Source organism: Nocardia neocaledoniensis, assembly GCF_029868625.1.
In the GTDB taxonomy this organism is placed as follows: Bacteria; Actinomycetota; Actinomycetes; order Mycobacteriales; family Mycobacteriaceae; genus Nocardia; species Nocardia neocaledoniensis_A.
This window is the reverse complement of record NZ_JARWOJ010000136.1, coordinates 56330-97735: the sequence shown is the minus strand read 5'-3', so window position 1 is coordinate 97735 and position 41406 is coordinate 56330. Positions and strand designations below refer to the sequence as shown.

The window sequence follows — 41406 nt, the reverse complement described above, 5'->3', positions numbered from 1 at the left end:
CTTTGGTAAAAAGAGACAGCCTTGCGGGCGCCGCGCGCCGGCGCTATGTCGTGGGGCTGCGCGCGCCCTGGTGGGCCGCGGCCGCCGCGCGTTGGGCGCCCGCGGGGGCGGGGTCGTCGAGGACCTCCGCGATCCCGAGGTGGGCCATCGCCTCCTCGAAGCGGTAGCCGAGTCGCGGTGCCAGCTCGAGGGTTTCGCGATAGAGACGCACCGATTCGTCGGGAAGCCCGGCGAGACGGCAGGTTTCGGCGTAGCCGTTGAGGAAGTGGATCTTCCAGTGCTCCTCGAACAATTCGTCGAGCAGGGCGAACGCTTCCCGGTGGCTGGCCAGCGCCTCGTCGTAGCGGCCCATCTGACGCAGCGCGACGCCCCGGCAGTTCAGGCACCAGGCCTCGTTGTGCTTGTGGCCGTCCGCGCGGGCCAGGGTCAGCGCCTCGGCCAGATGTTCCAGTGCCGCTTCGGGTTCGTCGGCGGCGATGGACACACCAAGCGTGATCCGGGCGGGCAACGACGGCGGCCACGCCGGGTCGGCATGCGGAATGTCGAGGGCCTGCCTGGCCAGCCGGGCGGCCTGCTCGCGCTGACCGAGTTGCAGCATCGCCCACGCCTCGCTCGCGATCGCGTGCGCGGCGCCCATCGGGCAACCGGCGGCGGTGTAGAGCTCGCTCGCGCGGCGGAACAGGGTCAGCGGTTGCTCGACATGCCCCTCGTCCCAGTGGAGTTGGGCGCGGCGCATCGTCAGCTCGGCTTCGGTGAGGGTGTCGCCCGCCGCGCTCACCAGTGGTTCGGCGGCGGCGTAGGCCTCGGCCGCCTCGGCCATGCGGCCCGCGTTGTAGCGGGCGAAACCGAGATCGCTGTGCGCCTCGGCCAGCTGTAGCGGATCACCGAGATGCTGTGCGGCGGAGAGGGATTGCTCGAACAGCGCGTTGAGATGGGTGGTGCCGCAGCGGCGCGCGAAGTAGGCGCGCATGAAGCGCGGCAGTTCGCAGACGTGCACGTCGGCCTGGGCCGCGACCGCCGCGTAGAACGCCGACATCAAGTTCGTGTACTCGGAGACGAACCACAGGAACGCGGTGTTCTTGTCGGCGAAGCGGGGTAGTTCGGCCGGTGGCGATCCGGCCGAGACGGGGCGGCCGGGTGACAGGAACGGCATGGCGGCGTCGGCGGCGGCCGCGGTGTGCACGTAGTAGTCGAGCACGCGCAGCAGCGCCCTGTCCCGCTCGGCCTGCGAGTCCTGGTCGAGGGTGGCGCGGCGGGCGTGCTGGTGCACCAGGTCGTGCAGGCGGTAGCGATCTTCGGCGGGCTGCTGGACGAGGTGCGCGTCGAGCAGTTCCTCGAGCATCACCCGCGCGGTGCGCAGCGGGATGTCGGCCAGCGCGGCCGCCACGTAGTCGGTGAACGACGAACCGGGCAGCAGACCTAGCAACCGGAACAGCCGCCGCTGGTCACGATCGAGCTGACGCACCGACATGCCGAAGGCGGTGTCGAATTCGCTGGGCCCCTCCGCCATGCGCTCCACCAGGATGCCCACCGACCAGCCGGGCCGATGCCGCAGCCGGGCGGCGGCCAGGCGCAGCGCCAGTGGCAGGTGCCCGCACAGCCGCAGCACCTCGGCGGCGGCATCGGGGTCCTTGGCCAGCCGCCCGTCGGGTCCGTCGCCGCTCGCGCGGGCCAGCAGTTCGGCGCTTTCCGTGGCGGAGAGCACGTCGAGGGTCACCGGGGGCACCTCGTCGAGCCCGAGCAGCCTATTGCGGCTGGTGATCAGCGCGACCGAGGCGCCCGCGCCGGGCAACAGGAGCCGCACCTGGTCGGCGTCGACGACATTGTCCAGCACCACAACGGCTTTGAGCTGAGCCAGCTCCGAGCGCCAGCACGCGGCCCGCTGTTCCACGTCCTCGCCCTGCGGGATCTTCTCCGAGGGCACCTGCAACGCGGCCAGCAGCGAGCGCAGCGCGGCATCGGGGTCGAGCGGCTGACGACCGTCGGTGAAGCCGTGCAGGTCGAGGTAGAGCTGGGCATCGGGATAGTCGGCGGCCAGCCGGTGCGCGGCATGCACGGCCAGCGAGGTCTTGCCGACCCCGGCCATCCCGTCGATAGCGACCACGCGGTCGGTGCGCACGGCCGCGAGCACCGCGTCGAGAGCCTCGACCCGACCGGTGAAGTCCGGGATGTCGCGGGGCAGATCGTTGCGCGGGGGTCGCGGCGCGTCGGCGGGCGGGCTGGGCGGCTGCACCTGGCGGCTCGCCTTCGGCGGCGCGGGCAGCGGGTTGGTGGCCCGCTCCCACAGCGGGCGCAGCGGCCGCGGATCGCGTTTGACCAGGCGGCACAGCTCCAGCACCGCCGGCCACGGCGGCACGGTCTGACCACTGAGATACCGCGACAGCGACGACGAGCTGAGCCCGGTGTCGCGGGCGAGCGCGCGCACGCCCCGACCGGACAGCTCCTGGATCATGCGCAGGCGCTCCGCGAGTTCGTCCTGCGGATACGCCCGCTGTTGCACAACCACCGTTCCCACTCCATCGTCCCGGCCCGGTACGACTGATTTCCCACCGACAAGCGGGAGGTCAGGGCCATTTTTCAGTGTCCCACAGTGTCCCACGGGCATCGTGTTTCCGCCTCGCTCGGGCTGTTATCGAGACACACCGCGAACAGCGGAGACGACACGACGAAGGAGAACATCATGCAGTCCCGGATGCAGAACCCCGCCATGGTCCTCACCGACGCCATGGGCCCGATCCAGCAGGTCCTGAAGGCGGTGCAGACCGGCGGCGTCGACGGCGAGATCCTCGAGCTGGTGCACCTGCGGGTCAGCCAGATCAACGGCTGCAGCGCCTGCGTGGACGGCGGCACCAAGACCGCCCGCAAGGCGGGCGTGTCCGAGGAGCGACTGGCGACCGTCGTCGCCTGGCGGGAGACGCCGTACTTCACCGACGAGGAGCGCGCCGCGCTGGAACTGGCCGAGGCGGCCACCCGCATGGCCGACCGTCCCAACGCGGTCACCGACGAGATCTGGGACGCGGCCGCCAGCTACTTCGACGAGCGTCAACTCGCCTCCATCGTGTTGATGATCGGCGTCACCAACATGTTCAACCGCCTCAACGCCACCACCCGCCAGATCGCCGGAGCCTGGGGCTGAGCCCCACCCGCCACACTCGAAAGGACAGTCCGATGGCCGAGAACTCGCACGGGGGTTTCTCCCGATGGATGCAGCACCGGATGAACGCCAGGATGAATCGCAAGATCCGCAACGGCAAGGGCACCTTCATGGGGATGAACGTGCTGATCCTCAATACCGTCGGGCGCCGCAGCGGCGCACCGCGCCAGACCCCGATCTCCTGGTTCCCCGGCGGCGAGGACACCTGGCTGCTGGTTGCCTCCGGCGGCAAGAACGGCGACCCGGATTGGCAGCGCAATCTGCTGGCGCACCCCGACCAGGCCAGCATCGAACTGCCCGGCGAGTCGCCGCGGCGAGTCGTGCCCCAGGTGCTCACCGGCGCGGAACGGGCGAAGGCCTGGGACGCGATCACCGCCGAGCAGCCGCGGTACGGCAAGTACCAGGCCAAGAGCGAGCACGAGTACGCGGTCGTGCGGCTGTCGTCACGATGACCACCGCGACGGTGAGCTGTCCGGGCCGGGCAGCTCACCGCACCGCCGCAGTCGGCTCAGGCGGGCAGCAGCCTGCCGATCACCTCGGCCAGCTGGCGGACATTGCGGCACTCGTGCATCGTGACGACCTCGGTGTAGGCCTCCGCCGCGGAGTCGCCGGTGTTCCACGACCGCGACGGCTCCGGATTGAGCCAGTACACCGCCTTCGCGTGTTCGGAGATCGCTTCCAGCGCGGCGAGATTGGGGTCGGTGCGATTCGTGCGGGCATCGCCGAGGATCAGCACGCAGGTGCGTGGGCCGACCGCGTCGAGATACCGGTCGACGAAACCCTGGAACGCCTCGCCGTAATTGCTGGAGCCGAACCGGGTGACGCCCGCCTCGCGCACGATGTCCTGCGCGAAACCGGGCGCCGGCGGCTCGCCCGGCGTGAAGTAGCCGGTGATCTCGGCGCAGGTGTCGACGAAACCGAAGCTGCGGACCCGGCTGAACTGATCCTGTAGTGCCTGCACCAGCTGCAGGGTGAATTCGGCGAAACCACTGACCGAGCCCGAGACATCCGCCAGTACGACGAGATCGGGACGGCCGTGGCGGCGCGCGCGCAACACCGGATCGATCGGCACGCCACCGGTGCCCATCGAGCGGCGCAACGTCCGGCGCAGATCGATCTGACCGCGAACCGCCTTCTTGCGCCGCACCGCCAGCCGGGTCGCGAGCTTTCGAGCGAGCGGATGCACCAGGCGGCGCATCTCCGCCAGATCCTGCGAGCGGGCGCCGAGGAAATCGACGCTGTCGCCCGCGCTTTCGATACCGCGCCGCGCGATGTTCTCGACACCGCGCAGCTCGGCCGACCGCAGTCTGGCCTCGGCCTGCACGGCGGCACGGAACCGGTCGACGCGTCGACGCGCTTCGATCGTGTGTACCGCGGCGTCGAATTGCCCCGCCCCGCCGAGTGTTTGCGCGACCTCGTCGGAGATCTCGTCAGGGCGCAGGGATTTCATCGTCAGGTACGACGACCAGCCCGCGCCGGACGCCCCGCTCACCCGGCCCGCGGTCTCCCCCGCGCCGCCGTAGGCGCCGAAGGTGTCGAGCGCTTCCCTGGCCAGCTCGGCGTCGTCCTCGCCCGCCACCAGCGCGGCGGTCACCCGCTCGCGCAACGAATCGGGAGCGGCGCCCGGGCGCGGCGCCGGCCTGCCACCGCCGCCGAAGAACAGGTCGAAGAGCTGGTCGAAGACCGAGCGCTGGCCGTTGCGGCGCAGCAGGCAGGCCGCCAGGCCGGAGCGCAGGACGGCGAGGTCGGCCGTGCCGAGAGCCACGATCGCGGCGGCCGCGTCCACGGTTTCGCTGGGGCCCGCGTGGATGCCGTGTTCGCGGAGCAGGCCGACGAAGTCGACCAGCCGGTCCGCAGTGGGCCGTGTCATCTGCTCGGCCGCGGTCGTCATGACATCACCGGGCCCAGACCTCGCCTACGCCCGGCCGGCGCTCGGACGCGCCGCGGAACTCAACGCGGATCATCGGGACCGTCCAGTGCGAGACGCTCGACGGCGAGCCGATGGTCGGACTGGTACTTCAGCAGCACACCCAGCGTCGAACGCACCACGCCCGCCGACAGCGACCGCGTGCCCAGCGCCACCAGTGTCCTGGCCCAGTCCACGGTTTCGGCGATCGACGGCGCCTTGCGCAACGACAGCTGCCGCAGCGCGCTCACCGTCGTCACCACCGGTTCGGCCAGCGCGGCATCCAGCTCGGGTACCTTCAGCCGGACGATCGCCTTCTCCAGTTCGGCCGTCGGATAGTCGATGTGCAGATACAGACAGCGCCGCTTGAGCGCCTCGGACAGCTCCCGGTGCGCGTTGGAGGTGAGCAGCACGAACGGCTTGCGCACCGCGGCGACGGTGCCGAGCTCCGGAATACTCACCTGGTAGTCGCTGAGCACCTCGAGCAGCAGGCCCTCGATCTCCACGTCGGCCTTGTCGAGTTCGTCGATCAGCAGCACCGTCGGCTCGGGGTTGCGGATCGCCGCCAGCAACGGCCGGGCCAGCAGGAACTCCTCGGTGAAGACGTGCTCGCGGGTGTCCTCCCAGCCCTCGCCCGAGGTGGCAGTGATGCGCAGCAGCTGCTTGGCGTGGTTCCACTCGTAGAGCGCCCGCGCCTCGTCGATGCCCTCGTAGCACTGCAGGCGGATCAGCTCGGCCGAGACCGCGGCCGCGACGGCCTTGGCGAGCTCGGTCTTGCCGACACCGGCCGGGCCCTCGATCAGCAGCGGCTTACCGAGCCGGTCGGCCAGGAAGACCGCGGTCGCGATATCGAGGGACGGCAGGTAGCCGGCCGAGGTCAGCCGGTCGGTCACCTGGTCCACCGAGGAAAAGAACTTACTCATCGGTAACCAGTGTAGGTGGGGCCCGCCGACGACAGCGCGCGACGTCGGCCACAGCTCAGTAGGCGTGCGGTGCCGCCGTGACCCGGCCGGAGTCGATCGCCGCCAGCAGCGAGAGCCGGTCGGTGACGGTCTGGTCCGCGTAGGCCAGGCCGAATTCGCCCAACGCGCGGTCGAATCCGTCGCTCTTGCCGAGGTAGGCGGCGATGGCGACGCGGTCACCGGAACGGGCGTGGGCCCGGGCCAGGACCGAACCACACAGCGCGGCGTAGCGGGCGAGTTCGCCGTGGGCCAGGTTCGCGATGTCGGCCGAACCCTTCATATCGCGCAACTGGCGCCAGTAGAAGAACCGCCCGGCCGGACCGGTCGCCCAGCCGAGGAAGACATCGCTGGCCGACTGCATCAGCCGCTGCCCGACCACCACCCGGTGCCCCTGATGGTGATATTTGCTGGGCTTCAGATGCGTCGCGAGTACCGACGCCTCGGCCTCCTTCACCTGCAGGAACAGCGGGCTGCCCGATTCCTTGTCCATGAGCAGGACGATGAAGCACCTGGTGCCGACACTGCCGACGCCGACCACCTTCATCGCCTGATCGACGATCCGGTACCGATCGATCAGTGTGCGCCGCTCGTCGGGCAGACTGCGGCGATAATCGGCGAAGACGTCGTCGATCTCCTTCTCGTCGGCGAGCTCGATCGGGACGAGCAGCGGCGGCTGGTTCTTGATCCGCGGTACCCCGTTCGCGTCCGGTTCGGTGAGTTTGCCAAGTGCCTGCAGGCTGGTCTTGCTCCGCGCCGTGGTGACGGCCCTGTCGAACTTCTTGCGCACCTTGGGTTTCTGGATGAGATCGGCCACCTGGTCGACATCGACGAGCTCGTACCAGACGGTCAGGCTGTCGGTCCCGGCGAGCTGATGCATCGTCTCGCGGTAGCCGCGCGCGGCCGCCTCGACGGCCGAGGCGGCGCGCTCGTCGTCGCAACCGTTGTCGCGGGCGGCCACGGCCACACTGGCGGCGAGGCGTTTGACGTCCCATTCGAACGGACCGGGCAAGGTCTCGTCGAAATCGTTGACGTCGAAGACGAGTTGGCGTTCCGGCGAGGCGTACAGGCCGAAATTGGACAGGTGGGCGTCGCCGCACAGCTGGACGGTCAGACCCGTGTTCGGGCCCTGCGCGAGATCGGCGGCCATGACCGCGGGCGCGCCGCGCAGAAAGGTGAACGGCGACTGGATCATGCGCGCGTACCGGATCGGCACCAGCTCGGGCAGCCGCGTCGCGGCCTGCCGCTCCAGAATCGCGACCGGATCCTCCCGATCCGGTCCCGCTCCCCACTCGCCCAGGCGCGATCGCGAGATCCGCTTGCGCGCCGCCCTCCCCTGCTCGGCCGCCGCGCCCGCGAAGTCCTCCACCGTCTCGTTCGTCATCGAGCAAGTCTCGCGCTACCGGCACCCGACAGCAAGGATCCGCGCCGGACCCGCGGCCGGCGATCGACCGGCGAACGGCCGCGGGGGGCGCCGCGCCCCGGCCCCCCGGCGGGGGCCCCCGCCCCCCCCCGCCCCCCCGCCCCCGCCCACGACTGCGAGAAACTTACGCGGTCTCGGTGATCGGGCGGTCGACCCAGCTCATCAGGCCGCGCAGCTTGGCGCCGGTGACCTCGATCGGGTGCTCGGCGTTCTGCTTGCGCAGACCCTCGAGCTCCTTGTTGCCGCCCTCGACGTTGGCGACGAGGCGCTTGACGAAGGTGCCGTCCTGGATGTCCTTGAGGATCGCCTTCATGCGCTCCTTGGTGTCGGCGTCGATGACGCGCGGACCGGACAGGTAGCCACCGAACTCCGCGGTGTCGGACACCGAGTAGTTCATGCGCGCGATGCCGCCCTCGTACATCAGGTCGACGATCAGCTTGAGCTCGTGCAGGACCTCGAAGTAGGCCATCTCGGGGGCGTAGCCCGCCTCGACCATGACCTCGAAACCGGTCTTGACCAGTTCCTCGGTGCCACCGCAGAGCACGGCCTGCTCACCGAAGAGGTCGGTCTCGGTCTCTTCCTTGAAGGTGGTCTTGATGACGCCGGCGCGGGTGCCGCCGATGCCCTTGGCGTAGGACAGCGCGAGCGCCTGGCCCTCGCCGGTCGGGTCCTGGTCGACGGCGATCAGGGCCGGAACGCCCTTGCCGTCGGCGAACTGACGACGCACCAGGTGGCCGGGGCCCTTCGGGGCGACCATCGCGACGGTCACGTTGGCCGGAGCCTTGATCAGACCGAAGTGGATGTTGAGGCCGTGGCCGAAGAACAGCGCGTCGCCGTCCTTCAGGTTCGGCTCGATGTCGTTGGTGAAGATCGACGCCTGCGCGGTGTCGGGCGCCAGCACCATGATCACGTCGGCCCAGGCCGAGACCTCGGCGGGGGTGCCGACGGTCAGACCGGCCTCTTCGGCCTTCGGGCGAGACTTCGAACCCTCGGCCAGGCCGACGCGGACGTCGACGCCGGAGTCGCGCAGGCTCAGCGAGTGCGCGTGGCCCTGGCTGCCGTAGCCGATCACGGCGACCTTCTTGCCCTGGATGATCGACAGGTCAGCGTCGTCGTCGTAGAACATCTCGACTGCCACTTGGTTGGTCCCTTCTGAATGAATGCGGTTGGGAAAAGTTATCGCGGAGGTTGCTGCGGCCGGTTCAGCGGGTCGCGGTGATGGACTTCGGTCCGCGGCCGACGGCCACGACACCGGACTGCACGATCTCGCGGATGCCGTACGGCTCGACCATGCGCAGCAGGGCATCCAGCTTGGAGCGGGTGCCGGTCGCCTCGATGGTCAGCGCGTCGGGCGAGACGTCGATCACCTTGGCGCGGAACAACTGCACGGCCTCGATCACCTGCGTGCGCACCGAGGCGTCGGCGCGCACCTTCACCAGGATCAGCTCGCGGGCCACCGAGGCGTCGGCGTCCTGCTCCACGATCTTGATGACGTTGATCAGCTTGTTGAGCTGCTTGGTGACCTGCTCGAGCGGCAGATCGTCGACGGTGACGACGATGGTCATGCGCGAGATCTCGGGGATCTCGGTGCCGCCGACGGCCAGCGACTCGATGTTGAAGCCACGGCGCGAGAACAGGCTCGCGACGCGCGCCAGCACGCCCGGCTTGTCCTCGACGAGGACGCTCAGGGTGTGGGTGGTGCTCATGCTTCGCTGCCCTTCTCGAATGCCGCCTGCTCGCGCTCCATCGCCTCGTGGATGACGGCCGGTTCGGCGACCGCCTCGTCCTCGTCGAAGAGCGGGCGGATGCCGCGAGCGAACATGATCTCGTCGTTGCTGGTGCCCGCGGCGACCATCGGCCACACCTGGGCGTCCTTGCCGACGATGAAGTCGATCACGACCGGGCGGTCGTTGATCGCCTGCGCCTGCCGGATCGCGGGCTCGACGTCCTCTTCCTTCTCCACGCGGATGCCGACGCAACCCAGTGCCTCGGCCAGCTTGACGAAGTCGGGGATGCGCAGGGTGTGCGTGCCCAGGTCGGTGTTGGAGTAGCGCTCCTCGTAGAACAGGGTCTGCCACTGGCGGACCATGCCGAGGTTGCCGTTGTTGATCAGCGCGACCTTGATCGGCACGCCCTCGACGGCGCAGGTGGCCAGCTCCTGGTTGGTCATCTGGAAGCAGCCGTCACCGTCGACCGCCCAGACCTCCTTCTCCGGCGCGCCCATCTTGGCGCCCATGGCGGCCGGGACGGCGTAGCCCATGGTGCCGAGGCCACCGGAGTTGAGCCAGGTGCGCGGGTTCTCGTACTTGATGAACTGCGCGGCCCACATCTGGTGCTGGCCGACACCGGCGCAGTACACCGCCTCGGGACCGGCCAGGCGGCCCAGCGCGTCGATGACGAACTCCGGCGACAGCGAACCGTCGGTCGGGGTCTTCCAGCCCAGCGGGTAGTTGTCGCGGATGTCACTGAGGTAGGCCCACCACTCGGTGAGCTTCAGCAGCGGCGCGTCGCCGGACTGCGGATCGGCCTTGAGGGTCTCGATCAGCTCGACGATCACCTCACGCGCGTCGCCCACGATCGGGACGTCGGCGTGGCGGTTCTTGCCGATCTCGGCCGGGTCGATGTCGGCGTGGATGACCCGCGCGTCGGGCGCGAAGGAGTCCAGCTGACCGGTGACGCGGTCGTCGAAGCGGGCACCGAGGGTGATCAGCAGGTCCGACTTCTGCAGGGCCGCGACGGCGCCGACGGTGCCGTGCATGCCGGGCATGCCCATGTTCAGCGTGTGGCTGTCGGGGAACGCGCCACGGGCCATCAGGGTGGTGACGACCGGGATACCGGTCAGCTCGGCGAGCTCGAGCAGCTCGGCCGAGGCGTCGGACTTGATGACGCCGCCACCGACGTAGAGCACCGGCGCCTTGGACTCCAGGATCATCCTGGCGGCCTCGCGCACCTGCTTGCCGTGCGGCTTGGTCACCGGGCGGTAGCCGGGCAGGCGCATCTCCGGCGGCCACGAGAAGGTGGTCTGGGCCTGCAGCGCGTCCTTGGTGATGTCGACCAGGATCGCGCCGGGGCGACCCGAGGCGGCGAGATAGAACGCCTCCGCCAGGATGCGCGGGATGTCGATCGGGTCCTTGACCAGGAAGTTGTGCTTGGTGATCGGCATGGTGATGCCGGAGATGTCGGCTTCCTGGAACGCGTCGGTGCCGACCAGGCTGGAGGCCACCTGACCGGTGATCGCCACGATCGGGACCGAGTCCATCTGCGCGTCGGCCAGCGGGGTCACCAGGTTGGTGGCGCCGGGGCCGGAGGTGGCCATGCACACACCGACCTTGCCCGAGGCCTGCGCGTAGCCGGTCGCCGCGTGACCGGCGCCCTGCTCGTGGCGCACCAGCACGTGGCGGACCTTCTCGGAGTCGAACAGCGGGTCGTAGACGGGAAGGACCGCACCGCCGGGAATGCCGAATACGGTGTCGACGTCGAGCTCTTCGAGGGACCGGACCACCGACTGCGCACCGGTGACGCGCTCGGGCGCGACCTGGCGGCGGGTGGGGTTGGTCGCCGGGCTACCAGCGGAAGGCTGGCTAGCCGAAGGCGCTGACCTGCGGGCCGATGGCCCGGGTCGTGCGGTTGGTGCACTCACCGTCTTCGTTCCTAACTTTGTCGTTCTGACCCCGGACAACACTGGTGTGCCTGAACACGCGGTGCCTTGACATAAAAAATCCCCCGACCAGCACAGGGCTGTTCGAGGGTGGCGCGTCGCAACGCGAGCTGACGTATTCGACTCAGATAGTCAGGCTCAACGCTGGACGCGCCGGCCGATTACGAGCAACTCGTTTCTGATCACGCACACGACGTTATGCGCGCGTGAACCGAAGAGTCAAACAGACTACTCTCTGCATCCCATTATGTGGGACGCGAGTGGTTGCGTGGGTCCGTGTACCAGGATGCGAGGATAGGAGGGTGTCATCACCGCATCAGTCCGTGCCACCGGCTAAATCGTCCCACACCACCGACGCGGGAACCGATACGGGTCGCCCCACGCGGCCCGGCGGTCTGCGCGGCGCCGGACCGGGGCGGCTCGCCGCCATCGGCGCGGTGGTGCTCGCGTACCTGATCTTCGTCGTCGTCGGCACCGTCCAGGGGTGGTCGCTCGGGCTGCGGATCGGGCTGATCGTGCCCGCCGCGGTGATCGTCTGGCTGCTGGTGCCGCGCAAGGCGAGCACGCCGACGCCGGGCGTACACGTGATCGGCGTGCCCCGGCTGGCCTACATCGGCGTGCTGGTGCTGGCGTTCTGCGTGTTCTTCCCGTTCGTCGGCTGGCCGGTCGGGCTGTGGTGGCTGCTGCTGTTCCCGGTGATCGCCATCTTCTGGGTCGCCAGGACGCACACCACGATCTCCGACGCCGGGCTCGACCTGAGTTCGATGGTCGGCACGAAGCACCTGGACTGGGCTCAGGTCAAGGGCATCAGCATTCCGAAGCGCGGGTACGTGCGCGCCCGCCTGTCCGACGACTCCGAGGTGAAGCTGCCCGCCGTCGGCTACGACCGGCTGCGTGAGCTCATCGACGCCTCGGGCGGCCGTCTGCCCGACGTGTTCGCCGCCGCCGAGCGGGCCGAGGCCGAGCGCGTCGAAGCCGAGCGCGCCGAGGCCGAGGCGAAGGCCGAGGACGAGCAGGACTGAGCGTCGGCTCGGTCACTGTGGGAATCGGCGCCGTGCCGCGCGTGGTTCAACCGGTAAGCTGACGGCACCCGGGCACCCCGCGCCGACGGCACCACCGCGGCGACACCCTCCGGAGCGACACTCCCGCCTCGAGCCCGGTTTCCCTTGCCCTGCACGCCCCACCGGCGCGACGCGACCACCGCCCGCCGGAGTAACGTGCAAGGCTGCCGGACGCATCGCGCACTCGCACTGTGCGGCGCAGGTCAGCCCCCTGCGCGCACGCTTGGACGCACCCAGCGACACTACGAGGACTCCCCCATGCCACCGCTTCGCTCACGCACCACCACCATCGGCCGCAATGCCGCGGGCGCCCGTTCCCTCTGGCGCGCCACCGGAATGACCGACTCCGATTTCGGTAAGCCGATCGTCGCGATCGCGAACTCCTACACCCAGTTCGTGCCGGGCCACGTGCACCTCAAGAACATGGGCGACATCGTCGCCGAGGCCGTGCGCGCCGCGGGCGGCGTCCCGCGCGAGTTCCACACCATCGCCGTCGACGACGGTATCGCCATGGGTCACGGCGGCATGCTGTACTCGCTGCCCTCGCGCGAGATCATCGCCGACTCGGTCGAGTACATGGCCAACGCGCACACCGCCGACGCGCTGGTCTGCATCTCCAACTGCGACAAGATCACTCCCGGCATGCTGAACGCCGCCATGCGGCTCAACATCCCGGCCGTGTTCGTCTCCGGCGGCCCGATGGAAGCGGGCAAGGCCGTGGTCGTCGACGGCGTCGCGCACGCGCCGCTCGACCTGGTCAGCGCGATCTCGGCGAGCGCGAACCAGGCCGTGTCCGAGGAGGGTCTCGACGAGGTCGAGCGCTCGGCGTGCCCGACCTGTGGTTCGTGTTCGGGCATGTTCACCGCCAACTCGATGAACTGCCTGACCGAGGCGCTCGGTCTCGCCCTGCCCGGCAACGGTTCCACCCTGGCCACGCACGCGGCGCGGCGCGCGCTGTTCGAGCGGGCGGGCACCGTCATCGTCGACATCGCCACCCGCTGGTACCGCGACGACGACGCCTCGGTGCTGCCCCGCAATGTCGCCAACGCCAAGGCCTTCCGCAACGCGATGGCCCTCGACGTCGCCATGGGCGGTTCCACCAACACCGTGCTGCACACCCTCGCCGCCGCGCAGGAGGGCGAGATCGACTTCGATCTGGCCACCATCGACGAGATCAGCCGCCGGGTGCCGTGCCTGTCGAAGGTGTCGCCCAACTCGGACTACCACATGGAAGACGTGCACCGCGCCGGTGGCATCCCCGCCATCCTCGGTGAGCTGCGCCGCGCCGGTCTGCTCGAGATGGACGTGACCACCGTCCACACCGCCGACTACGCGGAATTCCTCGACACCTGGGACATCCGCTCGGGCAAGGCTTCCGACGAGGCGATCGAGCTGTTCCACGCCGCGCCGGGTGGCGTGCGCACCGTCGAGCCGTTCTCCACCAGCAACCGCTGGTCCTCGCTGGACACCGACGCCGCGGGTGGCTGCATCCGCGACCTCGAACACGCCTACACCGTCGAGGGCGGGCTGTGCGTGCTGCGCGGCAACATCGCGCCCGACGGCGCGATCCTCAAGACCGCGGGCATCGACGAGGACCTGTTCACCTTCGAGGGCCCGGCCGTGGTGGTCGAGTCGCAGGAGGAGGCGGTGTCGATGATCCTGGGCAAGAAGATCAAGGCCGGTGACGTGATCGTCGTCCGCTACGAGGGCCCCTCGGGCGGTCCCGGCATGCAGGAGATGCTGCACCCCACCGCGTTCCTCAAGGGCGCCGGGCTGGGCAAGGTGTGCGCGCTGATCACCGACGGCCGCTTCTCCGGCGGCACCTCGGGCCTCTCGATCGGGCACATCTCCCCCGAGGCCGCCCAGGGTGGCGTGATCGGGCTGATCGAGAACGGCGACCGCATCCGCGTCGACGTGCACACCCGCGCGCTCGAGGTGCTGGTGTCCGACGAGGTGCTCGCCGAGCGCCGCGCGAAGATGGAGGCCTCCGAGCGTCCGTGGCAGCCACTGAACCGCGACCGCCCGGTGACCACCGCGCTGCGCGCCTACGCCGCGCTCGCCACGTCGGCCGACAAGGGCGCGGTCCGCCAGGTGCCGTAACCCGTCGACCGAACAGCGCGAACGGCGTCCCTCGACTGCGCGGGACGCCGTTCGTCTGGGTGGATCAGAAGGGGCCGATGCCCGTCAACGGGTTGCCGCCGTGGAGGAACCAGTAGGCGGCGATCGCCGCGGCGACGGCCAGCAGGATCACGGTGAAGGAACCGTAGGCAGGGCGGGTCGCCCAGCCGCGGCCTCGGTCGAAGGACCAGCGGCCCGGACCGGTGAGGATGATCGTCGCCGCCGCGCCGACCAGGATGGTGTCGATCTCGACGCCGGTGGGAGTGGCGGCGTTGTACTGGAAGCCGGGGACCATGCCCTGCTTCCACATCCACGCGGTGAGAATCGTCGCCAGCACCGCGCCCGCGGCGAGCGGGGTGGCCAGGCCGAGGACCAGCAGGATGCCGCCGCCAAGTTCGCCCGCGATGACCAGTGCCGCCGACAGCGTCGGGTAATCCCAGCCGCCGCTTTCCATCATCGTCTTGGTGCCGTCGAGGCCGGGGCCGTGGAACCAGCCGGTCAGCTTCTGCAGGCCGTGGTAGATGAAGGTGTAGCCGACGACCAGGCGCAGCACGAACAGACCGAGGTCGAGGGTGCCGCGGCGGGCTTCGCGATTGCGGCGCTGCAGTCGCACCGAGCCCGCCGAGGCGGCGGCCGCGGGCGGGATCGACGCGTAGCCGTAGCCGCCGTCGTCGTCCGCGTCACCCGCGAGGGGTACCTCGTCGCCGGGGTCGAGGCCGAGGTCCTCGTCGGTGCGTGGAATGTCCTTGTGCAGGTCCGGTTTCGGCATCTGCGTGGTCGGCGAGTCGTACGGGCTGGTCACCGGCTGGCCCGCCGACGACGCGGCGGGTCCGGGCTGCGACGACCCGTCGGCGTCGGGTGTGTCATTCGGCTTCACGCTCACCGACTCACCATAGGACGTGCCGCCGCCCAGTGCTGCTCTTCCCCGGATCAGGCGTGTCCGGCCCGCTGGACTGCCGGTAACGTCTGTGCCATGAGTTCGGTTTTCGCGGGACGCGTGGTAGTCGGATTGACGCTGGGCGCTGTACTGGTCGCCGGGTGCGCCCGGTTCGACGAGTCGGCGTCGAGTCCGTTCACCACCGAACCGTCGCTGGGTGGGTCCGACGCCCAGCCGAAGAAGCCGGAGGACTCACCCTCGCAGGTGCCGCGCCCGACCGGGCCGTGCATCGACCCCGATCCGAATGTGATCGCCACCTGTCTGGATTCCGGCGGCGGGCTGATCCCGCTCGGCGACGGCGCGCTCGTCGCCGAGCGCAGGACGGGGCGCATCCTACAGGTCACCCCGGTCGACGCGAGCACGCCGCAGCCGGAGCCGGTGGAGGTCGCCAGCGTGGCGGTCGACGCGTCCGGCGACGGCGGCATCTCCGACATCGCGCTCTCGCCCACCTTCGGCGAGGACGGGCTGATGTACGCCTACATCACCACCGGCAGCGACAACCGGGTCGTCCGGCTGTCGAAGAACGGCGGCGCGCCCAAGGAGATCCTCACCGGAATTCCCAAGGGCGCCACCGGCAATCGCGGCGCCATCGAGTGGGCGACCCCGACCCAGCTGATGGTGCTCACCGGCGATGCCGGAAACCCCGGCGCCGCAGCCGATCCCGGCTCGCTCGGCGGCAAACTGCTTCGGCTGGAGTCGCCTTCGTCGGGCACCAACACCCCGCAGGTGGTGGCCTCCGGCATCGGCACGGCGGGCGACATCTGCCGCGACGGCAAGAACGGCATGTGGGTCACCGACCGCACCGCCGCCGAGGACCGGCTCCAGCATCTGGGCACCGACGGCGCGCTGACCGTCGCCTGGACCTGGCCCGATCGGCCCGGTGTCGGCGGCTGCACGGCCACCGGCGACGGCGTCGCGGTCGCCCTGAGCGAGGGCAAGGCCCTGGCCGCGGTCGGCGCCGATGCCAACACCTTCGCCGTGACGACCGCGCCCACCCTGATCGCCCAGGACAAGTACGGCAAGCTGCTCGGCGCCACGGCGGGCGCCGACGGCAGCGTCTGGGTGACCACGATCAACAAGACCGACGGCGAGCCCGGCGAATTCGACGACCGCGTCGTGCGCATTCCGCCCCCGCAGGGCGGGGCGGGCGGCCCGGACTAGAAACGATCGCCCCCACCGGAAACCCGGTGGGGGCGATTCTCTGCACACCTACGCGCAAGCGGCGAGGACCAGTTCGCGAACCTTGGCGGCATCGGCCTGGCCGCGGGTGGCCTTCATGACGTCGCCGACGATCTTGCCCGCCGCCTGGACCTTGCCGGAACGGATCTTCTCGGCGATGTCGGGGTTGGCGGCCAGCGCCTTGTCGACCTCGGCCTGCAGGGCCGAGTCGTCGCTGACCATGCCGAGGCCCTTGGCCTCGACGATGGCGGCAGGCTCGCCCTCGCCCGCGAGGACGAAGTCGACGACCTGCTTGGCGACCTTGTTGTTGACCGTCTTCGCCTCGACCAGCCCGATCACCGCGGCCACCTGGGCCGGCGTGATCGGCAGGTCGGCGAGGGCGACTTCGCGCTCCTTGGCCTTCTCGGTCAGGTAGGCGACCCACCAGGAGCGGGCCTCGTTGGCCGGGGCGCCCGCCTCGACGGTGGCGATGATCAGGTCGAGCGCGCCCGCGTTGACCAGGTCGCGCATCACCTCGTCGGACAGTCCCCACTCGGCCTGGATGCGCGCGCGGACCAGCCACGGGTACTCGGGGATGGTGGCGCGCAGCTCGTCGACCCAGTCGGCGGCCGGGGCGACGGGCTCGAGGTCCGGCTCGGGGAAGTAGCGGTAGTCCTCGGCGGTCTCCTTGCGGCGGCCCGCGGAGGTGGACCCGTCGGCCTCGTTGAAGTGGCGGGTCTCCTGCACGATCTCGCCGCCCGCGGTGAGCACGGCCGCCTGCCTGCGCATCTCGTAGCGCACGGCCACCTCGACGCTCTTGAGCGAGTTCACGTTCTTGGTCTCGGTGCGGGTGCCGAACTCCTCGGCGCCCACCGGCATCAGCGACACATTGGCGTCACAGCGCAGCGAGCCCTGCTCCATCTTCACATCGGAGACGTTCAGCGAACGCAGCACCTCGCGCAGCGCGGTGACATAGGCGCGGGCCACCTCGGGCGCGCGCTCACCGGCGCCGGTGATCGGCTTGGTGACGATCTCGATCAGCGGCACCCCGGCGCGGTTGAAGTCGAGCAGCGAGTGGCTGGCGCCGTGGATGCGTCCGGTCGCGCCGCCCACGTGCAGCGACTTGCCGGTGTCCTCCTCCATGTGCGCGCGCTCGATCTCCACCCGGAAGGTGGACCCGTCGTCGAGCACGACGTCGAGGTAGCCCTCGGTCGCGATGGGCTCGTCGTACTGGCTGATCTGGTAGTTCTTCGGCTGATCGGGGTAGAAGTAGTTCTTGCGCGCGAAGCGCCCCCACGGGGTGATGGAACAGTTCAGCGCGAGGCCGATCCGGATGGCCGACTCCACGGCCTTCTCGTTGACGACCGGCAGCGAGCCGGGCAGGCCGAGGCACACCGGGCACACCTGGGTATTGGGTTCGGCGCCGAATTCGGTGGGGCAACCGCAGAACATCTTGGTCGCCGTGGACAACTCGACGTGGACCTCCATGCCGAGCACCGGCTCGTACCGGGAGATGACATCGGCGTAATCCATCAACTCGACCGTGGGTGCACTCATGGTTGTCAGTCTATGTAAGCCCTACCGGACCGGGATGTGCTGGGTGAGCCAGTCGGTGACGTAGGTGAGCACGGCCGGGTCGATGGTGGTCTCGATGGTGGCGTATTCGCTGGGCTTGCCGGTCCGGGTGGGCTGCATCAGGTGGTTGACATCGGGGAAGGTGTGCACGGTCGGGTCGGGGGCGCCCGCCAGATTCGCGCGCATCGGTCCCTCGTTCTGGGACGCGGGGACCTGCAGGTCCTTGTCGCCGAAGAAGGCGAGCACCGGGATCCGCAATGCCGCCAGCGCCGGTTTCGGGTCGTAGGTGACGAACGAGGTCATGTACGGGGTGCTGAAGGAGTCGATGGCTTCCTGCGGTGCGCGCTTGTCCTCGGGCTGGGACTGGTTGTGCTGCTCGGCGTAGGCCTTCGCGCCCGCGGTGTCACCGGCGCGCAGCAGGCCGGTCCAGCGGGTGAGGTAGTCGATCTGCGCGTCGATGTCGGGCTGGGGCGCGCCCTCGGCGGCCATGATGATCTTGTTCTGCTCGATCAGCACGTCACCGCCCACGACGGACGGCCCGGCCATCAGCACGGTGAAGGCCACCCCGCTGTCCGGGCGCGCGGCAACCAGCGGCGCGAGGTACCCGCCCTCGCTGTGCCCGAACAGGCCCACCTTCGCCGGGTCGATCTCGGGCCTGGCGCGCAGGAAGGCCACCCCGGCGGCGGCATCGTCGGCGAGGTCGTCGTAGGTGGACTGGTCGAGGTTTCCGGTGCTCCCGCCGACTCCCCGGTCGTCGACGCGCAACACCGCGTAGCCGGCCCGGGTGAACGTGTCGGCCAGCAGCAGGAACGGGCGGTGACCCATCAGGTCCTCGTCGCGGTTCTGCGGGCCGCTGCCGGTGATCAGCAGCATCGCCGGAAACGGGCCGGCCCCTTCGGGTTCGGTGAGGGTGCCCGCCAGGGTGACATCACCGCTGGGGTAGGTGACGTCCTCGCTGCGATACGGGTACGGCGGCGCCGGATCCTGCGGCCTGCTCGTTCCGGCGACCGGGCCGCGGGTGAACACCAGCGGCGCGCTCTGGCCGGACTGCACCCACTCGCCGGTGAGCTGCTCGCCCTCGAGCTTGCCGTGGAACTTCGGATCGCCCGGCACGTCGGGCATGGTGAACTCGACGCGATCCGGCTCGGTGCGTACGTCTTTCAACGGCGCGGCCCGGACACCCTGGACCGGGATGTCGATGGTGGCCGAACCGTCCGCGGCGAAACTCACCCCGATCGAGACGGCCTGCCCGCCCGCGGCGAGGTCACCGTGCCACGGCCCGAGGACCGACGGACCGGACGGCTCGTCCGAGGACTCCGAGCAGCCCGCCACCAACGCGGCGACAACGAACAGAACCGTGACGATCACTCGACCGGGGCGCATACCGCCACGGTACCGACGCGCACCGACATCTCAGCCGAAGAAGGCCTGCGCCTCGCTGAGTCGTTCGGCGGGCACCCGCTTGAGCTGCTTGGTGGCCTCCGAGAGCGGCACCAGGCCGATGGCCGTGCCGTGCAGGGCGACCATCTGCCCGAAGTGTCCCGCGTGCACGGCTTCCGCCGCGTGCACGCCGAACCGGGTGGCCAGGATGCGGTCGTAGGGTGTCGGGCTGCCACCGCGCTGCACGTGGCCGAGCACCGTGGTGCGGACCTCCTTGCCGATGCGGCGTTCGATCTCGGACCCGAGCTGCTGGGCGACGCCGGTGAAGCGTTCGTGCCCGAACTCGTCGATACCGCCCTCACGCAGCGCGAACCCGGAATCGGGTGCGGGATGGGCGCCTTCGGCGACCACGCAGATGAAGTGCTTGTCCCCGCGCTGGAAACGGCTCTTGATCATGGCGCACACCTGGGCGACGTCGAAGGGTTCCTCGGGCACCAGGGTCAGGTGGGCGCCCGCGGCGATGCCGGAGTTCAGCGCGATCCAGCCGGCGTGGCGGCCCATCACCTCGACGAGCATCACGCGCTGATGCGATTCGGCGGTGGTGTGCAGGCGGTCGATGGCCTCGGTGGCGATCGAGAGGGCGGTGTCGTGGCCGAAGGTGACGTCGGTGCAGTCGATGTCGTTGTCGATGGTCTTGGGCACGCCGACCACCGGAACGCCCTCGTCGGAAAGCCAGCTCGCCGCCGTCAGCGTGCCCTCGCCGCCGATCGGGATGAGCGCGTCGATGCCGTTGTCGTCGAGCGTCTGCTGGATGCGGCCGAGCCCGGCGCGCAGGACATCGGGATTGGTGCGCGCGGTGCCGAGCATGGTGCCGCCCTTGGCCAGCAGCCGGTCGGTGCGGTCGTCGTTGTGGATGCGGATCTTGCGATCCTCGAGTAGGCCGCGCCAGCCGTCCTCGAAGCCGACGATCGCGTCGCCGTAGCGGCCGTTCGCGGTCCGGACCACCGCCCGGATCACCGCGTTCAGCCCTGGACAGTCTCCGCCTCCGGTCAAGACTCCGATGCGCATGGCGTTCATCTTGCCGCACCGGCGGCCGTCAGGCGCAGTGACCTCCGGCCAGTTCGTCCAGGTGGCCCGAGACCAGGGTCGCCATCTTGTCGAGCATGGTCATGCCGTCGTTGAACGAGCCCGAATCCGGTTGCGCGGCGAAGGCGATCGCGATCCGGCCCGAGGGCGAGTCGATGAGCCCGAACTGGCGGACCAGGTACTTGCCCGAGGGGTCCGGGCCCCAGCCGCCCTTGAATTCGGCGCTGGTGAAGGCCCCGAGTCCCCACCGGTGGCTCGGCACGATCTGCTGCATCAGCCCGACCACGCGCTGGCTCTGCGGCAGGCAGGGCAGCCGCGAGGCGAAGCGAACCTGGTCGGCCAGCGTCCACTCGGCCTGTCCGTAGATCGAGGCGTCAGCGCGGGTGCGCTGGGTGGGCACGGTGGTCTTCGTGTCGCCGCCCTCGCGCAGCACACCCTGCACGGCCGCGGCCGCGTCGGCGCCGGAACCCAACGATTGCCACAGCGTGTCGGCGGCGCCGTTGTCGGAGGCGGTGATGGCCGAGCTCGCGGTCGCGTTGTAGGCCGCGTTGTTGCGCAGCGCGGCGATGGCCAGCGGGACCTTGATCGTCGACCAGGCGGGTCCGGAGGTCCAGCTTCCGAAGGTGACCATCTTCTCGCCCCCGACCGGCATGATCGCCAGGCCGACGCTGCCGCGGAAACCCTGCTGCAGGGTGGCGAAATCGGCGGCCAGGCTGCCGGGCAGTGCGATCGAGAAGCTTCCGGCGCCCCCGCCCGGATCGACCGCGGCGCTCGTCCTGGTGGGCTGGGTCGGCGCGGGCTTCGGATCGTCGCCACAGCTCGCGGTGAGCAGGGCGACCGTCCCCAGCAGCGCGGCGAGCGCGGTCCGGACCGGACGCCGATCTTTCGTCATCATGTGAAGCATCTTCGTTTCTAGACTCCCCCGGGCTTCGGCGCCGGGTTGGCGATCCCGACACCGTACTGGGCAGTATTGCCGATCGCCCACCGCGAGTACGAAACGCTCAGGTCAGGCGGTGTTCACCCGAGTAGATGTTCATCGATTCGCCGCGCAGGAACCCCACCAGGGTGAGCCCGGACTCGGCCGCCAGGTCGACCGCGAGCGAACTCGGCGCCGAGACCGCCGCCAGAATCGGGATGCCGGCCATGACGGCCTTCTGCGCTAACTCGAAGGAGGCCCGGCTGCTCACCACGAGCATGAGCTCGGCGGCGGGAATCCGGCCCTCGCGGACCGCCCAGCCGATCACCTTGTCGACCGCGTTGTGCCTGCCGATGTCCTCGCGCAGGGCGAGCAGGGCGCCGTCGGTGGTGAACAGGCCCGCCGCGTGCAGGCCGCCGGTGGCCTCGAACAGCTTCTGGCCCGCGCGCAGCTTCCCCGGCAACTCGGCCAGGGTGTCGATCGCGACCGTGCCGGAGTCGGGCCGGATCGGGTAGCGGGTGCGCGTGCGCACCTCGTCGAGCGCGGTCTTGCCGCAGAGTCCGCAGGCGCCGGTGGTGAGGAAGTTGCGGGTGTGCAGCGGCACCGGCGCGCGCAGGCGCACGTCGAGCACGTTGTAGGTGTTGCGGCCGTTCTCGTCGGTCCCGGCGCAGTAGCGGGCGGTGACGAGGTCCTCGGCCGAACCGATGATGTTCTCGCCGAACAGGAATCCGTGCACCAGATCGATGTCGTCGCCCGGGGTGCGCATGGTGACGGTGAGCGACCGCCCGTCCACGCGGATCTCCAGCGGTTCCTCCACGGCGAGGGTGTCGGGTCGCTGGATGCGGCCGGTCGGCGACAGCCGGGTGGTCTTGCGCCGTGCGGTGACTCTGCTCATCTTGGCTGCCGATCGGTTCGGTGGCGGTCTCGCCTCAGCCGGTCGCGAAACCGGCGACGAGATTGATCGTCGTCGCGAGGATGACCGTGCCGAAAGCGTACGACAGCAGGCAGTGCCGCAAGGCGACGGCCCGAATCGTCTCGTCGGTGACGTTGGTGTCGGAGACCACGAAAGCGGTGGCGGACAGGACGATTCCGGCGAGCACGCCCAGCGGGGGCTCGGTCCAGATCCCGATGATCAGACCGGCCGACAGGCCGATGAGCACCGCCACGATCAGGCGGGTGAGAGCGGATTGCGGCAATCGAGCGCTCATGTCCGAGGACCCTACCGAAGGATTGCCGGGTCATAGCTGAATTCGATCGTCGCGGGTGAAGTCGGTTTCGCGGGCGGTGTCGGCCAGGGCGGTGGTGAGCACCGACGCGGGCTCTATGGCCGTCGTGACCAGCGCGATCCGCGCGGTGACGGCGGGGTCGGCGAGCTCGAAAACCCGCACCCGCGCGGTGGGCCCGAGGGTCGAGACCCAGGGTTGCGGGACGATGCAGGCCCAGCGGCCGGTGCGCGCGTGCTCGAGCAGGGTGGCCACCGAGTCGCTCTCCAGCTGCGGCGATGCGACGAGTCCGCGACCGGCCAGCGCGCTGTCGATGAGCTGACGACCACGCATTCCCTTGGGCAGCAGGCACATCCGCAGTTGCAATGCCTCGGTCCAGGTGATCGTGTCGGCGCGGCCGGTGAGCAGCTCGGCGCCGGCGACGAGGACGTGGCGTTCCTCGTAGAGCGGGATGCCGGTGAGGCCATCGGTGTCGACGCCGTCGGCATAGATGATGCCCGCGTCGAGTTCGAATCCGCGGATGCGTTCGACGATGTCGCGCGAGCGCAGGCTCGTCTCGACGCGCACCCGCACCAGCGGATGCGCGGCGCAGAACGGGTCGGTCAGCTGGGTGACGGTGCCCGACGCGGCCGGGATCACCCCGAGGCGCAGCTCGCCGGTGAGGCCGGTGCGCAGCGCGGTGACCTCGTGTTCGAGCGCGTCCCGGTCGGCGAGGATCCGCCTGGCCCACAGGACGAGGCGTTCGCCCTCCGGCGTGAGCCCTTCGAAGGTTCGCCCGCGCCGCACCAGCGGCACGCCGAGCTCGCGTTCGAGCTTGCGGATCGCCTCCGACAGCGCGGGCTGGGAGACGTAGCAGGCCGCGGCCGCGCGCGCGAAATGGCGCTCCCTGGCGAGGGCGACGAAGTACTCGAGTTGCCGGAACATGCGCCCCCGGGGTCAGTCGTCCTCGTCGTCGGCGGCCTTGTTGCGCGCCTTGGCGATCTCGAGTGCCCGCTCGGCCGTCGCCTGATCGGGGTAGGGGCCCATCCGGTCGCCGTACCAGCAGGTTTTGCCCTGCTCGGCGGTGCGGTGCTTGAGGCAGTAGTACCACTGGTTGTCGTCAGCCATGACGCCAGTATGCATCGGTTCGCATACCCGCGGCGGGAACCCGGGGGCGGGTTCGCGGAGCAGGAGCGCGACAGCGATTCCCACCGCGACGCCGATCACCGTGTCGACGGCGCGCTCGGTGAGCATGGTGCGCGGATCGGTCGGCGCGGCGAGTTCGGTCATCGACATGATCAGCGGCGTGAAGAATCCGAGCGCGAGCGCGTAGTGGCGGGCCATGAACAGCTCGGTCGGGTACAGCAGCGCGATGATCACCAGCGCGAGCACTGTCGGATTCGGGCCCGGCAGCAGCAGCGGGGCCGTGACCGCGAGGCCGAGGAAGGTGCCGAGCACCCGGTGCAGGCCGCGCGAGATCCGGTCGCGCGAGGTCGCGGCGGCCAGCGGGACGGCGGCCCCGGCCATCGCCCAGTTGGCATGGCCGACGCCGAGCAGCAGCCCGATCCCGCCGGAGATCGAGATCGCCAGCGCGTAGCGACCGGACTGGACCAGCGAGACCCGGCCGGTGCGGTGCGGCGCGATGCTCACCGGCAGCACGCAGGCGCCGGCGCGGCGCGCTCGGTGCGCGGAGTCCAGGTACCCGACCGCCACACACAGCGCCGCCGTGATCGCGCAGATCATCAGCGCCGCAAGCGGATCGGGCTGGTTGTCGGCCACCATCGCGATCGCCCCGAAGGCGAAGATGCCGAAGAAGGGTCCTTCGGGACGCAGGCCGAGCCGGTCGGTGACCGGTGAGGCGACCGCCGCGGACACCGCCACCGCCGCGACCAGGACGACCGGCGGCGCGTGCCAGCGCGCGAGCGCGATGCCCGCGCCCACCGCCCCGACCAGCATGACCGCGGCCTCACTCTGGTGGATCAGGCGCTGCCGCTGCGCCTCGGCGAAGCCGTACATGCCTGTGAAGGAGCCGAACACCGCGTAGATGAGCAGGTCGGTGCGGCCCGCCGCGGTGAGCAGCAGGCCGGGGATCGCCAGGCCGACGAAGACCCGGGCGGCGGGCAGGTGGTCGATGTCGATGCCGGTCCGCCGAATCAGCGGGCGCGCCCGGGTCCGGGTGGTGGGCAAGGGGTCCTCCGGCATCGGTTCAGGGGGTCTGGAATCGCATCGTCGCCGAGGGACCACACCGCCGTCAAACCGCTTCTCCGCAGGTCAGAAACTATTTTCGGGGCTGTACCTGCGTTGATAACCCGAGCCTGTCGAGTGTTCGGAAGTCGGTCTTGGACGTGCCGGACCGCGCGGGCCGAGAATCGAACCGCGACACGCGCGACGGCGGTGGGTCGAGTCCGGACCTACGCCGTCCCGTGACCTCGGGCGGCGAGAATCCCAGACGGGACACCGACAGGCTTCGAAGAATCTCGACCCACAGCACCGCTGAATCGTCGAAGGGAAGATGTCATGGCTGACGGTCCGCACACCCCGTATGACCCCGACAGCGGGCCGAGCGGCGACGCCGATCGCGCCGCCGTGCCGAAATTCAAGCCTTACCATCATCCGGCGGCCGGGTGGGGCGCCGCGCTCTCGGTCGGCAAGTTCATGGTGCTCGACGAGCACGAGCCCCTGCTCGGCACCAAGGCCGTCCTGAAGATGAATCACCCCCAACATGGCTTCGACTGCCCCGGCTGCGCGTGGCCGGACGCCACCGACGGCCTGACGCTCGACGTGTGCGAGAACGGCATCAAGCACGTGACCTGGGAGATGACGCACAAGCGCTGCACCCCCGAGTTCTTCGCCGCGCACACCGTCAGCGAGCTGGCCACCTGGAGCGACCACGACCTGGAGGACCAGGGCAGGCTCACCCACCCGATGGTCTACGACGCCGCGACCGATCACTACGTGCCGATCAGCTGGCCCGACGCGTTCGAGATGGCGGGCAAGGCGTTGCGCGAACTTCCCGATCCGAATCTGGCGTCCTTCTACACCTCCGGCCGGTTGGGCAACGAGGCCACCTTCCTCTACCAGCTGATGGTGCGCGAATTCGGCACCAACAACCTGCCCGACTGCTCCAACATGTGTCACGAGGCGAGCGGGCGCGCGCTGCAGGCCGCACTCGGCACGGGCAAAGGCACCTGCGACATCGACGACTGGGACAAGGCCGACGCGCTGTTCGTGATGGGCATCAACGCGGCCTCCAACGCACCGCGCATGCTGACCGCGCTGGCCGAGGCACACAAGCGCGGCGCGCAGATCGTGCACGTCAACCCGCTGATCGAGGCGGGCGCCCGCAACACGATCATCCCGCACGACTTCGCCGCGATGGCCACCTTCCGCGCCACCGACACCAGCACCATGACCCTCCAGGTCCGCATCGGCGGAGACTTCGCGCTGCTGCGCGGCATCGCCAAACACGTCCTGGAGGAGGCGAAGACGGACCCCAAGGCGCTCGATCGCGAGTTCATCGAGCGCTACACCGTCGGCTTCGACGCCTACGTGCGCGAGGTCGAGGCCACGACCTGGGCCGAGATCCAGCGCCAGTCCGGACTGAGCGAGCAGCAGATCCGCAAGGCCGCCGGGATCTACTGCGACGCCGACCGCACGGTGATGAGCTGGTGCCTGGGAATCACCCAGCACGAACACGGCGTCGACACGATCCGCGAGATCGTCAACGTGCTGCTCCTGCGCGGCAATCTGGGCCGCGAGGGCGCCGGGCCGTCGCCGGTGCGCGGGCACAGCAACGTGCAGGGCAACCGCACGTGCGGCATCGACAACAACCCCACCACCGAGTTCCTCGACCGGCTCGCGCAGGTGTGCGGGATCGACCCGCCGCGGGAGAACGGCTACGACACGGTCGCCACGATTCGGGCGATGCAGGCGGGCAAGCTCGAGTTCTTCCTCAGCATGGGCGGTAACTTCGTGGCCGCTGCCCCGGATGCCGCCTACACCTTCGAGGCTTTCCAGAAGTGCGGGTTCACGGTCAATGTGAGCACCAAGCTCAATCGCAGTCACGTCATCCACGGCAGGCGCGCGCTGATCCTGCCGTGTATCGGCCGCACCGAACGAGACATCCAGCGCGGCGGGCCGCAGATCACCTCGATGGAGAACGGGATGGCCGTGGTGCACATGTCGCGCGGCATGAAGAAGCCGGCGTCACCGCATCTGCTGTCGGAACCGGCGATCCTGGCCGGCATCGCGAAAGCCGCGCTGCCCGAGACGAAGACGCCGTGGGAGTACTACATCGAGGACTACGACCGCATCCGCGACACCATGTCGAAGGTGCTGCCCGGTTTCGAGGACTACAACCGCCGGGTCCGGCTGCCGCTGGGTTTCCGGATCCGCCAGCCCGCCCGCGAGCTGATCTTCCTCACGCCCTCGGGCAAGGCCGAGTTCTCGACGGCGACCCTGCCCGACGTCACCAACCCGCCCGGCGTGCTGACCCTGGCGACCCAGCGCTCCCACGACCAGTGGAACACCAGCATCTACTCCGACAACGACCGCTACCGCGGGGTGAAGAACCTGCGCACGCTGATCTTCATGAACACCGAGGACATGCGGGAACGCGGACTGCGCGAGTTCGACGAGGTCGACATCACCAGCACCGCCCGCGACGGGTCCACGCGATCCCTGTTCCGCTACAAGGTGATCCCCTACGACATTCCCCCGGGCTGCGCCGCCGGGTACATGCCGGAGATGAACGCGCTGTGCGCCATCGGCGACTACAGCACCGAGAGCGACCAGCCTTTGATGAAGAGCGTGAAAGTCACTGTGACACGGTCCAGCTGAACGGATCGGCCGCGACTCCCGTCGGAGCCGCGGCCGATGCGCGTCAGTAGACGTAGACGACCGCGTTCTCGCCGCCCGTGCAGGTGACGAGCTTGCCCTCGGGGGTGCAGTTCATCGTGTAGGTGCGGCCCGTCACGGGACTGGTGGCGACGACCGACCGTGGCCCGGCCGCAGTGCCGCCACTGGCGTACGCCGCGCGGACGGCTTCGGCGAAACCGCAGCTGGTGACCGTGCTGCCGATCGCCGCCTTGCCGAAAGCGCCACCGGCGGCGCCGGATTCGCACGGCTGCGCACCGGCGGGCAGGGTGACCGGGCCTGCCGAGGTCGTCGGGGCCGCCGTGGTGGCGCGCGGGGCCGTGGTGGCCGCGCCCCCGCCGCCGATCGGCGCCGCCGAGCTGGGCGCGGCGGCGGTGTCGGTGGCCGAGTCGCCGCCCGACATCAGCCGCCAGCCGATCGCTGCGCCGATGACCAGCACCGCGACGGTGAGCACACCGACCAGGATGGGCAACAGGGCCCTGTTACGGCCCGAATCCCGCTGCTGCCAGGCGGGTTCCGCGTAACCGGGGTCCGGACCGTACGGGTCGGCACCGTAGGCGGGGTCGCGGTAGGCGTGATCACCGTAGGCATTGTTCTCGTCGTACTGCGCGTAGGCCTCGTGCCCGCCGTACGGTTCGTCCGGCGGGGCCTGGTGCGCGGGGAACGGCGCCGCGCCACCGCGATACTGCTGAGTGGCCTGCGCGCGTTGCGGATCCGGCGCGCCGAAGGGTTCACCGCTGGGCGAGGTGCCCTGGTAGTGCTGCGTCGGCGCCGACCGTTGCGCGTCGAAACCGGCCGGGTCGTACTGCTCGGTCGCCGGACCGTCCACCCCGCTGTACTGCCGGGTCGCGGCCGCCCGGCGCGGGTCCTCCTCCGGCCCCGGCACGCCACGGTATTGCTCGGTCGGTGCGCCGAAACGGTCGGCCGCGCCGGACTGGGGCTCGCCGAAACGGTCCGGGTCACCGAATCCACCGGCCGGTGCGCCGAAGCGGGCGTCCAGGCCGGGCCTGTCGTGCTCGTCATCGAACCGGTCCGGTCCGGGAGCGAACCGCGCGGGCTGTGCGGTGCGGTCGTCATCGAAATCGTCTGCCGCGGAACCGAAGCGATCGTGTTCGCCGCCGAACTGCGCTGTCGGGCCGAAGCGGTGCGGCGAATTCTCGCCGTCGGCGAACATCCCCGCGGGTGCCGCGAAGCGGGCATCGGAGCTGGAGTCGGGTGCGCGGAAGCGTGCGTCCGGGGCTCCCCCCTCGCCGAACGGCGGCTCCTCGTCGCCGAAGCGGTTGTCCGGGACCGGGTTCGACGCGCTGGGATCCGAGCCGAAGGGGGCCTCGGGGCTGCCGCCGAATGCGGCCGGGCCAGGTGGACCGCCCTGGTAGCGCTGGGTAGGCGCGGATCGTTGCGGGATGGGGCCGGAGGCTCCGTCGAGTGGGGGACGCACAGGATCGGGCCCGGCGCCGAAGGGGCTACCGACACCCGGTCCGCCCGCCGCTCTCCCATCCAGTGGTGGGCGCGCCGCGTCGGCGGTGGGGCCGAATCGCGGGTTGGGGTTGGAGCGGCCCGTGTCGACGTATTCCGGCGGGGGGCCCGCGTAGCGCTGGGTGGGGGCCGCGCGCTGGGGAACCGGGCCCGAAGGGGTCGCGTCGGCGAAGCCGGTCGGGGCCGGGTACGGCGTGTGCGGCACCGGGGCCGAGGTTTCGCCGGGCCCGGCGCCCTCGTAGAGGTGGGCGTCGGGGAACGGGCGCATCTTGGGCAGGCCCTGGTCCGGGGTGTAGGCGGGCGGAGGCTCGGGGGCGACCGGGGCGTCGGCGGGCGGGAGCGGCGTGAAGTATGTGTCGTCGGGGCGGATCTCGGCGGGGCCCGTCGGCTGGATCACCGCGGGGATCGACACCTCACCGGTGCCCTCGGCCGGGACACGCTGGAATCCGGCGGTTTCCGGGCCCGCGTTGGCGGGCGGCCGGATGATCAGCGTGGGCTGCGCGCCGGTCGCCTGGGTCTGGCTACGCGAGGTCTCGATGCCACCGGTCGCGGTCACCGCGCCGACGACGCGGAACTCACCGGTCGGCGTGGGCCCGGCCGCGGCACCGTCGTCATCGGCGGGCCCGCGCCCCTCGCCGGGCGCATTCCGCCCACTGGACGCGTTGCGACCATCGGCATCAGCGCCACCAGGCTTCCGACCACCCGGCACCTCGTGACCGCCGCTGACCCCACCAGCGGGCACGGCCTGTCCCCCGGCACCACCAGGCACCGGATGACCACCGGTCGCACGACCACCCGGCACGCCACGACCAGCGCCGGCACCCCCTGGAATCGGATGTCCACCGGTCCCACCCTGGCCTCCACGACCGTCGCCGGGCACCGGATGACCACCAGTCGCACCGGCACCGGGCACCGGATGACCGCCGGTTCCCACGCCAACGGGCAGATTCCAGCCTTCGGGCGCCTTGCCGGGCACCGGATTCCGCGCACCCGCGCCGGCCGCGCCGAAGGCCGCCGCCCCCGCCGCGGCGCCGGTGCCCGGGCTGGGGACACCCATCGCCCCGGCGCCCTGCGGACCACCCACCGGCAGACTGTCCTGGATCGCGGCGACCAGCGCTTCCCTGGCCGCGACCGCGAGCTCGCCCGCGCTGGCGTAGCGATCGGCGGGGTCCTTGGCCATGCCGATCGCGATCACGTCGTCGAGCGTCGACGGCAACCCGGGCAGCAGGGTGCTCGGCCGGGGCGGGGCTTCGGAGAGATGGGCGCGGATGAGCACGCTCATGCTGGCGGCGGGGAACGGCGCGGCGCCGGTGAGGCATTCGTGCAGCACACAGGCCAGCGAGTAGACATCGGCGCGGCCCGAGATGGGGCCGACGTCGAAACGTTCCGGCGCCATGTAGATGTAGGAGCCCATGGCCATCCCGGCCTGGGTCACCGCGCTGTCGCCCTCGGTGTGGGCGATGCCGAAGTCGGCGAGGTAGGCGAAATCGGCGGGCGTCACCAGGATGTTGGCCGGTTTGACGTCGCGGTGCACCAGCCCGCCCGCGTGCGCCGCGTCGAGCGCGGCGGCGATCTGCTCGACCACCGCGACCGCCCGATCGGGGCTGAGCGGCCCACCGGCGCGCAGGACGGTCCGCAGATCGGTGCCCGGCACCAGGCGCATGTCGATGAACAGCACCCCGTCGATCACGCCCCAGTCGTGAATCGGGATGACGTGCGGTTCGGCCAGTTTCGCCGCCGCCTGGGACTCGCGCCGGAACCGGACCTGATAGGCGGGGTCCTGGGCGAGCTCGGGCGCCAGCAACTTCAGGGCGACCACCCGGTCCTTGCCGGTGTCATAGGCCTCGTAGACCTCGCCCATCCCGCCTTTGCCCAGCATCGACCGCAACTCGTACGGGCCGAATCTGCTCCCCGTCCGTGACCCAGGTGCCTGCACCAGCGTCCGCCTCCCACTTCTGGCAGGCCCGAAGACCTGCTCGTCAGAAGGAGGATTCTCCCGGTGTCACCACGCCGTGGTCAAACGCGAACACGATCGCGGCGGCGCGGTCACGCAGGTCCAGCTTGCCGAAAATGTGTCCTACGTGGCTTTTCACGGTCACTTCGGAGATGCCGAGTTCGGCGGCGATCTCGCTGTTGACCCGGCCGCGGCCGATCAGTTCGAGCACTTCGTACTCGCGCGCGGTGAGGTCGCCGAGCCGGTGATCGCCGCGCGTACCGGTCGGTCGCACCGTGCGGTAGGCGGTGAGCACCCGGCCGGTCACCGACGGGTCGAGCCAGGCGCCGCCCGCGGCGACGGTGCGCACCGCGCGGATGAGGTCCTCGGCGGGTGAGTCCTTGAGCAGGAAGCCGGCCGCGCCCGCGCGCAGCGCCCCCGACAGGAGCTGATCATCGTCGAAGGTGGTGAGTACGAGCACCGGCGGCGCGTCCGGACGCGCGCGCAGCAACCGCGTCGCATCGATGCCGCCGACCCGTTTCATCCGCAGATCCATCAGCACCACGTCGGGCCGTTCGGCCGCGACCGCGGCCACCACCTCGTCACCGTCGGCGCATTCGGTGACGGTGAAGCCGTCGCGGCGGCGCAGGATGCGGCGCAGGCCGCCGCGGACGAGTTCCTGATCGTCGACGACGAGCACCGTCACCGGGTTGTCGATCGGCGCGGCGGCCGTCACGTGTCCTCCTGGGGCTTGGTCTTGAGCAGGCCGGGCAGTAGCGCGGTGATGGTCGTGCACGCCGTGGTTTTGAGGGGGAAGCTCGCGCGCACCGTCCACCCGTCGTCGGCGACACCCGCGGTAATGCGGCCGCCGAGCAGGTCGGTGCGCTTGCGCATGCCGCGCAAACCCATGCCGCCGTCGCGCCGAGGCGGCGGACCGCAGGGCATCGGGTTCGTCACCACCAGCGTCGCCAGCTCCGGGGCGACGTCGAGCCGAACGGTCGCCGGCGCGCCGGGCGCGTGCTTGGCCACATTCGCCAGCGATTCCTGCCCGATCCGGTACAGGGCGTGCCCGACGGTGCCCTCGACGACGGCCAGGTCACCGGTGCGGGTGTATTCGACGTCGAGTCCGGCCCGCCGGAAGTCGCCGACGAGTTCGTCGATGTCGGCGGCGCTCGGCTCGGGGGCCAGCGTCGAGGGACTGGTGTCGAGCATGCCGACGGTGCGGCGGATGTCGGCCATCGCCTGCCTGCCGAGGCGTTCGGCGTCGACGAGCGCGTCCACCGCTTCGGTCACGTCGTCGTCGGTCTGCAGCGCGCGCCGGGCCGCGGTCAGATGCAGCAGGGTGATGGACAGCGAATGCGCGATGACGTCGTGCACCTCGCGGGCGATCCGGCGCCGTTCCTCATCGGCGGCCCGCACGGCGCGGATCGACTGGTTCTCGCGCTCCTGATAGAGGAACCGGCGCTGATACTGCAGCAGCACCCCGACGAAGACACCGAGCACGATGCCGAGTACATACATCGGCAGCCCCTGCAACCGCTGTCCCGCATCGCCCCACCGGACGTGGCCGGCGAGGTCGAAGGCGACCAGCTCGAGGATCGCGAGCACCGTGAACCCGACGGTGATCCCGCGGGACGCGACCGCGGCCACCTCCCCGGCGACGATCACCAGCACGAACGGCGCGAAATCGGCGCTGACCGGCTGCAACAGGAACAGCCCGCACGAGAGCAGCGCCGACCCCTTCAGCAGGGCCGGATGCGGCTTCACCCCGAAGATCGCGAACAGCGGGATCGGCAGGAAGGCGGTGGCCATCGCCACCAGGGGCAGCGGGCTCGGGAAGTAGGAGTGCCGCTGGATCACGGCCGCGCCGGTGATCACCAGCAGGGCCAGATCGGCCCCGATGATCACGGCGGGCGGATAGTCGTAGGGCAGGGACTCGATGCGTTCCCGCACGATGTCGAGCAGCCGCCGCACCCCGTGTCGCGGCCGGTCCGCGAGCCGCCGCCAGCGGCCGGGCCGGCCCGCGGTACCCGCGGGAAGGGCGTGACTCACCTCCATGGGGTAAGGCTAGCCGCCGGGCCCGGCACCCGTCATCGTCCCGCGAACGGGCCCGCGCTCCTACCGGGGTAGGAGGACAAGTCGGGTCCCGGGCACGACGATTCCGGGCCCGCGCGACCGTAGCGTGAGTGACACCGCTCACGGAAGGTGAAGCCCATGACCTGGACCGATCAGCACCGCCGCACCGAGATCGTGCACACCGTGCTCACCAGGGCGTCGATCGACCCGCGCGACCCCCAGCTGTTCGACGGCCTGGCCGGACTGGACGAGCTCTTCGGCGGGACCGAGGGACTCCTGCGAGCCCTGGCCTACCGATGGAACAATCATTTGCGCGCCAAACTCGAACAGGCCGAGATAGAAGGACATTCGGCGGTGGAGGCCTATCTGGAACTGGCCGCCGAACAGCCGGCGCTGCGCGCGATCCTCGACGCGCACGCCGCGACCGGGCAAACTACCCGTACCCGCGCCCTCGCGCGCTGACGATTTCCATCCGACCGAAAACCCTTGGGGGCCAAGAAACATGCCGGACAACGATTCGCCGATGCTGGAACTGACGCGGGTGGTCAAGCAGTACCGCGTCGGCGAACAGCGGGTACGCGCGCTCGACGAGGTGAGCATGCGCATCGAGGCGGGCCAGTTCACCTCGATCATCGGGCCCTCCGGTTCCGGCAAGAGCACCCTGCTGCATCTGCTCGGCGCCCTGGACAAGCCGGACGAGGGCTCGATCTGCTTCCGCGGCACCGAGATCGGCGACCTCGACGAGGACGCCCAAGCGGCTTTCCGTTTGCAGCAGGTCGGTTTCGTCTTCCAGTTCTTCAACCTGCTGCCGACGCTGTCGGCCTGGGAGAACGTCGCGGTGCCGAAGTTGCTGGACGGCACCGGTTTACGCAAGGCCAAGCCGCGCGCGCTGGAACTGCTCGAGCTGGTAGGCCTCGGCGACCGGGCCCAGCACCGGCCCGCCGAACTGTCCGGTGGGCAGATGCAGCGCGTCGCGGTGGCGCGGTCACTGATCATGGATCCACCGCTGATCCTGGCCGACGAGCCCACCGGCAATCTGGACTCCAAGACCGGCGCGTCGATCCTGGAACTGCTGGGTGAGATCACCGCACAGGGCAATTCGGTCGTGATGGTGACCCACGACATGGGCGCTGTCGCCCACTGCGATCGGGTGATCACCCTGCACGACGGCCGCATCGACGCCGACGACGTCGTGGCAGCGCGGGTCGACGCATGATCGCGGCCATGTGGGATCGGTTGCGGCTGTTCAATATCGGTGAACTGATCCGTCATCCTGGCCGCACCGTCATGTCGACGGCGGTGATGGCGGTGTCGGCGTCCCTGCTGGTCGCCGTGCTGAGCATCTCCGGCTCGGTGACCGGGTCGGTCGACCGGCTCACCCAGGGCCTGGCCGGCGATGCCGAACTCGAGATCACCGGCATCACCGACGCCGGCTTCGAACAGTCGCTGCTCGCCCGGATCACCGCCACGCCCGGCGTGGCCACGGCGGTGCCGATGCTGCGCACGACGCTCGGCGCCGGTCCCGACCGGGCCATGCTGGTCGGCGCCGACGCGAATGTCGCCGCGCTCGGTGGCGATCTGGCCGGCCCGATGTCGGAGCACACCGCGAAGCTCGTCAGCACGCCGCGCGGGGTGCTGGTCGGCGCCGCCATGGGCTACCAGGTGGGCGACAGCGTTCCGATCGGCTGGGGCACCGCGACAGTGGCGGGGGTGCTCGACGACGAGGCGACCAACCGGCTCAACGGCGGTCACCTGATCGCCGCCCCGCTACCGCTCGCGCAGTTGCTCACCAACCGCGTCGACCGGCTCGACTCCGTGCAGATCCTGCCGAAGCCCGGCACCGACATCGGGCAGCTGCGTTCCGATCTCACCGCGGTCGTGGACGGGCGTGCCGTGGTGGCCGAGCCCAGCCTGCGGACCGCGCAGGCCGGCGGCGCGATCCAGATCATGCGGTACTCCACGCTGATGTCGTCGGCGGCGGCGCTGATGGTGTCGGCGTTCCTGATCTACAACGCGATGAGCATGGCGGTGGCCCAGCGCAGGCCGACACTGTCGCTGCTACGGGCGATCGGCGGGCAGCGCGGGCCGATGGTGCGCGATCTGCTGGTCGAGGCGGCGCTGCTCGGTCTGATCGGCGGTGCCATCGGCTCGGCGATCGGCGCGGTGATGGGCCGGTTCGCGATCGAGCGCCTGCCCGCGGCGATCGTGCAGTCGGTGGAATCGCGCACCGAGTTCATGGTGCCGAACTACGCGGTGCCCGCCGCGATCGTGGCGTGCGTGGTGGCGACCGTGCTGGCCGCGGCGATCGCGGCACGCCAGGTCTACAAAGTCGCGCCGGTCGAGGCGCTGGCGCCGGTGGAGGCGAGCGATTCGGCCGCCGACAACGCGATCCTGCGCTGGGTGGCGCTGGCCGGCGGGCTCGGCCTCGTCGGTGTGGCCGTCGTTCTGGCATTCCTCGACCTCGGGCGGATCTCGCTGGGCGCCATCTCGACCTCCTTCGCCGCGGCGGTGCTGCTCTGCTTCGCCGCCACCGGCCCGATCGTGCGCGGCGCCGCCGGGATCGCACGCTGGTTCGGCGCGCCCGGCGCACTCGGCGCCACCACCCTCGGACGCGCACCGCGCCGCGTGTGGGCGACCGCGATGACGGTGATGATCGGCGTCGCCGCCGTAGTGGCGCTCGGTGGCGCGTCCGGCAACATGGTCGACTCGGCGACCGAATCGTTCGAGAGCCTGGGCGACACGGACCTGTATGTCAGCGCGAGCCCGGTCGAGCAGTTCCCGACCGGTCCGGTGCTGCCGCCGGCGGTGCGCGAGAAGGTGGCCGCGGTGCCGGGCGTCGCGTCGGTGCGGCCCGCGCAGATGGCGTTCGCCACGGTGGGCACCGGGCGGGTGATGCTGCAGGGCTATCCGGCGACGCCCGACGAGAGCAGGCTGAGCGCGGTCGATCCGGGCGTGGTCGAGCGGATGGAGCGCCGGGAAGGGGTGGTCGTGACCCGCGACGTGGCCCGGTCGATGCATCTGGCCGCCGGTGACGAGATCACCATGCCCACGCCCTCCGGCGCCCGGACCGTGCCTGTCCTGCAGGTGATTCCGTACTTCACCGCCGTCTCGGGTGTGGTGATGATGAACCTGGATCAGATGCGTGAGTGGTATCAGCGGCCCGGCGAGACGATCCTGTCGGTGGAGTACACCCCGGGTGCCGATCCCGAGGCGGTGCGCGCGGCGGTCCGCGCCGCGGTCCCCGAGGAGTTCTACGTCGCGACCGGAAACGACATGGTGAACGCCATCTCCTCGGGCGTGCAGCAGGGCGCGGCGATGAGCAACATGATCCTGTGGATCGTGGTGCTGGTGGCGACGGTGGCGCTGCTCAATACGCTGATGCTGTCGGTCCTGGAGCGGCGCAGGGAACTCGGCGTGTTGCGGGCCATGGGCACCAATCGCAAGTTCCTGTTGCGCTCGGTGCTGGCCGAGGCCGCGGGCATCGGATTCATCGGCGCCGCCATCGGACTCGTGATCGGCGTCGGGGTGCAGTATCTCGGCACCGTGGCCATCGGCCACGCCATGACGATCGACATCGTGTACCGGCCGAGCCCCCTGCTGCTGGTGTACGGCATCGTCGCCCTGGCGCTCGCGCTGCTCGGGTCGATCCCGCCCGCCTTCCGGGCGGCGCGGATGCCGATCGTCGCGGCGCTGGCGGTGGACTGACGAACGTCGCGGTGTCGCCGGGCCGCCCGGTGACACCGCGACGCCGTCAGCGCGCGGCGCCCGTCAGCATGGCGCGATGGAATTCCCACGCGTCGCCGATGATCTCCGCGACCCGCGTCCGGCGCGGAGTCCAGCCGAGGCGCTGGTGCGCCTTGGCCGAGGACGCGACGCAGACCGCCGGATCACCGGGTCGCCTGTCCTCGATGTCGATCGGGAAGTCCGCGCCGGTCACGGCGAGCACGGCGTCGATGATCTCGCGGTTGGAGAAGCCGTGGCCGTTGCCCAGGTTGAACACCTCGTGTTCGCCGGGCCGGACCGCGTCGAGCGCGAGCAGGTGTGCGTCGGCGAGGTCGGCGACGTGGACGTAGTCCCGCACGCAGGTGCCGTCCTCGGTCGGATAGTCGGTGCCGAAGAGGGTGAAACGGGGGCGCTGCCCGTCGGCCGCCTGCAGCAGGATCGGGATCAGATGCGATTCGGGATCGTGCCGCTCGCCGAGCCGCACACCGTCGGCCGTGCGGACCGCGCCCGAGGCGTTGAAGTAGCGCAGTGACGCCGCGCCCAGCGTGGTCGAGGCGCCGCACTCCCCCGCGATCATCTGGTCCACGGTGAATTTCGTCGCGGCGTAAGGATTGTTCGGCCGCACCTCGGCCTGTTCGTCGAAGGGAGTCCGGCCGTCGCCGGTGTACATGCTGCCGGTGCTGGAGAAGATCAACCGCGGAACCGCAGCGCGGCGGATCGCACGCAGCAGGGCCAACGAGCCCTCGATGTTGTTGTGCCAGTACTTCTCCGGGTTCCGTACCGATTCGGCCACCTCGATCGACGCGGCGAAATGCAGCACACCGTCGAATCCCGCTCCGGGCGTGAGGATCTCGGCCACGTCGTGCACCGACATCTCGTGGAACGTCGCCGCGGCCGGGACGTTCTCCCGGAAGCCGGTGGCCAGATTGTCGAGCACGTGGACCTCATGCCCGGCGACGACGAGTCGGTGCGCGGTCACGCCGCCGATGTATCCGGCACCGCCGGTGACGAGCAGTTTCACAGCTCTCCTCGGGTTCTAGCGGACGATGGTCAGAGTTGAACGTCCTCCCACCAGGCGGTGACCTCGTCCTGGGCGGAGGGGCGTGGGGCGCCCGCGGTGCCGCTGCTGCCGCGGCGGCTCACGGCGATGAGGTAGTTCGCGCGCAGGTCGTCCTCGGGGAAACCGATCACCTGATGGGCGGTGCTCATGCGGGTGCTCGCGGGGTCGGGGACCACCCAGCGGCGCAGGTCGAATTCGACGCCGTCCTTGTCGCCGGGGTAGCGGATCGCGGCGGGCAGTGCCTCGACGACCGACCGGGCGTGCGCGGCGGTGGGGTACTCGAGCACGAGGTAGCTCACCGAGCCCGCGTTGTTGTCGGTGCGCTCACACTGCCAGCCGGCGCTGATCGGATTCCATTGCAGTGCCGGTTCTTTCCATTCCAGCTCACTGACCGACCGCACCGCGAAACAGCGCGCGCCCCGATAACCCTGACCCTCGCCCGCGACGCCCTGCGGGACCAAGGTCGGAAACACGCGCCGACTCTTCGCGAACGAATCACCCACTGTCGTAGCGGAACTCGACGGACCCGCCGCGGCGGCATCCGGCGCCGCGTCCTCGTCGTCGCCACCGAACACCACGGCGACCAGCGCCACCAGCAACGCCACCAGCGCCACCACGAGACCGACGAGCGCCAACCACCCCAGCCGATGCAGACCCGATATCCGCTTCGGCACGGGCAGCCGTGGGCCGGGCCGGGCCCGTCCCATCGGCGGCGGTGGTGTGGGATACGGATGAACACCTCGCGGCGCAGGGCCCGGATGCGCGCCTTCGGCCGACGGAACACCTTGCCCCCCAGCGGACGCATGATGCTGCGCCACATTCCGTGGGGCCGAGTCGCTCTCACCCATGTCGAACGGCTTGTCCGGGTCCGCAGCGCCATCGTCCCCGACCGCGCCACCCCCAGTGCCGTCTGCCGAGCCACCGCCACCACCGACCGCAGTGCCACCAGCCGCAGCGCCACTGTTGCCCGCGGAAGTCCCGCCGCCCACCGCGCCACCGCCGTCGGCCAACCCGCCGCCACCGCCGTCAGGCGAGCCACCGCCACCGACGGCAGCGCCACTGTTGCCCGCGGAAGTTCCGCCGCCCACAGAGCCACTGCCGTCGGCCGAGCCACCGCCACCGCCGTCAGGCGAGCCAGCGCCGCCGGCCGCAGCGCCACTGTTGCCCGCGGAAGTTCCGCCGCCCACCGCGCCACCGTCGACGACAGCGCGGCCGTCGACGTCAACACCACCGTCCACCGCCAGAACTCCAGGCGAATCGGTTGACTCACCGGCGGCATCGGCCTCGGCGTCTACTGCGGCAGGTCCCGGGGCACCGGTCATCGCGGGGGAACCGGCCGAACCGGGGACCGGGGCGCCCGAAGCCGCAGCGCTCGGTGGCCGGTCCGACCCCGCCGGATCGGAACCGCCGCCGACGCCGGCCGGGTCGGCGACCGACGTGCCCGCTTCGTCCGCTGCGAACCCCGGCAGTTCCTCGGACGAAGCACCGCCATCGCCGCCGACACCGGTTGGATCGGCGACCGACGTGTACACCTCGTCCGCGACGAACCCCGGTAGTTTCTCGGAGGCAGCACCGACGACGCCCGGAGCGGCGACACCACCTTCATCCACGAGCGGAGGTGCTTCCACGGAATCCGCTGGACCAGTGAGTATTTCAGGCTGATCGGGGGTGCCGGCCGAGCTCGCTATCGAGGTGACGGTGGTCGGCGCGTTCGCGTTCGCGGCCCACCGCGCGGACTCCGGCATCGGCACGACATCGGTGATCGCCGACCCGGATCCGTCGGGGTGCGGCGGCGAGGATCGGTCGCCGACCGCGCCACGATCGCGGGCCTGCGCGGCCGCCGGATCTCGGGGCTGGGCACGCTCTCCGTGAGCCGTGACATCCTGCTGCCCACCTACCGAACTCCCCGCCGGTGCGCCGCCCGAGACAGACGATCCCGGCTCGTCGCCGGGCAGCACCGACGGCGACGGTGTCAGATCCTGCCCCACCACGGGCGGTGTGGATTCTCCTCGCACCACGGGCGGGGCGGCCGAATAGTGTTGCGCCGCACCGTGCAGATCGCGCGGTTGCGCTCCCCCGGGCTGGGCCTGGAGGTTGGCCTCCCCAGCTGCCGGCCCGGGCGACTGCGGAGGGTGCTGTGCCCCAGAGCGCGCGGGTTCGGGGTGGACGACCGGGACAGGTCGCTGCGCGCCGGGCGAAGCGGCGCTCGCGTACGGCGCGGGCGAAGCCGAGCCCGGCTGCGGCGCAGATGAAGCCGAGTCAGGGTGCGACGGTGCCGGCGCAGGTGGAGCAGAGGTTGCATGCGGGGCAGGCGAAACTGCGCCCGAACGCGGCGGCGCGGGCGAAACGGAGTCAGGTTGCGGCGCAGACGAAGCCGCGTCAGGGTGCGGCGGCGCCGGGGCAGGCGATGCCGAGCTCGCGTGCGGCGCAGGCGGAACCGCGCCCGAATGCGGCGGCGCGGGCGAAACGGAGTCAGAGTGCTGCGGTACCAGTGCTGGTGAAGCCGAGCTCACCTGCGGCGCAGGCGAAACGGCCCCCCGCTGCGGCGGCGCGGGCGAAGCAGAACCCGGATGCGGCGCAGGCGAAGCAAGACCCGAATGCGGCGGCGCGGGCGATGCGGAACCCGGATGCGGAACGGGCGAAGCGGAACCCGGATGCGGAACGGGCGAGGCGGAGCCAGGGTGCGGCGGCGCCGGCGCAGGTGGTACGCGTGGTGGCGCTGCGGCCGCCTGCGGTGCGACGGGTGCCCAATGGGGTTGGGGGGCGGGCTGTCTCGGCGGGGACGGCTGGGGCGCGTAGCCGGCGGCGGGCGGTGGGTACGGACCCGCGGACGGCTGGGGAGCGGGTGGGTAGTAGGCCGCGGGCCGGGGCAGGACGGGTGGGGTGTTGGAGGTGAGGGCCTTGCGGGCCGCCTTGGCGAAGGCGGTGCAGGAGTCGAAGCGGGCGGCGGGATGTTTGGCCATGGCGGCGGCGAGGACCGCGTCGAGCGCGGGTGGGAGACCGTGGCGGCGCAGGGCCAGCGGTTGCGGGGGCAGGTGCAGGGTGCCGCGGATGATCTCGTTCGGGTCGGGGGAATCGAAGGGGGCGACGCCGGTGAACAGCCAGTACAGGGCGCAGGCCAGGGAGTACTGATCGGAGCGGTGGTCGAGTTCGGCGCCGGTCATCTGTTCGGGCGAGGCGTAGGCCAGCGTCGCGGTGAACATGCCCTGCTGGGTCAGATGGGTGGAATCGGCGCGCAGGCGGGCGATCCCGAAGTCGGTGAGGAATACCCGCTCGCCCTGACCACCGCTGGAGCGGGCCAGCAGGATGTTGGCCGGCTTCACGTCACGGTGCAGCACGCCTCTGCCGTGCGCGTAGTCCAGCGCGTCGGCGACCCCTTCGATGATCTGCACGGCCCGCTCGGGCGGCAGCGTCATCGGGTCGACGGTGGCCGCGTCGATCCCGTCGACGTACTGCATGCTGATCCACAGCTGTTCGCCCTCGGCGCCACGATCGAAGACGGTGACGATGCCGGGATGGTCGAGCCCGGCGGCGAGATCGGCCTCCCGCTCGAACCGCGCGCGAATACGCGCGTCGGCGAACAGGTCCCGATTGAGCAGCTTGAGCGCGGTCAACCGGTCCAGCCGCGGATGCCGCGCCAGGTACACCGTGCCCATGCCGCCCTGGCCGAGCGTCCGCTCGACGGTGAACCCGGCGAACACCTCACCAATCTCGAGCACCGCGACCCCCT

Annotated in this window: 29 protein-coding genes and 1 pseudogene; 9 read left to right on the top strand and 21 right to left on the bottom strand. The window is 70.5% G+C overall.

Annotation, left to right across the window (positions count from 1 at the left end):
- Window positions 1–43 precede the first annotated feature (43 nt).
- Entirely contained in the window at window positions 44–2506 is a 2463-nt protein-coding gene (locus QH270_RS10310; RefSeq protein ID WP_280340435.1) for a tetratricopeptide repeat protein, read from the bottom strand.
- Between the two features lie 174 nt (window positions 2507–2680).
- Between QH270_RS10310 and QH270_RS10305 the strand changes: the two genes are divergently transcribed.
- Window positions 2681–3136, top strand: a complete 456-nt coding sequence (locus QH270_RS10305; protein WP_280340434.1) for a carboxymuconolactone decarboxylase family protein — start codon at window positions 2681–2683, stop codon at window positions 3134–3136.
- 32 nt (window positions 3137–3168) lie between these two features.
- Window positions 3169–3606 carry a nitroreductase family deazaflavin-dependent oxidoreductase gene (locus QH270_RS10300; protein WP_280340432.1) on the top strand — a complete coding sequence of 146 codons (438 nt, stop codon included), beginning with the start codon at window positions 3169–3171 and terminating at the stop codon, window positions 3604–3606.
- Between the two features lie 56 nt (window positions 3607–3662).
- On the opposite strand, the gene QH270_RS10295 is transcribed toward QH270_RS10300, so the two are convergent.
- From QH270_RS10295 to QH270_RS10270, 6 genes are all read right to left on the bottom strand, one after another.
- On the bottom strand, window positions 3663–5045 hold the full coding sequence (locus QH270_RS10295; protein ID WP_280340431.1) for a vWA domain-containing protein: 1383 nt from the start codon (window positions 5043–5045) through the stop codon (window positions 3663–3665).
- Between the two features lie 59 nt (window positions 5046–5104).
- Window positions 5105–5983: an AAA family ATPase gene (locus tag QH270_RS10290; protein WP_280340429.1), complete on the bottom strand. Its 879-nt coding sequence runs from the start codon at window positions 5981–5983 to the stop codon at window positions 5105–5107.
- 55 nt (window positions 5984–6038) lie between these two features.
- Window positions 6039–7403, bottom strand: a complete 1365-nt coding sequence (locus QH270_RS10285) for a DUF2252 domain-containing protein (protein WP_280340428.1) — start codon at window positions 7401–7403, stop codon at window positions 6039–6041.
- A 163-nt stretch (window positions 7404–7566) separates the two neighbouring features.
- Window positions 7567–8568: a ketol-acid reductoisomerase gene (gene ilvC, locus QH270_RS10280; protein ID WP_280340439.1), complete on the bottom strand. Its 1002-nt coding sequence runs from the start codon at window positions 8566–8568 to the stop codon at window positions 7567–7569.
- A gap of 76 nt (window positions 8569–8644) precedes the next feature.
- The gene (gene ilvN, locus QH270_RS10275) at window positions 8645–9148 is read right to left on the bottom strand and encodes an acetolactate synthase small subunit (RefSeq protein WP_019048314.1); all 504 of its coding nucleotides are present in this window, start codon (window positions 9146–9148) and stop codon (window positions 8645–8647) included.
- Entirely contained in the window at window positions 9145–11082 is a 1938-nt protein-coding gene (locus tag QH270_RS10270; protein ID WP_280340427.1) for an acetolactate synthase large subunit, read from the bottom strand. The genes ilvN and QH270_RS10270 overlap by 4 nt, the downstream gene beginning before the upstream one ends.
- A gap of 320 nt (window positions 11083–11402) precedes the next feature.
- On the opposite strand from QH270_RS10270, the gene QH270_RS10265 reads away from it, so the two are divergent.
- On the top strand, window positions 11403–12122 hold the full coding sequence (locus QH270_RS10265) for a PH domain-containing protein (RefSeq protein WP_280340425.1): 720 nt from the start codon (window positions 11403–11405) through the stop codon (window positions 12120–12122).
- A gap of 297 nt (window positions 12123–12419) precedes the next feature.
- Window positions 12420–14261, top strand: a complete 1842-nt coding sequence (ilvD, locus tag QH270_RS10260; protein ID WP_280340423.1) for a dihydroxy-acid dehydratase — start codon at window positions 12420–12422, stop codon at window positions 14259–14261.
- A gap of 64 nt (window positions 14262–14325) precedes the next feature.
- On the opposite strand, the gene QH270_RS10255 is transcribed toward ilvD, so the two are convergent.
- Entirely contained in the window at window positions 14326–15162 is an 837-nt protein-coding gene (locus QH270_RS10255) for a DoxX family protein (protein WP_280340422.1), read from the bottom strand.
- Between the two features lie 90 nt (window positions 15163–15252).
- On the opposite strand from QH270_RS10255, the gene QH270_RS10250 reads away from it, so the two are divergent.
- Window positions 15253–16377, top strand: coding sequence for a PQQ-dependent sugar dehydrogenase (locus QH270_RS10250; RefSeq protein WP_280340420.1), 1125 nt, complete (start codon window positions 15253–15255; stop codon window positions 16375–16377).
- Window positions 16378–16425: 48 nt separating this feature from the next.
- Here QH270_RS10250 and gatB read toward each other — a convergent pair whose 3' ends face one another.
- The 8 genes and pseudogenes from gatB to QH270_RS34520 all read right to left on the bottom strand — a co-directional run bounded on the left by gatB (window position 16426) and on the right by QH270_RS34520 (window position 24720).
- The gene (gene gatB / locus QH270_RS10245; RefSeq protein ID WP_280340418.1) at window positions 16426–17931 is read right to left on the bottom strand and encodes an Asp-tRNA(Asn)/Glu-tRNA(Gln) amidotransferase subunit GatB; all 1506 of its coding nucleotides are present in this window, start codon (window positions 17929–17931) and stop codon (window positions 16426–16428) included.
- Window positions 17932–17952: 21 nt separating this feature from the next.
- Window positions 17953–19332 (bottom strand): alpha/beta hydrolase family protein, encoded by a 1380-nt coding sequence (locus QH270_RS10240; RefSeq protein ID WP_280340417.1) that lies wholly within the window; start codon window positions 19330–19332, stop codon window positions 17953–17955.
- Window positions 19333–19362: 30 nt separating this feature from the next.
- Window positions 19363–20397, bottom strand: coding sequence for an ATP-dependent 6-phosphofructokinase (locus QH270_RS10235; RefSeq protein WP_233000009.1), 1035 nt, complete (start codon window positions 20395–20397; stop codon window positions 19363–19365).
- Window positions 20398–20425: 28 nt separating this feature from the next.
- The gene (locus QH270_RS10230; protein ID WP_280340416.1) at window positions 20426–21310 is read right to left on the bottom strand and encodes a hypothetical protein; all 885 of its coding nucleotides are present in this window, start codon (window positions 21308–21310) and stop codon (window positions 20426–20428) included.
- Window positions 21311–21416: 106 nt separating this feature from the next.
- On the bottom strand, window positions 21417–22226 hold the full coding sequence (gene fdhD / locus QH270_RS10225) for a formate dehydrogenase accessory sulfurtransferase FdhD (RefSeq protein WP_280340415.1): 810 nt from the start codon (window positions 22224–22226) through the stop codon (window positions 21417–21419).
- 34 nt (window positions 22227–22260) lie between these two features.
- Window positions 22261–22398 (bottom strand): annotated as a pseudogene (locus QH270_RS10220) (DUF1345 domain-containing protein); the annotation flags it as partial.
- Between the two features lie 171 nt (window positions 22399–22569).
- Entirely contained in the window at window positions 22570–23478 is a 909-nt protein-coding gene (locus QH270_RS10215) for a LysR family transcriptional regulator (protein ID WP_280340413.1), read from the bottom strand.
- Window positions 23479–23490: 12 nt separating this feature from the next.
- Window positions 23491–24720 carry an FUSC family protein gene (locus tag QH270_RS34520; RefSeq protein ID WP_348537650.1) on the bottom strand — a complete coding sequence of 410 codons (1230 nt, stop codon included), beginning with the start codon at window positions 24718–24720 and terminating at the stop codon, window positions 23491–23493.
- Between the two features lie 330 nt (window positions 24721–25050).
- Here QH270_RS34520 and QH270_RS10205 point away from each other — a divergent pair, with 330 nt between their 5' ends.
- The gene (locus tag QH270_RS10205; protein ID WP_280340412.1) at window positions 25051–27372 is read left to right on the top strand and encodes an FdhF/YdeP family oxidoreductase; all 2322 of its coding nucleotides are present in this window, start codon (window positions 25051–25053) and stop codon (window positions 27370–27372) included.
- A gap of 43 nt (window positions 27373–27415) precedes the next feature.
- On the opposite strand, the gene QH270_RS34650 is transcribed toward QH270_RS10205, so the two are convergent.
- The 3 genes from QH270_RS34650 to QH270_RS10190 form a co-directional block, all read right to left on the bottom strand.
- Complete coding sequence (locus QH270_RS34650; RefSeq protein WP_432420331.1) at window positions 27416–30763, bottom strand: protein kinase domain-containing protein; 3348 nt, start codon at window positions 30761–30763, stop codon at window positions 27416–27418.
- Between the two features lie 100 nt (window positions 30764–30863).
- Window positions 30864–31553: a response regulator transcription factor gene (locus tag QH270_RS10195; protein ID WP_280340410.1), complete on the bottom strand. Its 690-nt coding sequence runs from the start codon at window positions 31551–31553 to the stop codon at window positions 30864–30866.
- The gene (locus QH270_RS10190) at window positions 31550–32875 is read right to left on the bottom strand and encodes a sensor histidine kinase (protein WP_348537649.1); all 1326 of its coding nucleotides are present in this window, start codon (window positions 32873–32875) and stop codon (window positions 31550–31552) included. Before QH270_RS10190 ends, QH270_RS10195 begins: the two co-directional genes overlap by 4 nt.
- Before the next feature lie 156 nt (window positions 32876–33031).
- Here QH270_RS10190 and QH270_RS10185 point away from each other — a divergent pair, with 156 nt between their 5' ends.
- The 3 genes from QH270_RS10185 (at window position 33032) to QH270_RS10175 (ending at window position 36598) form a co-directional block, all read left to right on the top strand.
- Window positions 33032–33355: a hypothetical protein gene (locus QH270_RS10185; protein WP_280340409.1), complete on the top strand. Its 324-nt coding sequence runs from the start codon at window positions 33032–33034 to the stop codon at window positions 33353–33355.
- Between the two features lie 61 nt (window positions 33356–33416).
- Window positions 33417–34109: an ABC transporter ATP-binding protein gene (locus QH270_RS10180; protein WP_280340408.1), complete on the top strand. Its 693-nt coding sequence runs from the start codon at window positions 33417–33419 to the stop codon at window positions 34107–34109.
- The gene (locus QH270_RS10175; RefSeq protein ID WP_280340407.1) at window positions 34106–36598 is read left to right on the top strand and encodes an FtsX-like permease family protein; all 2493 of its coding nucleotides are present in this window, start codon (window positions 34106–34108) and stop codon (window positions 36596–36598) included. Before QH270_RS10180 ends, QH270_RS10175 begins: the two co-directional genes overlap by 4 nt.
- 46 nt (window positions 36599–36644) lie before the next feature.
- Here QH270_RS10175 and galE read toward each other — a convergent pair whose 3' ends face one another.
- Together galE and QH270_RS10165 are read right to left on the bottom strand one after the other, a co-directional pair.
- The gene (gene galE / locus QH270_RS10170; protein WP_280340406.1) at window positions 36645–37637 is read right to left on the bottom strand and encodes a UDP-glucose 4-epimerase GalE; all 993 of its coding nucleotides are present in this window, start codon (window positions 37635–37637) and stop codon (window positions 36645–36647) included.
- A 29-nt stretch (window positions 37638–37666) separates the two neighbouring features.
- Entirely contained in the window at window positions 37667–41395 is a 3729-nt protein-coding gene (locus QH270_RS10165; RefSeq protein ID WP_280340405.1) for a serine/threonine-protein kinase, read from the bottom strand.
- Window positions 41396–41406 lie beyond the last annotated feature (11 nt).

Excerpts from the sequence above, each read along its gene's own strand:
- ilvD (WP_280340423.1), top strand. The coding sequence starts at position 12,420 with ATGCCACCGCTTCGCTCACGCACCACCACCATCGGCCGCAATGCCGCG.
- ilvN (WP_019048314.1), bottom strand. The coding sequence starts at position 9,148 with ATGAGCACCACCCACACCCTGAGCGTCCTCGTCGAGGACAAGCCGGGC.
- QH270_RS10250 (WP_280340420.1), top strand. The coding sequence starts at position 15,253 with ATGAGTTCGGTTTTCGCGGGACGCGTGGTAGTCGGATTGACGCTGGGC.
- QH270_RS10305 (WP_280340434.1), top strand. The coding sequence starts at position 2,681 with ATGCAGTCCCGGATGCAGAACCCCGCCATGGTCCTCACCGACGCCATG.
- ilvC (WP_280340439.1), bottom strand. The coding sequence starts at position 8,568 with ATGTTCTACGACGACGACGCTGACCTGTCGATCATCCAGGGCAAGAAG.
- QH270_RS10285 (WP_280340428.1), bottom strand. The coding sequence starts at position 7,403 with ATGACGAACGAGACGGTGGAGGACTTCGCGGGCGCGGCGGCCGAGCAG.
- QH270_RS10290 (WP_280340429.1), bottom strand. The coding sequence starts at position 5,983 with ATGAGTAAGTTCTTTTCCTCGGTGGACCAGGTGACCGACCGGCTGACC.
- QH270_RS10205 (WP_280340412.1), top strand. The coding sequence starts at position 25,051 with ATGGCTGACGGTCCGCACACCCCGTATGACCCCGACAGCGGGCCGAGC.
- QH270_RS10240 (WP_280340417.1), bottom strand. The coding sequence starts at position 19,332 with ATGCGCCCCGGTCGAGTGATCGTCACGGTTCTGTTCGTTGTCGCCGCG.
- gatB (WP_280340418.1), bottom strand. The coding sequence starts at position 17,931 with ATGAGTGCACCCACGGTCGAGTTGATGGATTACGCCGATGTCATCTCC.
- QH270_RS10215 (WP_280340413.1), bottom strand. The coding sequence starts at position 23,478 with ATGTTCCGGCAACTCGAGTACTTCGTCGCCCTCGCCAGGGAGCGCCAT.
- QH270_RS10180 (WP_280340408.1), top strand. The coding sequence starts at position 33,417 with ATGCTGGAACTGACGCGGGTGGTCAAGCAGTACCGCGTCGGCGAACAG.
- QH270_RS10300 (WP_280340432.1), top strand. The coding sequence starts at position 3,169 with ATGGCCGAGAACTCGCACGGGGGTTTCTCCCGATGGATGCAGCACCGG.
- QH270_RS10185 (WP_280340409.1), top strand. The coding sequence starts at position 33,032 with ATGACCTGGACCGATCAGCACCGCCGCACCGAGATCGTGCACACCGTG.
- QH270_RS10175 (WP_280340407.1), top strand. The coding sequence starts at position 34,106 with ATGATCGCGGCCATGTGGGATCGGTTGCGGCTGTTCAATATCGGTGAA.
- QH270_RS10235 (WP_233000009.1), bottom strand. The coding sequence starts at position 20,397 with ATGCGCATCGGAGTCTTGACCGGAGGCGGAGACTGTCCAGGGCTGAAC.
- QH270_RS34650 (WP_432420331.1), bottom strand. The coding sequence starts at position 30,763 with ATGCTGGGCAAAGGCGGGATGGGCGAGGTCTACGAGGCCTATGACACC.
- fdhD (WP_280340415.1), bottom strand. The coding sequence starts at position 22,226 with ATGAGCAGAGTCACCGCACGGCGCAAGACCACCCGGCTGTCGCCGACC.
- QH270_RS10230 (WP_280340416.1), bottom strand. The coding sequence starts at position 21,310 with ATGATGACGAAAGATCGGCGTCCGGTCCGGACCGCGCTCGCCGCGCTG.
- QH270_RS10295 (WP_280340431.1), bottom strand. The coding sequence starts at position 5,045 with ATGACGACCGCGGCCGAGCAGATGACACGGCCCACTGCGGACCGGCTG.
- QH270_RS10190 (WP_348537649.1), bottom strand. The coding sequence starts at position 32,875 with ATGGAGGTGAGTCACGCCCTTCCCGCGGGTACCGCGGGCCGGCCCGGC.